General features: G+C 70.0%; 56 protein-coding genes, 1 tRNA gene and 1 riboswitch (2 of these 58 only partly in view). Of the genes, 41 read left to right on the top strand and 16 right to left on the bottom strand.

Translation table 11 applies throughout. From position 1 onward, the window contains the following. From sucC to ACU5E9_RS08570, 11 genes are all read left to right on the top strand, one after another. A protein-coding gene (gene sucC, locus ACU5E9_RS08620; protein ID WP_456813204.1) for an ADP-forming succinate--CoA ligase subunit beta crosses the window boundary here: on the top strand, positions 1 to 948 show its 3' portion. Its footprint begins 222 nt before the window's first position; the window shows 948 of its 1,170 coding nt (coding positions 223-1,170); the start codon falls outside the window, past its left edge; its stop codon occupies positions 946 to 948. Positions 949 to 982: 34 nt separating this feature from the next. Beyond that, positions 983 to 1,870: a succinate--CoA ligase subunit alpha gene (sucD, locus tag ACU5E9_RS08615; RefSeq protein WP_456813203.1), complete on the top strand. Its 888-nt coding sequence runs from the start codon at positions 983 to 985 to the stop codon at positions 1,868 to 1,870. A 123-nt stretch (positions 1,871 to 1,993) separates the two neighbouring features. Then, complete coding sequence (locus ACU5E9_RS08610; protein ID WP_456813202.1) at positions 1,994 to 3,556, top strand: APC family permease; 1,563 nt, start codon at positions 1,994 to 1,996, stop codon at positions 3,554 to 3,556. Positions 3,557 to 3,645: 89 nt separating this feature from the next. Then, positions 3,646 to 4,902, top strand: a complete 1,257-nt coding sequence (locus ACU5E9_RS08605; RefSeq protein ID WP_456813201.1) for a cell division protein PerM — start codon at positions 3,646 to 3,648, stop codon at positions 4,900 to 4,902. Between the two features lie 9 nt (positions 4,903 to 4,911). After that, positions 4,912 to 5,505 carry a phosphoribosylglycinamide formyltransferase gene (gene purN / locus ACU5E9_RS08600; protein WP_456813200.1) on the top strand — a complete coding sequence of 198 codons (594 nt, stop codon included), beginning with the start codon at positions 4,912 to 4,914 and terminating at the stop codon, positions 5,503 to 5,505. Further along, a complete protein-coding gene (purH, locus tag ACU5E9_RS08595) occupies positions 5,502 to 7,181 on the top strand; it encodes a bifunctional phosphoribosylaminoimidazolecarboxamide formyltransferase/IMP cyclohydrolase (protein WP_456813199.1) in 1,680 nt (559 codons plus the stop codon). The genes purN and purH overlap by 4 nt, the downstream gene beginning before the upstream one ends. A gap of 155 nt (positions 7,182 to 7,336) precedes the next feature. Continuing rightward, entirely contained in the window at positions 7,337 to 8,557 is a 1,221-nt protein-coding gene (locus ACU5E9_RS08590; protein ID WP_456813198.1) for a mechanosensitive ion channel family protein, read from the top strand. A 67-nt stretch (positions 8,558 to 8,624) separates the two neighbouring features. Beyond that, a complete protein-coding gene (locus ACU5E9_RS08585) occupies positions 8,625 to 9,584 on the top strand; it encodes an alpha/beta fold hydrolase (RefSeq protein ID WP_456813197.1) in 960 nt (319 codons plus the stop codon). 44 nt (positions 9,585 to 9,628) lie between these two features. Next, positions 9,629 to 10,423 (top strand): dimethylargininase, encoded by a 795-nt coding sequence (ddaH, locus tag ACU5E9_RS08580; protein WP_456813196.1) that lies wholly within the window; start codon positions 9,629 to 9,631, stop codon positions 10,421 to 10,423. Between the two features lie 387 nt (positions 10,424 to 10,810). Further along, a complete protein-coding gene (locus tag ACU5E9_RS08575) occupies positions 10,811 to 12,661 on the top strand; it encodes an ABC transporter ATP-binding protein (RefSeq protein WP_456813195.1) in 1,851 nt (616 codons plus the stop codon). Beyond that, positions 12,658 to 14,463: an ABC transporter ATP-binding protein gene (locus ACU5E9_RS08570; RefSeq protein ID WP_456813194.1), complete on the top strand. Its 1,806-nt coding sequence runs from the start codon at positions 12,658 to 12,660 to the stop codon at positions 14,461 to 14,463. The genes ACU5E9_RS08575 and ACU5E9_RS08570 overlap by 4 nt, the downstream gene beginning before the upstream one ends. 78 nt (positions 14,464 to 14,541) lie before the next feature. Here the strand turns inward: ACU5E9_RS08570 and ACU5E9_RS08565 are convergent, their stop codons facing one another. Then, complete coding sequence (locus ACU5E9_RS08565) at positions 14,542 to 14,889, bottom strand: cupin domain-containing protein (protein WP_456813193.1); 348 nt, start codon at positions 14,887 to 14,889, stop codon at positions 14,542 to 14,544. Between the two features lie 216 nt (positions 14,890 to 15,105). On the opposite strand from ACU5E9_RS08565, the gene ACU5E9_RS08560 reads away from it, so the two are divergent. After that, a complete protein-coding gene (locus ACU5E9_RS08560; RefSeq protein ID WP_456813192.1) occupies positions 15,106 to 16,437 on the top strand; it encodes an NAD(P)/FAD-dependent oxidoreductase in 1,332 nt (443 codons plus the stop codon). On the opposite strand, the gene ACU5E9_RS08555 is transcribed toward ACU5E9_RS08560, so the two are convergent. Both ACU5E9_RS08555 and ACU5E9_RS08550 read right to left on the bottom strand, forming a co-directional pair. Beyond that, positions 16,412 to 16,732: an MGMT family protein gene (locus ACU5E9_RS08555; RefSeq protein ID WP_456813191.1), complete on the bottom strand. Its 321-nt coding sequence runs from the start codon at positions 16,730 to 16,732 to the stop codon at positions 16,412 to 16,414. The genes ACU5E9_RS08560 and ACU5E9_RS08555 overlap by 26 nt on opposite strands. A 2-nt stretch (positions 16,733 to 16,734) precedes the next feature. After that, positions 16,735 to 17,187 carry a GNAT family N-acetyltransferase gene (locus tag ACU5E9_RS08550; protein ID WP_456813190.1) on the bottom strand — a complete coding sequence of 151 codons (453 nt, stop codon included), beginning with the start codon at positions 17,185 to 17,187 and terminating at the stop codon, positions 16,735 to 16,737. A 163-nt stretch (positions 17,188 to 17,350) separates the two neighbouring features. Here ACU5E9_RS08550 and ACU5E9_RS08545 point away from each other — a divergent pair, with 163 nt between their 5' ends. After that, the gene (locus ACU5E9_RS08545) at positions 17,351 to 18,565 is read left to right on the top strand and encodes an NADP-dependent isocitrate dehydrogenase (RefSeq protein WP_456813515.1); all 1,215 of its coding nucleotides are present in this window, start codon (positions 17,351 to 17,353) and stop codon (positions 18,563 to 18,565) included. A 162-nt stretch (positions 18,566 to 18,727) separates the two neighbouring features. Further along, positions 18,728 to 20,623 (top strand): heavy metal translocating P-type ATPase, encoded by a 1,896-nt coding sequence (locus ACU5E9_RS08540; protein ID WP_456813189.1) that lies wholly within the window; start codon positions 18,728 to 18,730, stop codon positions 20,621 to 20,623. Position 20,624: 1 nt separating this feature from the next. On the opposite strand, the gene ACU5E9_RS08535 is transcribed toward ACU5E9_RS08540, so the two are convergent. Together ACU5E9_RS08535 and ACU5E9_RS08530 are read right to left on the bottom strand one after the other, a co-directional pair. Next, complete coding sequence (locus ACU5E9_RS08535; RefSeq protein WP_456813188.1) at positions 20,625 to 21,473, bottom strand: alpha/beta hydrolase; 849 nt, start codon at positions 21,471 to 21,473, stop codon at positions 20,625 to 20,627. 43 nt (positions 21,474 to 21,516) lie between these two features. Beyond that, positions 21,517 to 22,311: an SDR family NAD(P)-dependent oxidoreductase gene (locus ACU5E9_RS08530; RefSeq protein WP_456813187.1), complete on the bottom strand. Its 795-nt coding sequence runs from the start codon at positions 22,309 to 22,311 to the stop codon at positions 21,517 to 21,519. A gap of 156 nt (positions 22,312 to 22,467) precedes the next feature. Here ACU5E9_RS08530 and ACU5E9_RS08525 point away from each other — a divergent pair, with 156 nt between their 5' ends. The 4 genes from ACU5E9_RS08525 (at position 22,468) to ACU5E9_RS08510 (ending at position 26,086) form a co-directional block, all read left to right on the top strand. Beyond that, positions 22,468 to 23,307 (top strand): helix-turn-helix domain-containing protein, encoded by an 840-nt coding sequence (locus tag ACU5E9_RS08525; RefSeq protein ID WP_456813186.1) that lies wholly within the window; start codon positions 22,468 to 22,470, stop codon positions 23,305 to 23,307. A gap of 69 nt (positions 23,308 to 23,376) precedes the next feature. Next, positions 23,377 to 24,636: an MFS transporter gene (locus tag ACU5E9_RS08520; protein ID WP_456813185.1), complete on the top strand. Its 1,260-nt coding sequence runs from the start codon at positions 23,377 to 23,379 to the stop codon at positions 24,634 to 24,636. Positions 24,637 to 24,778: 142 nt separating this feature from the next. Beyond that, positions 24,779 to 25,636: a DUF6597 domain-containing transcriptional factor gene (locus ACU5E9_RS08515; protein WP_456813184.1), complete on the top strand. Its 858-nt coding sequence runs from the start codon at positions 24,779 to 24,781 to the stop codon at positions 25,634 to 25,636. Between the two features lie 57 nt (positions 25,637 to 25,693). Beyond that, positions 25,694 to 26,086 (top strand): DUF1761 domain-containing protein, encoded by a 393-nt coding sequence (locus ACU5E9_RS08510; protein WP_456813183.1) that lies wholly within the window; start codon positions 25,694 to 25,696, stop codon positions 26,084 to 26,086. Positions 26,087 to 26,090: 4 nt separating this feature from the next. On the opposite strand, the gene ACU5E9_RS08505 is transcribed toward ACU5E9_RS08510, so the two are convergent. Both ACU5E9_RS08505 and purU read right to left on the bottom strand, forming a co-directional pair. After that, positions 26,091 to 26,450 (bottom strand): YrdB family protein, encoded by a 360-nt coding sequence (locus ACU5E9_RS08505; RefSeq protein WP_456813182.1) that lies wholly within the window; start codon positions 26,448 to 26,450, stop codon positions 26,091 to 26,093. 22 nt (positions 26,451 to 26,472) lie between these two features. Then, positions 26,473 to 27,345 (bottom strand): formyltetrahydrofolate deformylase, encoded by an 873-nt coding sequence (gene purU, locus ACU5E9_RS08500; protein WP_456813181.1) that lies wholly within the window; start codon positions 27,343 to 27,345, stop codon positions 26,473 to 26,475. Between the two features lie 200 nt (positions 27,346 to 27,545). On the opposite strand from purU, the gene ACU5E9_RS08495 reads away from it, so the two are divergent. From ACU5E9_RS08495 to ACU5E9_RS08485, 3 genes are all read left to right on the top strand, one after another. Further along, the gene (locus ACU5E9_RS08495; protein WP_456813180.1) at positions 27,546 to 27,977 is read left to right on the top strand and encodes a riboflavin kinase; all 432 of its coding nucleotides are present in this window, start codon (positions 27,546 to 27,548) and stop codon (positions 27,975 to 27,977) included. Positions 27,978 to 28,025: 48 nt separating this feature from the next. Beyond that, entirely contained in the window at positions 28,026 to 28,262 is a 237-nt protein-coding gene (locus tag ACU5E9_RS08490; RefSeq protein ID WP_456813179.1) for a hypothetical protein, read from the top strand. Positions 28,263 to 28,402: 140 nt separating this feature from the next. After that, positions 28,403 to 29,668, top strand: a complete 1,266-nt coding sequence (locus ACU5E9_RS08485) for an MFS transporter (RefSeq protein ID WP_456813178.1) — start codon at positions 28,403 to 28,405, stop codon at positions 29,666 to 29,668. 73 nt (positions 29,669 to 29,741) lie between these two features. Here the strand turns inward: ACU5E9_RS08485 and ACU5E9_RS08480 are convergent, their stop codons facing one another. Continuing rightward, on the bottom strand, positions 29,742 to 31,175 hold the full coding sequence (locus ACU5E9_RS08480) for an amino acid permease (protein WP_456813514.1): 1,434 nt from the start codon (positions 31,173 to 31,175) through the stop codon (positions 29,742 to 29,744). A gap of 244 nt (positions 31,176 to 31,419) precedes the next feature. Here ACU5E9_RS08480 and ACU5E9_RS08475 point away from each other — a divergent pair, with 244 nt between their 5' ends. From ACU5E9_RS08475 to ACU5E9_RS08440, 8 genes are all read left to right on the top strand, one after another. Next, positions 31,420 to 34,491: a Na+/H+ antiporter subunit A gene (locus ACU5E9_RS08475; protein WP_456813177.1), complete on the top strand. Its 3,072-nt coding sequence runs from the start codon at positions 31,420 to 31,422 to the stop codon at positions 34,489 to 34,491. Next, on the top strand, positions 34,488 to 35,012 hold the full coding sequence (locus tag ACU5E9_RS08470) for a sodium:proton antiporter (protein WP_456813176.1): 525 nt from the start codon (positions 34,488 to 34,490) through the stop codon (positions 35,010 to 35,012). The genes ACU5E9_RS08475 and ACU5E9_RS08470 overlap by 4 nt, the downstream gene beginning before the upstream one ends. Continuing rightward, the gene (locus tag ACU5E9_RS08465) at positions 35,012 to 36,571 is read left to right on the top strand and encodes a Na+/H+ antiporter subunit D (RefSeq protein WP_456813175.1); all 1,560 of its coding nucleotides are present in this window, start codon (positions 35,012 to 35,014) and stop codon (positions 36,569 to 36,571) included. Before ACU5E9_RS08470 ends, ACU5E9_RS08465 begins: the two co-directional genes overlap by 1 nt. Continuing rightward, positions 36,568 to 37,182, top strand: a complete 615-nt coding sequence (locus tag ACU5E9_RS08460) for a Na+/H+ antiporter subunit E (RefSeq protein ID WP_456813174.1) — start codon at positions 36,568 to 36,570, stop codon at positions 37,180 to 37,182. The genes ACU5E9_RS08465 and ACU5E9_RS08460 overlap by 4 nt, the downstream gene beginning before the upstream one ends. After that, positions 37,179 to 37,451 (top strand): monovalent cation/H+ antiporter complex subunit F, encoded by a 273-nt coding sequence (locus tag ACU5E9_RS08455; RefSeq protein ID WP_456813173.1) that lies wholly within the window; start codon positions 37,179 to 37,181, stop codon positions 37,449 to 37,451. Before ACU5E9_RS08460 ends, ACU5E9_RS08455 begins: the two co-directional genes overlap by 4 nt. Continuing rightward, a complete protein-coding gene (mnhG, locus tag ACU5E9_RS08450; RefSeq protein WP_456813172.1) occupies positions 37,448 to 37,786 on the top strand; it encodes a monovalent cation/H(+) antiporter subunit G in 339 nt (112 codons plus the stop codon). Before ACU5E9_RS08455 ends, mnhG begins: the two co-directional genes overlap by 4 nt. 5 nt (positions 37,787 to 37,791) lie before the next feature. After that, positions 37,792 to 37,881: riboswitch (ZMP/ZTP riboswitch) on the top strand. Between the two features lie 29 nt (positions 37,882 to 37,910). Next, positions 37,911 to 39,209 (top strand): serine hydroxymethyltransferase, encoded by a 1,299-nt coding sequence (gene glyA, locus ACU5E9_RS08445; protein ID WP_456813171.1) that lies wholly within the window; start codon positions 37,911 to 37,913, stop codon positions 39,207 to 39,209. Between the two features lie 154 nt (positions 39,210 to 39,363). Continuing rightward, positions 39,364 to 40,248 (top strand): bifunctional methylenetetrahydrofolate dehydrogenase/methenyltetrahydrofolate cyclohydrolase, encoded by an 885-nt coding sequence (locus ACU5E9_RS08440; RefSeq protein ID WP_456813170.1) that lies wholly within the window; start codon positions 39,364 to 39,366, stop codon positions 40,246 to 40,248. 17 nt (positions 40,249 to 40,265) lie between these two features. On the opposite strand, the gene ACU5E9_RS08435 is transcribed toward ACU5E9_RS08440, so the two are convergent. After that, positions 40,266 to 40,799 (bottom strand): gamma carbonic anhydrase family protein, encoded by a 534-nt coding sequence (locus tag ACU5E9_RS08435; RefSeq protein WP_456813169.1) that lies wholly within the window; start codon positions 40,797 to 40,799, stop codon positions 40,266 to 40,268. A gap of 129 nt (positions 40,800 to 40,928) precedes the next feature. On the opposite strand from ACU5E9_RS08435, the gene ACU5E9_RS08430 reads away from it, so the two are divergent. Continuing rightward, positions 40,929 to 41,411 carry a YbaK/EbsC family protein gene (locus ACU5E9_RS08430; RefSeq protein WP_456813168.1) on the top strand — a complete coding sequence of 161 codons (483 nt, stop codon included), beginning with the start codon at positions 40,929 to 40,931 and terminating at the stop codon, positions 41,409 to 41,411. An 80-nt stretch (positions 41,412 to 41,491) separates the two neighbouring features. Here ACU5E9_RS08430 and galK read toward each other — a convergent pair whose 3' ends face one another. Together galK and galT are read right to left on the bottom strand one after the other, a co-directional pair. Continuing rightward, positions 41,492 to 42,652, bottom strand: a complete 1,161-nt coding sequence (gene galK / locus ACU5E9_RS08425) for a galactokinase (protein WP_456813167.1) — start codon at positions 42,650 to 42,652, stop codon at positions 41,492 to 41,494. Next, the gene (gene galT, locus ACU5E9_RS08420; protein ID WP_456813166.1) at positions 42,649 to 43,833 is read right to left on the bottom strand and encodes a galactose-1-phosphate uridylyltransferase; all 1,185 of its coding nucleotides are present in this window, start codon (positions 43,831 to 43,833) and stop codon (positions 42,649 to 42,651) included. The genes galK and galT overlap by 4 nt, the downstream gene beginning before the upstream one ends. 85 nt (positions 43,834 to 43,918) lie before the next feature. On the opposite strand from galT, the gene ACU5E9_RS08415 reads away from it, so the two are divergent. The 5 genes from ACU5E9_RS08415 to ACU5E9_RS08395 all read left to right on the top strand — a co-directional run bounded on the left by ACU5E9_RS08415 (position 43,919) and on the right by ACU5E9_RS08395 (position 48,861). Then, the gene (locus ACU5E9_RS08415) at positions 43,919 to 44,746 is read left to right on the top strand and encodes a DeoR/GlpR family DNA-binding transcription regulator (protein ID WP_456813165.1); all 828 of its coding nucleotides are present in this window, start codon (positions 43,919 to 43,921) and stop codon (positions 44,744 to 44,746) included. Positions 44,747 to 44,761: 15 nt separating this feature from the next. Further along, positions 44,762 to 45,712, top strand: coding sequence for an aldose 1-epimerase family protein (locus tag ACU5E9_RS08410; protein ID WP_456813164.1), 951 nt, complete (start codon positions 44,762 to 44,764; stop codon positions 45,710 to 45,712). Positions 45,713 to 45,784: 72 nt separating this feature from the next. Next, positions 45,785 to 47,101: a DUF445 domain-containing protein gene (locus ACU5E9_RS08405; protein WP_456813163.1), complete on the top strand. Its 1,317-nt coding sequence runs from the start codon at positions 45,785 to 45,787 to the stop codon at positions 47,099 to 47,101. A 72-nt stretch (positions 47,102 to 47,173) separates the two neighbouring features. Continuing rightward, entirely contained in the window at positions 47,174 to 47,770 is a 597-nt protein-coding gene (locus tag ACU5E9_RS08400; RefSeq protein ID WP_456813162.1) for a hypothetical protein, read from the top strand. An 83-nt stretch (positions 47,771 to 47,853) separates the two neighbouring features. Continuing rightward, entirely contained in the window at positions 47,854 to 48,861 is a 1,008-nt protein-coding gene (locus tag ACU5E9_RS08395) for a serine hydrolase domain-containing protein (protein ID WP_456813161.1), read from the top strand. A gap of 124 nt (positions 48,862 to 48,985) precedes the next feature. On the opposite strand, the gene ACU5E9_RS08390 is transcribed toward ACU5E9_RS08395, so the two are convergent. Then, on the bottom strand, positions 48,986 to 49,219 hold the full coding sequence (locus tag ACU5E9_RS08390) for a hypothetical protein (RefSeq protein WP_456813160.1): 234 nt from the start codon (positions 49,217 to 49,219) through the stop codon (positions 48,986 to 48,988). Positions 49,220 to 49,303: 84 nt separating this feature from the next. Between ACU5E9_RS08390 and ACU5E9_RS08385 the strand changes: the two genes are divergently transcribed. Beyond that, positions 49,304 to 49,756, top strand: a complete 453-nt coding sequence (locus tag ACU5E9_RS08385) for a MarR family winged helix-turn-helix transcriptional regulator (protein ID WP_456813159.1) — start codon at positions 49,304 to 49,306, stop codon at positions 49,754 to 49,756. A 122-nt stretch (positions 49,757 to 49,878) separates the two neighbouring features. Next, positions 49,879 to 50,211: a cupin domain-containing protein gene (locus tag ACU5E9_RS08380; RefSeq protein WP_456813158.1), complete on the top strand. Its 333-nt coding sequence runs from the start codon at positions 49,879 to 49,881 to the stop codon at positions 50,209 to 50,211. A gap of 93 nt (positions 50,212 to 50,304) precedes the next feature. Here ACU5E9_RS08380 and ACU5E9_RS08375 read toward each other — a convergent pair whose 3' ends face one another. Beyond that, on the bottom strand, positions 50,305 to 50,580 hold the full coding sequence (locus ACU5E9_RS08375) for a DUF6457 domain-containing protein (protein ID WP_456813157.1): 276 nt from the start codon (positions 50,578 to 50,580) through the stop codon (positions 50,305 to 50,307). A 4-nt stretch (positions 50,581 to 50,584) separates the two neighbouring features. Next, positions 50,585 to 51,409 (bottom strand): HesA/MoeB/ThiF family protein, encoded by an 825-nt coding sequence (locus ACU5E9_RS08370; RefSeq protein WP_456813156.1) that lies wholly within the window; start codon positions 51,407 to 51,409, stop codon positions 50,585 to 50,587. A gap of 195 nt (positions 51,410 to 51,604) precedes the next feature. Here ACU5E9_RS08370 and fdhD point away from each other — a divergent pair, with 195 nt between their 5' ends. Further along, positions 51,605 to 52,453, top strand: a complete 849-nt coding sequence (gene fdhD, locus ACU5E9_RS08365) for a formate dehydrogenase accessory sulfurtransferase FdhD (RefSeq protein ID WP_456813155.1) — start codon at positions 51,605 to 51,607, stop codon at positions 52,451 to 52,453. A 124-nt stretch (positions 52,454 to 52,577) separates the two neighbouring features. Here the strand turns inward: fdhD and ACU5E9_RS08360 are convergent, their stop codons facing one another. Further along, positions 52,578 to 52,997 carry a hypothetical protein gene (locus ACU5E9_RS08360; protein WP_456813154.1) on the bottom strand — a complete coding sequence of 140 codons (420 nt, stop codon included), beginning with the start codon at positions 52,995 to 52,997 and terminating at the stop codon, positions 52,578 to 52,580. Positions 52,998 to 53,224: 227 nt separating this feature from the next. Then, positions 53,225 to 53,297 (bottom strand) — tRNA-Lys (locus ACU5E9_RS08355). A gap of 93 nt (positions 53,298 to 53,390) precedes the next feature. On the opposite strand from ACU5E9_RS08355, the gene ACU5E9_RS08350 reads away from it, so the two are divergent. From ACU5E9_RS08350 to ACU5E9_RS08340, 3 genes are all read left to right on the top strand, one after another. Further along, positions 53,391 to 54,020, top strand: a complete 630-nt coding sequence (locus tag ACU5E9_RS08350; protein WP_456813153.1) for a DNA-directed RNA polymerase subunit beta — start codon at positions 53,391 to 53,393, stop codon at positions 54,018 to 54,020. Positions 54,021 to 54,287: 267 nt separating this feature from the next. After that, positions 54,288 to 54,869: a sigma-70 family RNA polymerase sigma factor gene (locus ACU5E9_RS08345; protein WP_456813152.1), complete on the top strand. Its 582-nt coding sequence runs from the start codon at positions 54,288 to 54,290 to the stop codon at positions 54,867 to 54,869. Further along, on the top strand, positions 54,866 to 55,535 hold the 5' portion of the coding sequence (locus tag ACU5E9_RS08340; protein ID WP_456813151.1) for an anti-sigma factor. Its footprint extends 293 nt past the window's final position; 670 of the gene's 963 nt are visible here — the first part of the coding sequence; the start codon lies at positions 54,866 to 54,868; the stop codon falls past the right edge of the window. The genes ACU5E9_RS08345 and ACU5E9_RS08340 overlap by 4 nt, the downstream gene beginning before the upstream one ends.

Below are 55,535 nucleotides of genomic sequence, written 5' to 3'. Positions count from 1 at the left end.
ATCCTGGGCCTGGACATCAAGGGCCACACCGTCAACCGGGTCATGGTCGCCGGGGGAGCCCGCATCAAGCAGGAGTTCTACTTCTCGGTGCTGCTGGACCGGTCCAACCGCTCCTACCTCTCCCTGGCCAGCTACGAGGGTGGCGTGGAGATCGAGGTCCTCGCGGTCGAGAAGCCCGAGGCGCTCGCCTACGTCGCGATCGACCCCAACGCCGGCATCGACCTGGCCAAGGCCAAGGAGATCGCCATCCAGGCCAAGTTCCCCGCCGAGCTGGTCGACAAGGTCGCTCCCGTCTTCGTGCAGCTCTACAACGTCTACAAGGGTGAGGACGCCAGCCTCGTCGAGGTCAACCCGCTCGTCCTCACCGAAGAGGGCGACATCATCGCCCTCGACGGCAAGGTCACCCTGGACGAGAACGCCGGGTTCCGCCACCCGCACCACGCCGAACTCGAAGACGCCGCCGCAGCCGACCCGCTCGAGGCCAAGGCCAAGGAAAACGACCTCAACTACGTCAAGCTCGACGGTTCCGTCGGCGTCATCGGCAACGGAGCCGGCCTGGTCATGTCGACCCTGGACGTCGTCGCCTACGCCGGCGAGCACCACGGCGGCGTGAAGCCCGCCAACTTCCTCGACATCGGGGGCGGAGCCTCCGCTGAGGTCATGGCCGCTGGCCTCGACGTCATCCTCGGCGACCCGCAGGTCAAGAGCGTCTTCGTCAACGTCTTCGGCGGCATCACCGCCTGCGACGCCGTCGCCAAGGGCATCGTCGGCGCGCTCGCCGAGCTCGGCTCCGCCGCGAACAAGCCGCTCGTCGTGCGCCTCGACGGCAACAACGTCGAAGAAGGCCGTCGCATCCTCACCGAGGCGAACCACCCGCTGGTCACTCTGGCCGCCACCATGGACGAAGGCGCCGCCAAGGCCGCCGAACTCGCCAACGCCGCCCGCTGATCGAGCCAGTCGAGATCAAGGATTAAGGAAAAACATGTCAATCTTCCTCAACAAGGACTCCAAGGTCATCGTGCAGGGCATCACCGGCGGTGAGGGCACCAAGCACACCGCCCTCATGCTCAAGGCCGGCACCCAGATCGTCGGCGGCGTCAACGCCCGCAAGGCCGGCACCACCGTCGTGCACGGCAACGTCGAACTGCCCGTCTTCGGCACGGTCGCCGAAGCCATGGCGAAGACCGGCGCGGATGTCTCCATCGCGTTCGTGCCGCCGGCCTTCACCAAGGACGCCGTCATCGAAGCGATCGACGCCGAAATCGGCCTTCTCGTGATCATCACCGAGGGCGTGCCGGTCAAGGACTCGGCCGAGTTCTGGGCCTACGCCCAGGAGAAGGGCAACAAGACCCGCATCATCGGGCCCAACTGCCCCGGCATCATCACCCCCGGCGAAGCACTCGTGGGCATCACGCCGGCCAACATCACCGGCAAGGGCCCGGTCGGCCTGGTCTCCAAGTCGGGCACCCTGACCTACCAGATGATGTACGAACTGCGCGACCTGGGCTTCTCCACCGCCATCGGCATCGGCGGCGACCCCATCATCGGCACCACCCACATCGACGCCCTCGAGGCATTCGAGGCCGACCCGGAAACCAAGGCCATCGTCATGATCGGTGAGATCGGCGGCGACGCCGAGGAGAAGGCCGCCGCGTACATCAAGGCGCACGTCACCAAGCCCGTCGTGGGCTACGTGGCCGGCTTCACTGCACCGGAGGGCAAGACCATGGGCCACGCCGGCGCCATCGTCTCCGACGGAGCCGGAACCGCGCAGGGCAAGAAGGAGGCCCTCGAGGCCGCCGGGGTCAAGGTCGGCAAGACGCCGAGCGAGACCGCGACCCTGCTGCGCGAGGTTCTCGCCGCGCTGTAACCACACCACACGACGAAGGGCCCGCCGATCCGGCGGGCCCTTTCTCGTGCCCGGCGCGACGAGTACGATGCCCCCACAAGACGGCGACCGTCGGCGGATGCCGGCGCCGACGGAGGGAGAATCATGGCCCGCAATGATGCGACGCTTCCGGTGCGACCCGACCCGCCGGCCCGGTCAGAGGGCAAGGGCCTCGCCGCCGGTACCCTGGGCCTGTTCGGCTCCACGGTCCTCGGGCTCGCCTCCACCGCCCCGGTCTACTCCCTCGCCGCGACCCTCGGCTTTGTGGTGCTCGCCGTCGGCGCCCAGGCGCCCATCGTCTTCGTCATCGCGTTCATCCCCATGCTTCTGGTCGCGTTCGCCTATCGGGAACTGAACCGGGACATCCCCGACTGCGGCACCACCTTCACCTGGGCGACGAAGGCGTTCGGGCCGTGGGTGGGCTGGATGGGCGGCTGGGGCGTGGCCGTGGCCGGCATCGTGGTGCTCGGCAACCTCGCCCAGATCGGCGGCATCTACTTCTGGCTGCTCGTGAACCCCGACCTGGCCGAGAACAAGTTCATCGTCACCCTCACCGGCGTGGTCTTCATCGTGCTGATGGTGTGGGTGAGCTACCGGGGCATCGAGATCGGTGAGCGGCTGCAGAACGTGCTGCTCGGCTTCCAATACCTCGCGCTGGTGCTGTTCACCGTGTTCACTCTCTGGGCGGTGTTCACCGGCAACGCCCCGGCCGGGTCCACGCTGCCGCAGGCGGACTGGTTCAACCCGTTCGCGCTGACCTCCTTCCCCGGCCTCGTCGAGGGTGTGCTGCTCGCCCTGTTCATCTACTGGGGCTGGGACACCTGCCTGTCCCTGAACGAGGAGACCCGCGACCCCAAGCGCATCCCGGGCCAGGCGGCGGTGCTCACCACGGTCATCCTGCTGGTCACCTATGTCGGCGTAGCCGTCGCGGCCATGGCGTACGCCGGGCTCGGCACCGCCGGCCTCGGCCTCGGCAACGAGGGCAACGCCGACGATGTGTTCTTCGCGCTCAAGGACGCGGTGTTCGGGCCGTGGGCCTGGCTGCTGGTGGCGGCCGTGATGATCTCCGCAGTCTCCTCGACCCAGACCACCATCCTCCCGACCGCCCGCGGCACCCTGGCGATGGCCGTCTACAAGGCGCTGCCGCGACGGTTCGGCCAGGTGCACCCGCGGTTCCAGACGCCGTCGTTCTCCACCTTCGTGATGGGCGTCGTGGCGGTGGCCGTCTATGTGGGCATGACCTTCGTGAGCGAGAACATCCTCAACGACACCGTGCTCTCGCTGGGCCTGGCGATCGCGTTCTATTACGCCATCACCGGCTACGCCTGCGTCTGGTACTTCCGGCACGACCTGTTCACCAGCTGGCGGAACGCCTGGATGCGTTTCGTCTTCCCGCTGCTCGGCTCGCTGATCCTCACCGCCGCGTTCGTGTTCTCCCTTATGGACATGATCCGACCCGACTACGGCTACACCGTGATCTGGGGCGTCGGCGGCGTCTTCGTGGTGGGGGTCGGGTCGTTGCTGGTCGGGGTACTGCTGATGATCATCTGGTCGTTCTTCGCCGGGTCGAGGCCGTTCTTCCGCGGCGAATCGCTCAACCGGGACACCCCGGTGCTGGTGCCGGATGCCGACCTGCCGGTGACCCGGTCGGTGGACGGCGGGATCTGATCCTTGAGGATCGCCGCCTGGTGATTCCCGCCGGATGCGGCCGGGTTCGGTGCCCGTGCAGCCGCGCCACGGTAAGCTCCCACACGGATATGAACCGTATAACGACTGCCCTGCTCGCCGCGCTCGAGGCGCTCATTGTCGTCGCCATCGGCCTGGGCATCGCCCTCCTCCCGCTCACGATCCTCTGGGGCACCCATTACGGCCTCGGCATCGACTGGTTCGTGTTCTGGCGCGCCGCCGTGGACGTGTGGCTTCTCGGCAACGGCGTCGACCTCGTGGTGCAACTGCCGGTCGAACTGTCCGCCTCGCTCGGCCTGGCCGGCTCCGAACTGCCGTTCACCCTCTCCATCGCGCTGCTCGGCTTCGCCCTGGTCGCCCTGCTGCTGGGGGTCCGCACCGGTCGCCGCGCCGCCGGCACCGACTACACCCTCACCGCCGCCGGGGTCGCGGTCCTCACCTACGGACTGTTGGCCGCGCTGCTCGCCTTCTCCGCCGGCACCATGATCGTCACCCCCGCGCCCGTGCAGGGCATCCTGCTGCCCACCCTCGTCTTCGCCACCGGGGTGCTGATCGGCCTGGCCGGCGCCCCCCGCACGGCGCCGGTGCTGCCCGGCTGGGTGCTGCGCCCGATCGACGACCAGCTGCACCGCATCCCGGCCGAGGTGCGCAGCCAGCTCGGCGCGACGTTCCGCGGCGGGGCCGCCGCCACCGCCGGTATCCTGGTGGTCGCCGGCGTGGCCGTCTGCGTCTCCGTGCTGGCCAACTTCGCCACGGTGATCGGACTCTACGAGGCCCTGCAGGCCGACGTGATGGGCGGCATCGCCCTCACCATCGGCCAGCTGGCGTTCATCCCCAACCTCGTGATCTGGGCCGCCAGCTGGTTCGTCGGCCCGGGCATCGCCCTCGGCACCGGCACGAACGTCTCGCCGCTCGGCACCTCCCTCGATGCCGTGCCCGGCCTGCCGGTGTTCGGCGCCCTCCCGCACGGCACCCTGGACTACGGCTTCCTCGGCCTGCTGGTGCCGGTCCTGGTCGGTTTCGTGATCGCCGTCCTGGTGCGCCAGGGCTTCGACAAACGCGCCAACGCGCCGCACGGCCGGGTGCGGATGCTCATCACCGGGGCGCTCATGGGCGCCGTCGCCGGCATCCTGCTCGGCCTGCTCGCCTGGTGGTCGGCCGGCGCGATGGGACCGGGCCGGCTCGCCGACGTCGGCCCGAACCCGCTGGTCGTCGGGGCGCTCACCTTCGCGGAGGTGGGCATCGCCGCCGCACTCGGTATGCTCGTCGGTGGCCGACGGGCCCGGACCTCGGAGTCTGGCGCCGAGGAAGTCTCAACGAAACGGTAGGCTCGGATGGTGCTGTCACTGGTCGTATTGATCTCCGGCGGAGGCTCGAACCTGCGCGCGCTGTTGGAGGCGTCCGAGGACGCCGAATTTCCCGCCCGGGTGGTCGCCATCGGCGCCGACCGGGATGCCGACGGACTGGAGCTCGGCGAGGAATTCGGCATCCCCACCTTCACCGTCCCGTTCTCCTCGCACGCCGACCGGGACACCTGGGGCGACGCGCTGCTCGCGCAGATCCAGCAGTGGCAGCCCGACCTCACCGTGCTCAGCGGCTTCATGCGCCTGCTGCCGCCGCGGGTCGTCGCCGCGCTGTCGCCGCACCTGATCAACACCCACCCCGCCTACCTGCCCGAGTTCCCCGGCGCCCACGGGGTGCGCGACGCGCTCGCCGCCGGCGCCACCCAGACCGGCGCCAGCATCATCGTCGTCGACAACGGAGTGGACGACGGACCGATCGTGAGCCAGGAGCGGGTGCCGGTACTCGCCGATGACACCCAGGACTCGCTCCACGATCGCATCAAACTCGTCGAACGCCGCCTGCTCGTGCAGGCAGTGCTCGACATCGCCAACGGACACGTCGATCTCAAGGAGCATTCCCCCATATGAGCGGTCACACCAACGCCCGGAGCCTTTACCGCGACCGGGACGTCATTCCGGTGCAGCGCGCGCTGATCTCGGTTTCCGACAAGACCGGCCTCGTCGAGCTGGCCAACGCCCTCGCCGCCGCCGGGGTGGAGATGGTCTCCACCGGTTCCACCGCCGCCACCATCCGCCAGGCCGGCCACGACGTCACGGATGTCTCCGCCGTCACCGGGTTCCCGGAGTCGCTCGACGGCCGGGTCAAGACCCTGCACCCGAGCGTGCACGCCGGCATCCTCGCCGACCTCCGCCTCGAAGCGCACGAGAACCAGCTCGCCGACCTGTCGATCGCCCCGTTCCAGCTCGTGGTCGTGAACCTGTACCCGTTCGTCGAGACCGTCGAATCCGGCGCGGAGCCCGCCGACGTGATCGAGCAGATCGACATCGGCGGTCCCGCCCTGGTGCGCGCCTCCGCCAAGAACCACCCCAACGTGGCCATCGTCGTCGACCCGGACAACTACCCGGAGATCGTCACGGCCGTCGCCGCCGGCGGCAGCACCCTGCGCCTGCGCCAGAAACTGGCGTCGCTCGCGTTCGAGCACACCGCCAACTACGACCTCAGCGTGTCGGCCTGGTTCACTGAGAACGTCTACGACCAGTGGCAGGACGACACCGAGGCCCTCGGCGAGGAGATCCTCGACGCGTTCGACGCCATCGTCGGCGACACCGACGACACCGCCGACGCGTTGTTCCCCGAGACCCTCGCGATCGAAGCCACCCGCGCCAGCGTGCTGCGCTACGGCGAGAACTCGCACCAGGCCGCCGCGCTGTACCTCGGCGAGGGCGGCCAGGGCATCGCCCAGGCCAAGCAGCTGCACGGCAAGGAGATGTCCTACAACAACTACGTCGACGCCGACGCCGCCGTGCGCGCCGCGTTCGACTTCAGCGAACCGGCCGTGGCCATCATCAAGCACGCCAACCCCTGCGGCATCGCCGTGGCGAATCCGAAGGCGCCCGACGCCATCGCCTCCGCCCACCACCGCGCGCACGACTGCGACCCGGTATCGGCGTTCGGCGGTGTCATCGCCGCCAACCGCGTCGTCACCCTGGGCATGGCCGAGACCGTCAGCCAGATCTTCACCGAGGTGCTCGTCGCCCCGGGCTTCGAGCCGGCCGCGTTCGAGCTGCTCAGCGCCAAGAAGAACATCCGCCTGCTCGAACTGCCCGCCGACTACCGCCGCTCGTCGCTGGAACTGCGCCAGATCTCCGGCGGACTGCTGGTGCAGGAGACCGACACCTTCGACAGCCTCGACACCGATGAGTGGCGTCTCGTCTCCGGTCCCGAGGTGGATGCGGCCACCCGCGCCGACCTCGAGTTCGCCTGGAAGGCGTGCCGGGCCGTGAAGTCGAACGCCATCCTGCTCGCGCACGCCGGCGCATCCGTCGGCGTCGGTATGGGCCAGGTCAACCGGGTGGACTCCTGCCATCTGGCCGTGAGCCGGGCCGGGGAGCGCGCCGAGGGCGCCGTCGCCGCGTCCGACGCGTTCTTCCCGTTCGCCGACGGGCTCGAGGTGCTTCTGGCGGCCGGCGTGACCGCGGTCGTGCAGCCCGGCGGTTCGGTGCGCGACGAGGAGGTCATCGCCGCCGCGACGGCCGCCGGCGTCTCGATGTACTTCACCGGTGAACGACACTTCTTCCACTGATCCAGTCCGCAGACGCCGGGCGACGTATCCGCACGACGGATGCGTCGCCCGGCGTTCTGCTTTTGTGATGTTCTTCCCAGTCGGATCTGCCATGATGGCAGGTCCACGTGACACCGCCGTTGCAGCTTCCCCAGACCTGTAACGAAAGGTTCCCCGTGTTCGAAGTCCTCGGGCTCTCCCTGCCCGCCTTCCCCGTCGCCGTCCTCGTGGCGATCATCGCCGCCCTCGTCATCACCGCCGTCGCCGCGTTCGCGTTCCGCATGGTCGGCAAGCGCAAGGCCTGGGCCCGCGTGCTCGTGCAGCTCATCCGGGTGCCGTTCCGGATGACCGTGCTCATCGGCGCGCTCTGGCTCGCCGTGGCCGGGTACCTCGACGTGCCCGCCGACGTCGACGTGCTGCTCGGGTTCATCTTCCGGGCGCTGTTCATCGGCAGCGCCACCTGGCTGCTCTGCGCGCTGCTCTACTACGCCGAGGAGATCGCCGCCAGCCGGTACCGCATCGACGTGCGCGACAACCGGGTGGCCCGCCGGGTGCGCACCCAGCTGCGGATGCTGCGTCGCATCGGCGTCGTGATCATCATCATCTGCGCCATCGGCACCGTGCTGCTCAGCATCCCCGGCGCCGCCACCGTGGGCGCCAGCCTGTTCGCCTCCGCCGGCCTGCTCAGCGTCGTGGCGGGCCTCGCCGCCCAGTCCACCCTGGCGAACATCTTCGCCGGCATGCAGCTCGCGTTCAACAACGCCCTGCGGGTGGATGACGTCGTCATCGTCGAGGGGGAGTGGGGCAAGATCGAGGAGATCACGCTCACCTACATCGTCGTGCACATCTGGGACGACCGTCGGATGGTGCTGCCGTCGACGTACTTCACCACCACCCCGTTCCAGAACTGGACCCGGCACAACAGCGAACTGCTCGGCTCGATCGAGTTCGACCTGGACTGGCGCGTCAACCCGGCCGCGATGCGCGAGGAACTCAACCGCATCGTCGAGATGACCGACCTCTGGGACCACCGCGCCGTGGTGCTGCAGGTCACGGACGCGATCGGCGGCTTCGTGCGCGTGCGGGTGCTCGTCACCGCGCAGGACGCGCCCACCCTGTTCGACCTGCGCTGCTTCGTGCGCGAGAACCTGATCGACTGGGTCAACGCGGAGAACCCCGACGCCCTGCCGATGAACCGCGTCGAGGTGCGCCAGCAGCCGGAAACCCCGCCCGTGCGCCCCTCCAGCCGGGCCCGCAAGCCCGTGCGCCCGGTCATCGAGGCGCCCGGCCTGTTCTCCGGCGACGAGGGCGGCAAGGAACGCGCGCAGCACTTCACCGAATCGATCACCGTGCAGGACTGGGAAGACGCCCCCGAGTCCCTGCCCGCGCCTCGGTAAACTCCCCCTCCAAGATTCCACTATGTCCATAGTGGACAGTGCACTATGGCCGTAGTATTCTGGCGGCATGGGTGCGATGAAGCCCTCGGGCGAATTCAGACATGACCGTGAAGCGAGCTTCCGCGACACCGAGGTGTCGCTGCCGGAGCTGACCGGCGTCAGACATCGGTTCCTCGATCTTCCCGGGCTGCGGATGCACGTCGCCGAGGCCGGCGACGGCCCGCCGCTGCTGATGCTGCACGGTTTCCCCCAGCACTGGTGGGCATGGCGCAAGGTGATCCCCGGCCTCGCCGGGCGCTACCGGCTGATCTGCCCCGACCTGCGCGGAGCCGGCTGGACCGACGCCCCGCCCAACGGCTACACGAGCGAGCAGCTGGTGGCGGACGTCGTCGCGCTCCTCGACGTGCTGCAGCTGCAGAAGGTCGACATCCTCGCCTACGACTGGGGCGGTGCGGTCGCGTACCGGGTGTGCCTGGCGCACCCGGACCGGGTCGGCCGGCTCGTGACCATCGCCACCCCGCACCCGTACCCCGACCTGCACCTCAAGGCGCTGCTGTACCTCTGGCGGGTCTGGCCGATGTTCGCCATCGCCATGCCGGGCCTCGGTCCATGGTTGCTGCGCGCCGGGCGACAGCGCCTGCCCCGGTGGATGATGACCGGCGACACGACCGACCCGGGGGTCTTCTCCCGCGACGACATCGACATCTTCGTCTCCCGGCTGAAGGACCCGGCCAGGGCGCGCGCCGGATCCACGCTGTACCGCTCCTTCATCCTGGGCGACGCCCAGCGGGCCAGCACGGGCTTCTACCGGGGCACCCGCCTGCGGGCGCCGACCCTCTCGCTCTACGGGAAGGTCCTCTACGGCAACGACGACCCGACCAGGGACCACCCGGAGATCCTCGACGGCTACCAGGACTACGCCGATGACTTCACCCTCGAGCATGTTCCCGGTACCGGCTACTACCTCGCGGAGGAACGACCCGACGTCGTGGTCGCCCGCACCCTCGAGTTCCTCTCCGCCCGCTGAGGCCGGCGCTGCGCCCGGGACCGGGTGTGTTTTAGGCTGTGCGCATGACTCCTCCCGACGAGACGACGATGCCCGGCAGCGCACGGCGAGCCCTGGTGCGCCGGCCCGCGGACACCCTCGCCGAGGGGCAGATCACCCACATCGAGCGGGTGCCCATCGACCTCGGCCTGGCCCGCGCCCAGTGGGCCGGCTACGTCGCGGCGCTGCAGGGGGAGGGCTGGACCACCACCGAGGTGGACCCGGCACCCGACCAGCCCGACTCCGTGTTCATCGAGGACGCCGTGGTCATGTTCGGCGGCACGGCCGTGCTCACCAGCCCCGGTGCGCCCAGCCGGCGTGGGGAGACGGCGGGCGCCGAGGCCGCCGTGCGCCGCCTGGGCGTCGCGGTGCGCCGGGTCGAGTTGCCCGGCACCCTGGAGGGCGGCGACGTGCTCAAGGTGGGCGCCACCGTCTACGTCGGCCAGAGCCTCCGCACCAACGCGGAAGGCACCCGCCAGCTCGCGCACATCGTCGAGCCGCTCGGCTACACGGTGGTCCCGGTCCCGGTGACCCGCGCGTTGCACCTGAAGACGGCGGTCACCGCGCTGCCGGACGGCACCGTCATCGGCTACCCGCCGCTCGTGGACGACCCCGGCCTGTTCGACCGGTTCCTGCCTGTGCCGGAGGCCGAGGGCACCGCAGTGGTGGTGCTCGACGCGCACACCCTGCTGCTGTCGGCCGCCGCGCCGCGCACCGCCGAGCTGCTCACCGGGCTCGGCTACCGCACCGTGCCCGTCGACATCACCGAGTTCGAGAAGCTCGAGGGCTGCGTCACCTGCCTGAGCGTGCGGGTGCGCTGACCGTCCGCGCGAAATTGCGTCTTGCGCTGGCGGCGGTGATGGCCATATCCTGAAAGGCTGCCTGATCAGGGGGGCACAAGACGATGACACGACGCGCTCAGGAGGCCGACATGACCAAGACAGCTCGCACCAGGTTCGCACTGATTGCGACCGGCGCTGCCCTTGTTCCGGCGCTCCGGCCCGCCTCCGCCTAGGCGACCGGCCCGACCACCCCGCCGCCGGCTCCTCAGCCGGCGCACCTCGATTCCCCGGGCGTCAGCGCTCCGGCGCGGTCTCACCGCGCACCCCACCTTGCCGTAGGCTCCGCCGCGGCCCGGCTGATTCCTCAGCCCGCATCATCCACCCCGCTCGGCGTGATCGCCGTCGGGTCCCAGCCAGGAACGACTCATGACCACCACCGCAGAACAGCATCCGCCCCACGTCGCGCCCGAACCGGCAGTGCGCAGCAACACCTTCCGCACCCTGCTGCGCCTCTACCCCTATGCCAAGCCGGCCCTGCCGCGCCTTGGCCTGGGCATGCTCGCGGCGCTGTTCGCCTCGCTGATGGCCCTGGCCATCCCGCAGGTGCTGCAGCAGCTCGTCGACGGCGCCCTCAGCCAGGGTGACACCGCGCCGATCTGGCCCGCCGTGCTCACCGTGCTCGGCCTCGGCGTGCTCGAAGCGGGCATGATCGCCCTGCGCCGCTGGTTCGTGCTGGTACCGGGCACCCACATCGAATCGAGGATGCGCAACGCCCTCTACGCCCGGCTGCAGGACCTGCCCGTGACCTTCCACGACCGCTGGCCGAGCGGGCAGCTGCTCTCGCGCGCCATCAGCGACCTCAACATGATCCGCCGCTGGATCTCGTTCGGGCTGGTGCTGCTCGTGGTGAACTTCCTCACCATCGTCGCCGGCGCCGTGATCCTCATTTCGATGAACTGGATCCTCGGCCTGATATTCCTGGTCTGCTCCATCCCGATCTGGATCTACGGCTACGTCTTCGAGGAGAAGTACTCCGTGATCGCCCGGCGCAGCCAGGACCAGTCCGGCGACCTCGCCACCGCGGTGGAGGAGTCCGTGCACGGCATCCGCGTGCTCAAGGCGTTCGGCCGGGGCAGCTTCGCGCTCAAGAGCTTCGCCAGTCAGGCCGAGGAACTGCGCGGCACCGAGATCGAGAAGGCCAGGGCCATCGCCGGCATCTGGCTGTGGCTGCTGCTCGTGCCCGACGTCGCGTTCGCGCTCTGCCTCGTCTCCGGCGTCTGGCTCACCAGCCAGGGCCAGCTGAGCGTGGGCGAGCTGGTGGCGTTCTTCGCCACCGCCACCGTGCTGCGCTTCCCGGTCGAGTCGATCGGGTTCCTGCTGTCGATGACCTTCGACACCCGCACGGCCACCGACCGGTTCTTCGATATCCTCGACACCCCCAACACCATCACCGACCCGCCCCGCCCGGTCACCATCACCGCCCCGCGCGGCCGGCTCGCGTTCGAGAACGTGCATTTCCGTTACGCGGACTCGCCCGAACGCTTCCCCGACCTGCTCGACGGGGTTGACCTGGTGCTCGAACCCGGCGAGACCATGGCGCTGGTCGGGCTCACCGGCTCCGGCAAGTCCACCCTGACGGCGCTCACCACCCGGCTCTACGACGTGACGGACGGCTCGGTGACCCTGGACGGGGTCGACGTGCGCGCCCTCCGCCGCGAGGAGCTGCGCCGCCACATCGCCATGGCGTTCGAGGACGCCACCCTGTTCTCGGCATCCGTCCGCGACAACGTGCTGCTCGGCCGTCCGGAGTTCACCGAACGGAGCCCGGAGGCCGACGCCGTGCTCGCCGAAGCGCTCGAGATCGCGCAGGCCGGATTCGTGCACGCCCTGCCCGACGGCGTCGACACCCTCGTCGGCGAGGAGGGCATGAGCCTCTCCGGCGGCCAGCGGCAACGAGTGGCGCTGGCCCGCGCGGTCGCCGCGGCGCCCGCGGTGCTCGTGCTCGACGACCCGCTCTCCGCACTCGACGTGAACACCGAGTCGCTCGTGGAGGCCGCACTGCGCCGGGTGCTCGTGAAGACGACGGCGCTGATCGTGGCGCACCGCCCGTCCACGGTCATGCTCGCCGACCGGGTGGCCCTGCTCGAGGACGGCCGTATCACCGCGGTCGGCACCCACTCCGAGCTGCTGGCCACCAGCCCGCATTACACCTTCGTCATCTCCAGCCTGGAGGACGAGGAACGACGAGAGTCACAACAAGCGGAGGAGTCGCTGTGAGCGTCACCGGCGTCGAAGGCGAAGAACGCCTCGACTACACCAAGGCGGAGAGCGCCGAGATCCGCCGCCGTTCGCTGCGCCTGCTCGGCTCGCTGCTGTTTCCGGTGCGTTGGTCGGTGGTGGTGGCGATGCTCGTCGTCGTCGTGTCCACCGCCGCCCAGGTCGCCGGTCCCGCACTGATCGCGTACGGCATCGACAAGGGCCTGCCCGCCCTGCTCGAGCAGGACTGGGTGCCGTTGGCGGCGACCGGGGCGATCTACCTCGCCACCGGCATCACCGGTGCGCTGTTGATCGCCTGGTACACCGTGCTCTCCGCCCGGATCAGCCAGGCCGTGCTGATCGACCTGCGGAAGCGCGTGTTCCTGCAGACGCAGCGGCTCAGCCTGGAATTCCACGAGTCCTACACCTCCGGGCGCATCATCTCCCGGCAGACCAGCGACCTGGATGCGATCCGCGAACTGCTCGACTCCGGCATCAACCAGCTCGTGCAGGGCCTGCTCTACATGGTCTTCACCGGCATCGCCCTGGTCACCCTCGACGGGGTGAGCGGCCTGGTGCTGCTCGTCGCGCTGGTGCCGCTGCTCGCGCTCACCCGCTGGTTCCAGGTGCGCTCCCAGCACCTGTTCCGCCAGTCGCGCACCGCGTCGGCGAGCCTGATCGTGCAGTTCGTGGAGTCCATGACCGGCATCCGCGCGGTCAAGGCGTTCCGCACCGAGAAGCGCAACGAGGGTGTCTTCGGCAAGCTCGTCGAGGCGTACCGGCTGGTCAACGCGCGAGTCATCCAGCTGTTCGGGGTGTTCGACCCCGGGCTGATCCTGATCGGCAACGTCACCGTCGCCGCCGTGCTGCTGGTCGGCGGCTTCCGGGTCGCCGACGGCCAGCTGGCCATCGGTGCGCTGCTCGCCGCGCTGCTGTACACCCGCCGGTTCTTCGACCCGATGGAGGAGATGGCGATGTTCTACAACTCCTACCAGTCGGCCGCCGCGGCGCTGGAGAAGATCTCCGGGGTGCTCGAGGAGCAGCCCGGCGTGCCGGACCCGGTGAAGCCGGTGGACCTGTGGACGTCAACCGGTGCGGTGCAGTTCGAGGACGTGAAATTCGAGTACCAGGCCGACCGGGTCATCCTGCCGACCTTCAACCTCACCCTCGAACCGGGGCAGACCATCGCCCTGGTCGGTTCGACCGGCGCGGGCAAGTCGACGCTGGCCAAACTGATCTCCCGGTTCTACGACCCGTCCTCCGGCCGGGTGCTGTTGGACGGTGTGGACCTGCGCGACCTGCACCCCAAGGACCTGCGCCGGGCCATCGTGATGGTGACCCAGGAGGCGTACCTGTTCAGCGGGAGCGTCGCCGACAACATCGCCATCGGCAAGCCGGAGGCGACCCGGTCGGAGGTCGAGGCGGCCGCGCGGGCCGTCGGCGCGCACGACTTCATCGTGGGTCTGCCCGGCGGTTACGACACCGACGTGAACAAGCGCGGCGGCCGGGTCTCGGCCGGGCAACGCCAGCTGATCTCGTTCGCGCGGGCGTTCCTGGCCGACCCGGCGGTGCTGATCCTCGACGAGGCCACCTCGTCGTTGGACATCCCCAGCGAACGGTTGGTGCAGGAGGCGTTGCAGACGCTGCTCAGCGACCGCACAGCGGTGATCATCGCGCACCGGCTGTCGACGGTCGCGATCGCCGACCGGGTGCTGGTGATGGAGAACGGCGTGATCGTGGAGGACGGCACCCCCGCGATGCTGATCTCCGGCACCGGCCGGTTCTCCCGCCTGCACGCCGCCTGGCGCGAGTCCCTGGTCTGACCCGCCCCATCCATCCGCGAGCCGTGACCTGGGCCCGGAAAACCTCGAGTTTTCGGGGCCCACCTCACGGCTCGCGGGCTAGGCGGGTCCCAATGGGGAACCGGCGGCGAGTGGGGGTCCCTTGACCTCGACGAAGATCGCGTGGGTGGGGGTGGGGCCGGTGTTCTCGCCGGAGTGCGTTTGGGCGGGCAGCCAGCGCGCCTCCCCGGCATCCAGCACGGCGTCGAAGACCCGGTCGCCGCTGGACAGCCGGCGACGGAACCCGCTCAGCGTCACCATGACGCTGTCCGGATGCTGGTGCGGGGTGGTCTGGTCGCCGGGGTCGTCCCGGTACTCCAGCACCCGCACCCGCTCGTTCTCGAACAACACGCTGTAGTGGTCGGGGTTGGTGCTCACCGGGTCGTGTTCCACAGTCGGCTCATCCATGCGGGCACGGTACACCCGTCTCCCGCGACCCGTGAGCTGAACCCCGAAAGTCCCGATTCTCGGGATCCAGGTCCCGGCAGGCGGGCGTTTGAGTCGAGGGTGTTTCGGGGATGTTGAGGGCCGGGAACCAGTCGCCGGGAAGCCGCCTGATGCGCTTGACACCCCCCGGTCGGGAGGTGAATCTGGAGAAACACCAACTACAACCGCCCGGAACGAATGAACACGTTCTCCAGCGGCGCCCCGCGGTCCTCCGCCCGGCGCGGCCTGATGATCGGGGGATCACCCAGCATGGATTCAGTCACCATCGTGGGCGCGGGGGTGGTGGGGCACGCAAGCGCCGCAGCCCTCCGCGCACTCGGCTACACCGGCCGCATCACCGTGATCGGCGGCGAACGCCACCGCCCCTACGACCGGCCGCCGCTGAATCGTGGCTTCCTCACCGGCGAGACGACGATCGGTGAACTGGCGCTGGAAGCCCCGCAGGAGGACCTCGATGCCGAATGGCTGCTCGGTGTGCCGGCCACCGCGCTGGACGCGGCCGGCCATCGGGTGACCCTGGCCACCGGCCGCACCATCGACTCCGACGCGGTCGTGATCGCCACCGGGTCCGCCGCCCGCCGGTTCGACTCCATGCCCCGCGGGGTGCACACCCTCCGCACCGTCGAGGACGCCCTCGCCCTGCGCGAGGAGCTGCTGCCCGGTGCCCGGATGACCGTGGTCGGGTCGGGCATCGTGGGCCTGGAGGTGGCCTCGACCGCCCAAGCCATGGGTCTGGAGGTGACGGTGCTCGGCAGCACAACGGATGCGCTCTGCACGGCCTTCGGCGGCACCGTCGCCGAGGCGGTGTACACCCTGCACTCCCGGCGCGGCATCACCGTGCGCACCGACCTGCGGGTCGCGGACCTGATCGGCCCCGGCTGGGTGTCGGGAGTGCGGCTGACCAGCGGGGAGGAGATCGGCGCCGACGTCGTGCTGCTGGACATCGGCTCGGTGCCGCTGGCGGGCTGGCTGCAGGATTCCGGCCTCGACCTGTGCGGCTCCGACCCCCGCGGCGGTGTCGTCTGCGACGCGCTGGGCGCCACCTCGGTGTCCGGCGTGGTGGCGGTCGGCGACTGCGCCGCCTGGTTCGACCCGGTCACCGGGCGGCACCGCCGCATCCCGCCCTGGAGCGACACCCGGGACCGGCCGGGCATCGCCATGGCCGCGCTCCTCGGCGTCGATCCGGGCCGGGCCCTCACGCCCGGCCGGATTGCGTCGGAGCAGGCCGGCACCCGGGTGCAGTTCGCCGGCCGGCTGTGCGGCACCGAAGAGGTCTCGATCGAGCACGGCGGCGTCGACACCGGCGACCTCGTGGCCGTCTACCGCCATGGCGGCCGGCCGGTGGGGGTGCTCGGCATCGACCAGCCGGCCCTGGTGGCCGAGTGGCAGGGCCGGCTGGGCGAGCCCGCCACGACCGAGCCCGCAACCAGCCGGCTCGCGGCCGCCGCCCGGGCCGTGCCCACTGTCGTCGGCGCGGGACCGGTCAGGGACGCCAGCGTGCGCGGCTGAGATCCACCCGGTAACCGGCATCCGGCCGGCTGCTGGGCACCAGCGGCGTCTGCTCGGCCCGGTAGTGCACCAGCGCCCGATCCTCATGGTCGACCGGTGGATACCCGCCGGCGCGGATGACCCGCCACCACGGCGCATCCGCCCCGAACTGCGCCATCGTCTGGCCCACCACCCTGGCGGCCCGGGAACCGAGCACGGCGGCGACGTCGCCGTAAGTCATCACCCGGCCGGGCGGAATGGAATCGACGATGTCGAGCACCGCCGCGACGAACGGGCCGGTCGGGTCGAGACGCATCCCTAGAGGGTGAGCGCGCCGATGACCTCGCCGTATTCGGTCTGGCCCATGTCGACGAAACCGATGCGGTGGAAGAAGGCCTCCGGGCCCTCCTCGCCGGGCTCCCAGATCACCGTGATGCGGTCGAAGCCGCGGTGCCGGGCCTCCTCGGCGAGGGCCTCCGCGGCGAACTTGCCCACACCAAGGCCCTGGGCTTCGGCGTCGACGTTGATGCGCCAGATGCACGCCCGGAATTCCTCCTGCTGGGACTCCGGGTCGAAATTTCCGTGGATGAAGCCGGCGACCTGGCCATCGAGCAGGACCACGCGCTGCCAGGCGGTGGCCGGGTTGATCACAGACGCCGCCACCGCGTACGAGACCGGCGCAATGAATTGCTCCTGACCGGGCTTCAGGCTCAGGTTATTGGCCGCGACGATGTTACGCGCGGACAGTTCTTCCAGTCGGAGTTCAGGCATGACCCTAGGCTATCGCCCGGCCGGGGCGCCTGATAGTCGGGATTCTGGGGGACCGCTGAGTGCTCCCCACGGCAGCAGCCAAGTCTCTTGATGTCGAGACAGTTACCGCCCTCGGCTAGGATTGACCTCGGCCACCATGCCCCGACTCACTGAGGAGAATCCATTGTCGAAGATCAAGGTTGCAGGTACTGTCGTCGAACTTGACGGGGACGAGATGACCCGCATCATCTGGCAGGCCATCAAGGACTCCCTGATTCACCCGTACCTCGACATCGACCTCGAGTACTACGACCTCTCCATCCAGAAGCGTGACGAGACCGACGACCAGATCACTGTCGACGCGGCCCACGCCATCCAGAAGCACGGCGTCGGCGTCAAGTGCGCCACCATCACCCCCGACGAAGCCCGGGTCGAGGAATTCGGCCTGAAGAAGATGTGGGCCTCGCCCAACGGCACCATCCGCAACATCCTCGGTGGCACCATCTTCCGTGAGCCGATCATCATCTCCAACATCCCGCGCCTGGTGCCGGGCTGGAACAAGCCGATCATCATCGGCCGCCACGCGTTCGGCGACCAGTACCGCGCCACCAACTTCCGCTTCGAGGGCGAAGGCACCCTCACCATGACCTTCACCCCGAAGGATGGCGGCGACCCGCAGCAGTTCGAGGTCTTTCAGGCGCCCGGCAGCGGCGTGGCCATGGGAATGTACAACCTCGACAAGTCGATCATCGACTTCGCCCGCGCGTCGCTGAACTACGGCCTCGAGCGCAACTATCCGGTCTACCTGTCGACCAAGAACACCATCCTCAAGGCGTACGACGGCCGGTTCAAGGACATCTTCCAGGAGATCTTCGACACCGAGTTCAAGGACCGCTTCGAGGCTGCCGGCCTCACCTACGAGCACCGCCTGATCGACGACATGGTCGCATCCGCCATGAAGTGGGAGGGCGGCTACGTCTGGGCCTGCAAGAACTACGACGGCGACGTGCAGTCCGACACCGTGGCACAGGGCTTCGGTTCGCTCGGGCTCATGACGAGCGTGCTCTCCACCCCCGACGGCAGCGTCGTCGAGGCCGAGGCCGCCCACGGCACCGTGACCCGGCACTACCGCCAGCACCAGCAGGGCAAGCCCACCTCCACCAACCCGATCGCGTCGATCTACGCCTGGACCCGCGGGCTGTCGCACCGCGCCAAGCTCGACGACAACCCGGCGCTGGCCGAGTTCGCGCACACCCTCGAAGACGTGGTCGTGAAGACCGTCGAGAGCGGCAAGATGACCAAGGACCTCGCGCTGCTCGTCGGCCCCGACCAGGGTTACCTCACCACCGAGGAATTCCTGGCCGCGATCAGCGACAACCTGCAGACCCGCCTGGCGTAACCCGCCGCACACGACAAGGCCCCGCCGATCCGGCGGGGCCTTTTCTGTGTGCAACTGTTTCCGCACCGGACAATTGCACCCGGTGCGCCGGGTGCAATTGTCCGCGCGGGAAACAGTCAGCCGGCGCTGGTGCCGAGGGGCGGCAGAGGTGAGAATGGTGCCATGTTCACGCTCACGGGAGCATTCCGCCGGTATCCGGTTGTCGCGGCAGCCATCCTCGTCGGCCTGCTCGGCCTGCTGTTATGGGCCGCCGGGCTGCCGCTCGCGGTGCAGTGGCTGTTCTCCGGGCTGGGCCTGGTCGTGGCCGGCATCCAGGGCGCCGACATGCTCCGGCGGATGCGGCAGGGCTCGTTCGGCGTGGACCTGCTGGCCATCGTCGCAATCATCGCCACCATCCTCGTCGGCGAATACGTGGCCACCCTGGTGATCGTGCTGATGCTCTCCGGCGGCGCCGCCCTCGAGGATTACGCCGAGGGCCGGGCCAGGCGCGAGCTGAACGCCCTGCTGAACCGGGCGCCGCAGGTCGCGCACGTGCTGCGCACCGGCTCGTCCGAGGTGGACGACGTGCCGGCGACCCAGGTGTTGGTCGGCGATCTGCTGCTCGTGCGCCCGGCCGAGGTCGTGCCCGTCGACGCCGACCTGGTCTCCGAGGACGCGGCCTTCGACGAGTCCTCGCTCACCGGCGAGAGCCTGCCCGTGGAGCGCCGTGCGGGCGACGCCGTGCTTAGCGGATCGGTCAACGGGCAGTCCGCGATCACCGTGCGTGCCACGGCCCTCGCCGCCGACAGCCAGTTCCAGCAGATCGTGGCGCTCGTGGCCGAGGCCGCCGCCAGCAAGGCCCCGGTCGTGCGCCTCGCCGACCGGTACGCGGTGCCGTTCACCGCCGTCGCGATCCTCATCGCCGGCCTGGCCTGGTACCTCTCCGGCGACCCGGTGCGGTTCGCCGAGGTGCTCGTCGTCGCCACCCCGTGCCCGCTGCTGCTGGCCGCGCCGGTGGCGTTCATGGGCGGGATGGGCCGGGCCGCCCGCACCGGCATCATCGTCAAGGGCGGGGGAGTGCTGGAGAAGCTCGCCCGCGCACGCACGGTGGTGTTCGACAAGACCGGCACCCTCACCTACGGCGCCCCGACCATCGCCCGGGTGCGCCCGGAGCCGCCGTTCACCGAGGACGAGCTGCTCACCCTGGCGGCGTCGACCGAGCAGTACTCGTCGCACGTGCTGGCCGCTGCGGTGCTCGCCGAGGCGGAGAGCCGGGGCCTGGCCTTGCAACGCACCGACGCGGCCGAGGAGGTGCCGGCGCACGGCGTCATCGCCGGGTTCGGCGACCGGGTCGTGGTGGTGGGCAAGCTGTCCTTCGTCGCCGACCATGTGCCCGACGCCTACCCGGCCGACCTCGTCGGCGGCGAACTCGCCATCTACCTGGCCGTCGACGGCCGGTTCGCCGGTAGCCTCGTCGCCGCCGACCAGGTGCGCGACAACGCCCGCGCCACCGTCGAGGCCCTGGACAGGCTCGGCGTGCACGAATCCGTCATGCTCACCGGCGACGCCCGGCCCGCCGCCAACCACATCGCCCGGCAGGTGGGCATCACCCGGGTGCGCGCCGACTGCTTGCCCGCCGACAAGGTCGACGCCGTCCGCGCCATGCGGGAACGCCCGGTGATCATGGTCGGCGACGGCGTCAACGACGCCCCGGTGCTCGCCGTGGCCGACGTCGGCATCGCCATGGGCGCCAGGGGGTCGACCGCCGCGAGCGAAGCGGCGGATGCCGTGATCCTGCTCGATGACCTCTCCCGTGCCGCGCGGGCGGTCGCCATCAGCCGCGACACGGTGCGCATCGCCCTGCAGAGCATCTGGCTGGGCATGGCACTGAGCATCGGCCTGATGATCGTCGCCGCGTTCGGCCTCATCCCCGCCACCGTCGGTGCGCTGCTGCAGGAGGTGGTCGACCTCGCGACCATCCTCAACGCCCTGCGCGCGATCGGCGGCCGCCGGGATGTGCGCGGTCGCGGCGTGGCCGCCAGGATCCCGGTGGCGTCGCGCCCCGCTCCGGTTCGGTGACTCAGTCGGCGCCGCCCACCGACGCGGTCTTCGGGATCCCGGCGAAGCCCTGGGAGCCGAGCCAGTCCAGCACGGGCCCGGCCACGTCGCGCCAGCCGGAGTCGATGGTGAGGGAATGGCCCTTGCCCTCGAACTCCAGGTAGTCGGTCACCGACGCGGGGTTGCGGGAGTAGAGCTTGGCCACCTCCAGGGTCACCTTCTTGGGCACGGTATGGTCATCCGATCCTGAGGTGAGAAGCAACGGTCCCCGCACCCCGTTCGCGGTGTCGACGGCGGCCGGGGAGGACTTGGAGAAATTGGCGGTTGCGTCTTCGAAGAGGGGCCGGCCCGGGCCGGGGATCGTCCAGGCGGAATGGAGCGCGTCGGACTCCTCGACCGGAAGCACGTTCCCGAACGCGTACTGGAACTGCTTCGCTGTGAGGGAGACGGTGCGTTTGCGGTTCGCCGGGTTGCCCAGCACCGGAAGGCCGGACTTCAGTTGCGAGAACGGGAGCGCCTTGACCCCCTTGATCGGTGCCGGGTCGATCGCGACGGCCGCGACGGCGAAGCCGTGCGACAGCAGTTCCTGGGCGATCAACCCGCCGAAGGAATGCCCGATCACGATCGGCAGCACGCCCGTGGCCTCGATGAGTCCGGCGTAGTGGTGGCAGATCGCCTCGATGCCGACCTCGTTGAGCGCGTCGGCGTTGTCACGGGTCGACTGCACGGTGTCGCCGTCGCCCGGCCAGCCGGGTGCGGTCGCGACGAAGCCGTGCTCGGCGAACAGGTCGATCCACGGTTGCCAGGCACTGGAGTGGATCCACAGGCCGTGGATGAAGAGCACGGGCGGAGCGGATGCGGAGGGGGACATGGGAACTCCTATCGGTCGGGTGGGGCGGGGGATGGCGCGGGAGTCAGAGGGTCTTGATCAGGCCGCCGTCGATCAGGAAGTCCGAGCCGGTCACGTTGCCGGCCCGTGCGCTGGCCAGCAGGAGCACCAGGTCGGCCACCTCCGCGGGTTCGGTGAACCGGCCGGTGCTGAACCCGCCCTGGCCCTCGATGACCCGCGCCTTGGCGGTGGCGAAATCCACGCCCATCTTCTGGGCGATGGTGGCGGCGACCCCGGTGTCGCCGAGCCAGAGCGCCGTCGAGACCGGGCCGGGGCTGACGGTGTTGAAGCGGATGTTCTGCGGCCCGAACTCCTTCGACAGCGATTTGGAGAGGTTCCACACCGCGGCCTTCGTGGCGGAGTAGTCGACGACGCCGGGGTCGGGCAGGAACGAATTCACCGAGCCGATGGTCACGACGTTCCCGCCGCCGCGTTCGAGCAGCATCGGGATGGCGGCCCGGGTCGCCCGGATCATCGCCATCAGCCCGAGGTTCAGCGAGGCGAGCCAGTGCTCGTCGGTCACGTGCACGAAGCCCTCGGTGCGCGGTGTCACCGCCCCGACGTTGTTGACGAGGATGTCGAGGCCACCGAAATCGGCGGCGTGCGCCACCAGCTCGGCCGGTGCCCCGGCGGCGGACAGGTCGAGTCGCACAGAGCGCACCGCGCCCGTGTCGACCAGGCGGTCCAGTTCGGCGGAGCCGCGGCGGGAACCGGCGATGACCCGCACCCCCTCGGCCACGAGGCCCTGCACGATGGCGAGGCCGATGCCTTGGCTGGCGCCCGTTACCACGGCGATCTTCCCGGTGAGCTCGAGGTCCATTCCACATCCGATCTGGGTAGGTGGGCACACGCTACGTCCGGCACCCGGCATCCGTCGTGTCCCTGTCACTACCAGTCAGGACACCCCGCGGCGCAAAACTCCCTGGAACCCGGGCGCGGGTGACGGCTACGCTCGGAGAATGGGTGGACATCCGTCATGATCCAGTCGCCGTTCGGCGAATACCTGAGGGCGCGCAGGCAACTCGTGCGCCCCGAAGACGTGGGCCTGCCGGCGGACGACAATCGCCGGGTCGCCGGCCTCCGGCGGCTGGAGGTGGCGAACCTGGCGGGGATCAGCGCCGAGTACTACCTGCGGCTGGAGCAGGGCCGTGACCGGCAGCCGTCCGCCCAGGTGCTGAACGCCCTGGGTCGCGCCCTGCGGTTGGACGACAGCGCGGTCGAATACATGCACCGGCTCGTACACCCCAACGTGGCCGAGGGGCGCCATCGGGCCGCCGCCAACGAGGTCGCCGACTCGTTGCGGATGCTGATGGGCCAGTGGACCCATACGCCCGCTCATATCCTGAACCGCAGCCAGGATGTGTTGGCGTGCAATCCGCTGGCCGCCGCCCTGGTGCCGGGAGTGTTCGAACCGGGCAGCAACCTGCTCAGGTCGATCTTCGGCAGCGGGTCCCGTGTCCACGACCCCAACTGGGAGGCGTTGGCCAGTGGCGCCGTCGCCACCCTGCGGTACAACGCCGACCCGTCCGACCCGCGCCTGCAGCAGGTCGTCGGTGAACTGCTCATCAACGAGCCCGATTTCCGCCGGCTGTGGGCCCGCCACGATGCCCAACCGTTAACAACGGGTACCGCCTTCTTCACCGTGGAGACCTTCGGGGTGGTCGAGTTGCGCTGGCAGGCGCTGACCATCCCGGATCACTCCGGCAACACCCTGATCACCTACTTCGGTGCGGCCGGAACCCGGGGGGAAACGGCCATGGTCCATCTGCACGACACCGTCGTCGCATCCGGCTCAGCCGCTCCCCGGGGAGCGTGACTTCCGCGGCACCGGTCACGCGCGTGCGGGGCGACGCCGGGGCATGACGTGACGGCCTAATCTGGAGGGATGCGACGCATCCGTTCCCCGTTCGGCCCCAGCACCGGCCGACCGGCGAATGAACCCCGGCTGGGCCGGGACGTCTACGTGCTCGGTGTGATCGCCTTCTTCGTGATGGTGGGCTTCGGCGTCGTCGTGCCCGTGCTGCCCGTCTACGTGAAGAGCTTCGGCGTGGGCAACCTCGAGATCGGCGCGGTCGTGTCGGCGTTCGCGTTGATGCGCTTCATCGCCAGCCCGGTCTGCGGCAAGCTCATCGACTGGGCCGGCGAACGCACCATCCTGGCCGTGGGAATCGGCATCGTGGCGGTGTCCAGCGGCCTGGTCGGCATCGCCGGCAGCTACCCGCAACTGCTGCTGCTGCGGGGCGCCGGCGGCATCGGCTCGGCCATGTTCTCGGTCGCGGCGATGACGCTGCTGCTGCGTACCACGGCGCCGGGCATCCGCGGCCGCGCGGTCGGCTTCTACCAGGGCGGCTTCCTCATCGGCGGCATGGCCGGGCCCGCCCTTGGCGGCCTGCTGGCCACCATCTCGCTGACCGCGCCGTTCTTCTTCTACGCCGGCACCTTGGCCGTCGCCGGCCTGATCGGCCTGGTCATGCTGCAACCGGCCACCCGGCCCGGTGTGGGCGCGACCGGCGCACCGGTGCCGTTGCTGCCGCTCCGCACGGTGCTGCGCGACCCGCGGTTCCGGGCGGCCTGCCTCGCGAATTTCTCCCAGGGCTGGTCGTCGTTCGGGGTGCGCGGCGCCCTGGTGCCGGTGCTCGTGGTCGAGGTGCTCAAGGGCCCGAGCGCGTGGACCGGCATCGCCTTCGCCATCGCCGCCGTCGCGCAGGCCCTCGCCCTGGCGCCCGCCGCCAGGTTCGTTGACACCGTCGGCCGCAAACCGGCCATCATCGGGGCCTTCCTCGTGGCGGCCGTCACAATCACCGCGATCCCGTTCGCGCCGAACATCTGGCTGCTCACCGCGTTGCTCTGCGTCTACGGTGTGGCCGCGGCGTTCATGGGCACCGCGCCGGCGGCATCCGTCGGCGACGCCGCCGGCACCGCGGGCGGGCGCCCGGTGGCGATCTTCTCGATGTTCTCCGACTTCGGCGCCATCGTCGGCCCACTCGTGGCCGGCCTCCTCGCCGACTCGGTGTCGTACCCCGCCGCGTTCCTGCTCGGCGGCCTGCTCTTCGCCGGCACTGCCCTCTACGCGCTGCGGATGCCCGGCGGCCTGCCCGCCCAGCCCGCCCCCGCGCCCCCGGTCACCGACCCCGTCGACCGCTGACGGACCCCGTGTGGGCATAACTCCTGCAGTTTCTCTGCGGGAGCCGACGGAACCCCGGAATTCCGCGGTCGCGAATCCGGCCGGGCCAAAATTGCAGGAGTTGTGCGTATCCGGTGGCGGCGGTCGGTCGTACGGTATCGGCATGGACTACCTCGAGGTGCCCGTCCCGGCCGACCTGGCGCCCGACGTGCAACGGCTCTGGTACCTGGAGCAGGCCGCCGAGCAGCGTTACGAACGTATCTTCCCGCAGCCCGCGCTGCACCTGATCGTGAACCTCTCGGACCCCTACCGATTGTTCGACGTGCAGACCGGGTCGGTGCGGGTGCTGGCGGCCGGGTTCCTCTCCGGCCTGCAACCGCGGTACCTGATGAGCCAAAGCCCACCGGCCATCCGTCACATCGCGGCCGAGCTGGCGCCGTTCGCGGCCGCCCGGTTCCTCGACCTGCCCGCGGCGGCGCTGACCGGAACCGTGCGGGAGAGCCACGGGATCCTCGGCGACACCGACGGCCTGCGGCGGGCCGCCCTGACCAGCGAGCCGGCCGAGGCGGTGGGCCTGCTGATCGCGCACCTGCGTGCGCAGAGGCGCGCCGGGGCGGCGCCGCCCGAGGTGGTGCGGGCCTGGACGGCCATCCACGACAACCCGGATGCGCCCATCCCGCAGATCGCGGCGGCCGCCGGCACCAGCCACCACCGGCTGATCGACGATGTCCGCGCCTGGTGCGGGGTGACGCCGAAGGCCTACGCCGACATCGTGCGTTTCCGCCAGTTCCTCGCCGCCCTGCCGTTGCAGGGGCCGATGCCCACCTGGTCCGACCTCGTCGGCGCCTCCGGCTACTACGACCAGCCGCATTTCATCCGGGTGTTCCGGGCGTTCACCGGTTTTTCACCCGGGCGGTACGTCGAGATCGTCACCCGCTACGGCCCCGACTACGCGGCCTTCGTTCCGCTCGACGCGCTCGAGGGCGTGCCGGAATTTTCTACAAGACCGCTCCAGCCCTGATCGTTAGCGTGGGACTGTCCCGGGTCGGCCGGGGCCACGCATCCCCTGGGAGCTGTCATGGACGTGTCCTTCAACTGGCTGGCGATCGCGCTGGCCGCGATCTCGTCGTTCGTCATCGGCGGGCTCTGGTACTCGGTGCTGTTCGCCCGGCCCTGGCAGCGCGCCGCCGCGGTCACCGACGAGCAGCTGAAGACCGGCGCCGCGCGGGTCTTCCTCGGGTCGCTGATCCTGGCGATCGTGATGTCGATCAGCCTGGCCGCGTTCATCGGCTCGAACGGGCTGGGCTTCGGCGTGTTCGCCGGCTTCGCAACCGGGGCGACGTTCGTGGCCGCGGCGTTCGGGGTGAACTACCTGTTCGAGCGGCGCAGCCCGGTGCTGTTCGCGATCAACGGGTCCTACAACGTCGTGTCGTTCACCGTGATGGGCGCCATCATCGGCGCCCTGCAGTAGGCGCTTAGGCGCCGAGCTCCTTGCGGCCCGAGATGACGCCGCTGACGGTGGCGACGACGGCGAAGACGCCGGCCACGATCGGCTGGCCCAGGTCCCACCACGCCAGCGCGGCGGCGCCGAAGACGAAGATCTCCACGATCGCCTTGCCGAACGGGTCGAGCTTGAACACGGCCTTGGGCGAGCGGAACAACGCCCAGACCAGGATCGCGAACGCCGGCGCGAGGATGCCCACCAGGACGCCCGGCCACGGCAGCGGCCAGGCCAGGAACCCCCACAGCCCCAGGCTCACGAAGGCGAACAGTTCGAGCAGGAAGCGCAGGATGTCGTTGGCGCCGATGGCAGGCGTGGCGGGAGTGTCGTTCACCTGCCAATCCTACCGAGCGGGCCTACTTGAAGATGATGGTGCGGGCGCCGTCGAGCAGCACCCGGTTCTCGGCGAACCACTTCACCGCCTGGGTGAGGGTGCGGCTCTCCTCGTCCTGGCCGATCGCGACGAGCTCGCCGGGGGTGCGTGAGTGGTCGACCCGCACGACGTTCTGCTCGATGATCGGGCCCTCGTCCAGGTCGCTGGTGACGAAGTGCGCGGTGGCGCCGATGAGCTTCACGCCGCGGGCGTGCGCCTGCTTGTACGGGTTCGCGCCCTTGAAGCCGGGCAGGAAGGAGTGGTGGATGTTGATCGCCCGGCCCTCAAGGTAGGCGCATAGCTCGGGGGAGAGGATCTGCATATACCGGGCCAGCACCACCAGCTCGATGTCGTGCTCCTCGACCGCCTCGACCACCCGCGCCTCGAACGCGGCCTTGCTGGCGGCATCCGTGATCGGCAGCGACTCGAACGGCACACCGTAGAACCCGACCAGGTCGCGCAGGGTGCCGTGGTTGCTGAGCACCAGCGGCACCTGCACGGCGAGCTGGCCGCCGCGCTGGCGGAAGAGCAGGTCGTTGACGCAGTGCCCGGCGGTGGAGGCGAGCACCAGGGTGCGCAGCGGCCGGCCCACCACGTCGATGACCGAGGCCATGGCGTAGCGCTCGATGATCGGGGCCAGCGCCGCCTGCAGTTCGTCACGGTCGGCGGGGGACTCCACCTGCAGCCGGATGAAGAACCGGCCGGTGTCGGCGCTGGAGAACTGCTGGCTCTCGGTGATGTTGCCGCGGGCCGCCACAATGGCGCCGCTGACGGCGTGCACGATGCCGGGCTGGTCGGGGCAGACGAGCGTGATGACCAGGTGGTGATGGTGGGCGGGCATCGTGGTGGGGTTCATCGGACCAGATTACCCGGCTGCGCGGGCCCCACCCGGCGGTGTCGACGGCGCAACCCACCGGATGCGGGCGCCGGGCGGCACGTAAACCGGCGCAACAAACCGGCAATCTGGTGGTTTCGCGACCGAAACTCACGGATGCTGAGATAGCAGTGGGCAGGAACGCTGCCGAGTACCCCGATCTGGAAGGCAGAACCAACCCCATGAGCGACGGAACCCTGCGGGCCACCGACACCCGGCCGACGACCATCACCGGAACAGTCATCCACGGCAACGCCTGGGGCCGGGTGATCGGTTTCCCCACCGCGAACATCGAGGTGCCCGACCTGCTGGCGCACTCCGGCATCTGGGCGGGCATCGTGCACGGCGACGCGCTCCCCGCGGAGGGGGTGCTGGCCGCGATTTCCGTGGGCACCCGGCCGACCTACTACGGCGACGCCGGACATCCGCTGCTCGAGGCGCACCTGCTCGACTTCGCCGGCGACCTGTACGACCAGAAGCTGTCGGTGGAACTGCGCCTGTTCCTGCGCGCGGAAGTGGCGTTCGTGGACACCCCGGCCCTGGTCGACCAGCTCGCCGTTGACGTGCAGAACACCCGCGACTGGTACGCCGCCGAGACCGGCGCCGCCGCCTGAGCCCGGTCATCCGGCCCTGAATCGCCCCCGACCGAGATCGGCCGCACGATGCACTGGAAACAACGGGCGGCTCCCGGCCAGGGACCCGCCGCCACCCGGGACCCAGCGGTGCGCCGCACCGAACGGCACAGCCGGCGGGAGGCCGCCGTCGTCGCCGGGCTACGCGCCCTGCGCAGCCGGCGCGGCCAGGGGGAGCCGACGCACCAGGCGCTCGCCGAGTACAGCGGGCTGCCGGTCGGCTGGTTGCGGTGGGCGTACCCGTCACTCGAGGAGTTATCCGGCTAGGCTGGTGAGCGGCCGGCGGAACTTCGCGCGGCCCCGGGCGCGCACGTCGGCGCGCACCGCTTGACGAACCCCGTGCAGCCAGGCCGGAACAGCCGCCGGAGCTATGGGCAAGCGGATCCCGTCTGTGAGCCACAGCACCCATGTCATTTACCGCGCCCATCTCGCTGCCCTCGACCGGCCTGCCCCGGCCGAACGGCACCGCCCCCACCGGACCGTTCCCCTGGATCGGCCTGATCGCCCTCTCCGCCGCCGTGTTCCTCTCGGTCACCTCCGAGATGCTGCCCACCGGCCTGCTGCCGGAGATGAGCGACTCCCTCGGCGTCAGCCAGGCCGACGTCGGCCTGCTGGTGTCCTGGTTCGCCTTCACCGTCGTGATCACCAGCACCCCGCTGGCTCTGCTGACCAAACGGATGCCCCGGCACGGCCTCATCGTGATGGTGCTCGTCGTCTTCGCGCTGAGCAACGTGCTCACCGCCTTCGCCCCCGACTACACCTTCGTGGTGATCTCCCGGGTGATCGGCGGGCTGGCCCACGGCCTGTTCTGGGGCGTCGTCGGCGCCTACTCCGCCCACCTGGTGCCCAAGGACCAGATCGCCCGCGCCGTGTCGATCACGATCGCCGGCGGCACGCTGGCGTTCGTCTTCGGGGTGCCGCTGGGCACCTTCGCCGGCCACCTGCTGGGTTGGCGGATGTCGTTCATCGTGCTGGCCGGGCTGATGCTCGTCGGCGCCGTGGTGATCTGGCGGTTCCTGCCCAAGGTCGAGCACTACACGGCCGCCCGCACCGAAACCGTCACCACCGCGACCGGGACCATCACGACGGCCAAGCTGCCCCGCGACCCCACAATCGGTCCGGTCGCACTGGTCTGCGTGATCACGGCGCTCACCATGATCGGCCACTACACCTTCTACACCTACATCGCGCCGTTCCTCAGCGACACCCTCGGGGTGGGCAGCGACGCCGTCGCGCCGTTGCTCTTCGCCTATGGCATCGCCGGCGCCGTCGGCCTGTTCATCAGCGGTGTCGTCTTCAGCAAGCGCCCGCAGCTCGGCCTGGTCCTGGGCATGTCGGTGACCGTGGTCAGTGTGACCGTGCTGGCCCTGTTCACCCAGACCCTGCCCGTCGCGATCGGCGCCTTCCTCATCTGGGGGCTGGCGTTCGGCACATTCCCGCCGCTGCTGCAGACCCGGTTGCTGCACACCGCGTCGGTGCGCATCCGCGACACCGCCAGCGCCGTCTACACCACGGCGTTCAACATCGGCATCGGCCTTGGCGCGTTCGTGGGCGCGTTCCTGCTGGACTCGGTGGGCCTGGGCACGGTGCCCTTCGTCTACGTGGGCATCATCGTGGTGGCGCTGGCCCTCGTGCTCGCCAGCGACCTCGTCATCCGCCGCCGCCGAGCCTGACCCGCGCCTAACTGGTCCCGAAACGGACAAATGCACCCGGCACACCGGGTGCATTTGTCCGCACGGGGAACAGTTAGCGCTTGGTGGGCAGCGGGGGACGGGCGGCGGCGATCTCGAGGATCCGGCCTCGGCAGACGAACCAGCCCAGGATCAGCGCCGGGATGATCACCACGAGCGAGCTGATCGTGAGCGTGCCGACCGGCCAGTCGAAGGCCATCAGCACGAGCACCGCGGCGAGGAAGACCAGGGTGAGGTAGCCGGTGTACGGCGCCCCCGGCATCCGGAACGCCGGCCGGGTGAGGATGCCCGCCTTCGCCCAGGCCTGCAGCCGCAGCTGGCAGAGCACGATCATGCCCCAGGCGCTGATGATGCCGATCGCTGCCATGTTCAGCACGATCTCGAACGCCTCGTCCGGCACGACCGCGTTCAGGGCCACACCGAGCAGGGTGACCACGCCGGTGAGCAGGATGCCGCCGAACGGCACCCCGTTGCGGCTCACCTTGTCGGCGAACTTCGGTGCCGACCCGGCCAGCGACATGGACCGCAGGATGCGCCCGGTGGAATACAGGCCGGCGTTCAGCGACGACAGCGCCGCGGTGAGGACGACGAGGTTCATGATCACGTCGACGCCTTCGACACCGATCGAGCCGAAGAAGGTGACGAACGGGCTCACCCCGGCCTCATATGCCGTGTACGGCAACAACAGGGACAGCAGCAGGATCGAGCCGACGTAGAAGACCGCGATGCGCACGATGACGGTGTTGATCGCCTTGGGCATCACCTTCTCCGGGTGCTCGGTCTCACCGGCGGCGGTGCCGATCAGTTCGATCGAAGCGTAGGCGAAGACCACGCCCTGCACCACGAGCACCGACGCGATCACACCGTTGGGCAGCCAGCCGCCGTTGTCGGCGATGAGGGAGAAGCCCACGGTGGCGCCATCGACCGGGGTGCCGAAGATGACCATCCAGGTGCCCACAATGAGGAACGCCACGATGGCGACGACCTTGATCAGCGCGAACCAGAACTCCAGCTCGCCGAACACCTTGACCGAGAGCAGGTTGAGGCTGAGCACCACGGCGAGGGCGATCAGCGCGAACAGCCACTGCGGCACATCACCGAACGGCGCCCAGTACTTGCCGAAGAAGTTCATGTACAACGCCACCGCGGTGACGTCCACGATCGCGGTCATCACCCAGTTCAGCCAGTACAACCAGCCGGTGACGAACGCGGTCTTCTCGCCGAAGAACTCGCGGGCGTAGGAGACGAAGGAGCCGGAGGTGGGCCGGTGCAGCACCAGCTCGCCGAGCGCCCGCAGGATAAGGAACGCGAAGAAACCGCAGATGGCATAGACGAACACCAGGGCGGGGCCGGCGCTGGCGAGCCGGCCGCCCGCGCCCAGGAACAGCCCGGTGCCGATGGCGCCGCCGATCGCGATCATCTGCACGTGCCTGGCCTTGAGGCCCTTGTGCAGCCCCTGGTCCTCGTGCACGCTCAGGGCGTCGTCGATGTGCTCGAAGGGGGTTTCCTCGTGCGTGCCGCGGTGCGTTGCAGCCCCCGCCTGGGCGGGGGTGTTCTCCGGCCGGTCCGGCCCGGTGGTGCTGGTTGTCACGTGGAGCATCCGTTCTGGTGGTTGCGGCAACACTAGTCGACGCCCCGCACGCGGTCAGGGACTAAAGACCCCTCCTGTAGACTGGACCCTGACACTCTGACCGTAGAGACGACACTCTGATTCCAGGGAGCCGGGAGGCCGCATGGCGACAATCCTCCTGATCTTCCTGCTCGTTTCCGTTCTCACCCCCACGCTCACCCGACTGATCGGGTTGCGTGTTTTCTATGTGGTGGCCGTACTGCCCGCCATCGCGTTCGGGTACACCCTCACCCAGACCGGCACCGTACTGGCCGGCGGCGCCGCCACCGAGAGCCTGCCATGGATCCCGCAGCTGGGCATCAGCCTGAGTTTCCGGGTGGATGCCCTCGCCTGGTTGCTGGCGCTCGTCGTCACCGGCGTCGGCGCCCTGGTGCTGATCTACTGCGCCCGCTACTTCGACGAGGACGAGCCCAGCCTCGGCCGGTTCGCCGCGCTGCTGCTCGCCTTCGCCGGCACGATGTACGGCCTCGTCACCGCAGACGACATCCTGGTGATGTTCATGTTCTGGGAGATCACCAGCGTGCTCTCCTACCTGTTGATCGGGCACTACACCACCAAACGGGAGAGCCGCGGTGCCGCCCTGCAGGCGCTTCTGGTGACCACCTTCGGCGGCCTGGTGATGCTCGTCGGCGTGATCATGATCTCCGTCGATTCCGGCTCCACCTCGCTGGCGGCCATCGTGGCCGACCCCGGCGACAGCCCCGTCGCCGTCTGGGCGGTGCTGCTGATCCTGGTCGGCGCGCTGTCCAAGTCCGCATTGATCCCCTTCCACTTCTGGCTGCCCGCCGCGATGGCCGCGCCCACCCCGGTCAGCGCCTACCTGCACGCCGCCGCGATGGTGAAGGCCGGCATCTACCTCACCGCCCGCTTCGCGCCCGGCTACGCCGACTCACCGGGCTGGCTGCCGGTGCTGGTGACCATCGGCGTGTGGACCATGCTCGTCGGGGCATGGCGGTCGCTCCGCCAGCACGACATCAAGCTGATGCTCGCCTACGGCACCGTCAGCCAGCTCGGCTTCCTCATGGTCGTCGTCGGCTTCGGCACCCGCGACGCGGCCCTCGCCGGGGCGGCGCTGCTCCTCGCCCATGCGCTCTACAAGGCCACCCTGTTCCTCGTGGTGGGCATCATCGACCACCGCGCCGGCACCCGCGACTGGCGCAAGCTCTCCGGGATCGGCCGCCGCGAACCGGTGCTCGCGATCATCGCCCTCATCGCGGTCGCGTCGATGGCGGGCCTGCCGCCGCTGCTTGGCTTCGTCGCCAAGGAAGCCGTGTTCACGGCGTTCCTCGAGGCCGGGCTGGCCGGCGACGGCTGGGGCTGGATCGCCCTGGCCGGAACCGCGGTCGGGTCGGTGCTCACCGTCGCCTACAGCGCCAAGTTCCTCTGGGGCGCCTTCGGCACCCGGCCCGCGATCAGCGACACCGCCCTGCACCACGCCCGCTGGGACTTCAACCTGGCCCCCGGCATCCTCACCATCGCCACCGTGCTGCTCGGCCCGCTGGTGTTCCTGCTCGACCCGGTCCTGGCCGCCTACGCCGACACCGTCCCCGGCGGCGGGGACTACCACCTGGCGCTCTGGCACGGGCTGGAGCCGGCGCTGCTGCTGAGCACCATCGTCGTGCTGCTGGGCCTGGCCATCTTCGCCCAGCGCAAGCGGGTGGCCCGCTGGCAGGCCGCCGTGCCCGCCTGGGTCGACGCCGGCCACGGCTACGGCCACACCGTGCGGTTCATCGACCGGGTCGCCGCGCGCACCACCCACCTGGCCCAGAAGGGCGGGTTGCCGCAGTACCTGGCCACCATCCTCGTGGTGTTCGTGCTCGCCCTCGGCGCGGCCTCCTTCGTCAACCGCACCTGGCCCGACGCGATCGTGGCCTGGGACTACCCGGCCCAGGTGATCATCGGCCTGATCATGATCATCGCCGCGGTCATGGCCGCCCGGGTGGGTCAGCGGATGACCGCGGTGCTGCTGGCCGGCGTCACCGGCTACGGCCTGGTCGCCCTGTTCGCCTTCCACGGCGCCCCCGACCTCGCGCTCACCCAGGCCCTCGTCGAGTCGATCACCCTCGTCGTGTTCGTGCTCGTGCTGCGCCGGCTGCCCAGCCGCATCGCCCAGCACAACCGGCCGATGCAGCGCCGTCGCCGGGCGATCATCGGCGGCCTGGTCGGCCTGGTGATGGGCACCATCGCGGTGATCTCCCTCGGCGCCCGCCAGGCGCAGAGCATCGCCGTCGAACTTCCCCGGCTGGCCGTGGAAGAGGGCCACGGCAAGAACATCGTCAACGTCATGCTCGTCGACATCCGCGCCTGGGACACCATGGGGGAGATCTCGGTGCTCATCGTCGTCGCCACCGGTGTCGCCAGCCTGCTGTTCGTCTCCGGCCGTGCCGCGGAGATGCCGCGGCTGCGGGAATCCCGGAAGCGCCGCGCGCCGAAGAACCGCCGCCGCGTCGTCGCGGACCCGCACGCCAGCTCCGCCGGGCACGCCGTCAGCCGCCAGTCCTGGCTGCTCGGCGGGCGCACCCAGTCGGCCGAGAACCGGTCGATCATCATCGAGGTGCTGGTGCGGCTGCTCTTCCACCCCGCCATCGTCGTGTCGATCTACCTGCTCTTCGCCGGCCACAACCTGCCCGGCGGCGGGTTCGCCGGGGGCCTGCTGGCCGGCCTGGCCCTGGTGGCGCGCTACCTGGCCGGCGGCCGGTACGAGCTCGGTGAGGCCGCGCCCATCGACCCGGGCAAGATCCTCGGGCTCGGCGTCGTGCTCGCCGTCGGCACGGCCGTGGCGTCGCTGTTCGTCACCGGCATCCCGCTCGAGTCGGCCTACTTCGAAGCGGACGTGCCCCTGCTCGGCCACCTCTCCTTCGGCACCTCGAGCATCTTCGACATCGGCGTGTACCTCGTGGTGATCGGCCTGACCCTCGACATCCTCCGCAGCCTCGGCAGCGAGATCGACCGGCAGAGCGAACTCGACGAACCCGGCGACGACGACCCCGAGCACCCCACCGTGCCGCCGCTCGGCGACGAGTCCAGCGACGCGGGCGACGCCATCGGCTTCGATGCCTCGTCTGACTGGGTGGCCGCCGAGGCACCCGCAGCGGGCGAGGGCCCCGAGACCGCCCCGATCACCCAGCCCACGGCCGACGATACCGAGCCCAGCCCGGCGGAGGGACACCGATGAGCGCCTCCCTGACCCTGGTCGTCGTGATGGCCGTGATGTACGCCGCGGGCATCTACATCATGCTCGAACGCAGCCTCACCCGGGTGCTGATCGGGTTCCTGCTGGTGGGCAACGCCACCAACCTGCTGATCTTCATCATGAGCGGCCGCCCCGGCAGCTCGCCGATCGTCACCGGCACGGCGCTGGACGACACCATGGTCGACCCGGTGCCGCAGGTGCTGATGCTCACCGCCATCGTGATCAACTTCGGCATCACCGCGCTGCTGCTCGCGCTGATCTACCGGTCCTGGTGGCTGGCGCAGCTCGGCGACGAGGGCGACACCCTCACCGACGAGCACGCCGCGGAGACCAGCGAAGACTCCGAGATCACCTTCCGGTCCTCCACCGACGACGAGGCCGCCGTGCAGGCGTCCCTCGACGCCAGCGAAGACGGCAGCGACGACGACAGCTCCGCAACGGACGCCACCGACCGCTCCGACGAACGCGACCCCGCGACCACCGACCGGGAGGGCGGCAGCTGATGAACGTCCTTGTGCCCCTCGTCGTCGCGATCCCGCTGCTCGGCGCCGCCCTCGCCCTGGCTCTCGGCCGCCGCTCGCGCTACCAGGTGATGGTGAGCGTGCTCTCGCTCACCGCGATCGTCGTGATCAGCGCCATCCTGCTGGTGCTCGTCGACCAGCACGGCCCCGCCGTGGTGCACGTGGGTGACTGGCAGGCGCCGTGGGGCATCGTGCTCGTCGTCGACCGGCTCTCGGCGATCATGCTCATCGTGTCGGCGCTGATGCTGCTCGGCGTGCTCCTCTTCGCCGTCGGGCAGGGCATCGTCGAGGGCGACCGGGAGACCCCGGTGTCGATCTTCCACCCCACCTACCTGGTGCTGGCCGCCGGGCTGTTCAACGCGTTCATCGCCGGTGACCTGTTCAACATGTATGTCGGCTTCGAGATGCTGCTCTCGGCCAGCTACGTGCTGCTCACCCTCGGCGGCACGGGCGCGCGCATCCGGGCCGGCGTCACCTACATCGTCGTCAGCCTGGTCTCGTCGATCCTGTTCCTCTCCGCGATCGCCCTGATCTACGGTGCCACCGGGACGGTCACGCTGGCCCTGCTGGCCGAGCGCATCCCGCAGCTGCCCGGCGACGTGCAACTGATCCTCGGGCTGATGCTGCTCATCGCGTTCAGCGTCAAGGCGGCGGTGTTCCCGCTGTCGTTCTGGCTGCCGGATTCCTACCCGACCGCGCCCGCCCCGGTCACGGCCGTGTTCGCCGGCCTGCTCACCAAGGTCGGCGTCTACGCGATCCTGCGCACCCAGACGCTGCTCTTCCCCGACAACCGGCTGCAGGTACCGCTGATGATCGTGGCGCTGCTCACCATGGTGATCGGCATCCTCGGTGCGCTCGCCCAGGCCGACATCAAACGGTTGCTCTCCTTCACTCTGGTCAGCCACATCGGGTACATGATCTTCGGCATCGCGCTGGGCACCGAGGCGGCGATCGCGGCCACCATCTTCTACGTGGTGCACCACATCATGATCCAGACCACCCTGTTCCTCTGCGCCGGGCTGATCGAGCGGATCGGCGGCACCACGTCACTGGCCCGGCTCGGCGGGATGCTCAAGGCGGCGCCGCTGGTCGCCGTCCTGTTCTTCATCGGCGCGCTCAACCTCGGCGGCATCCCGCCGTTCTCCGGGTTCCTCGGCAAGGTCGCCCTGTTCGACGCGGGCGTGCAGGTCGGCGGCGCGTTGAGCTACGTGCTGCTGGCCGGGGGAGCGGCGACGTCGCTGCTCACCCTTTACGCGCTCGCCCGGGCCTGGAACATGGCGTTCTGGCGGCCGCGGCGTGACGTGGAGAACTACGACTCGGCCATGCTCAACGCCCTGCAGGACGACCCGCATGACGAGGGCACGGTCCTGACCAAGACCACCTCCCCGCTGATGACCGCGGCCACCGCCACCATGCTGGTCCTCACCGTGAGCCTGACCGTGTTCGCCGGCCCCGCCTTCGACCTGGCCGCCCGCGCGGCGGCGAACATCGAGCAGCCGTCGACGTACATCGACGCCGTGTTCCCGGGCGGCACCCCGTGAACGCCGTGAAGGACCGGCTCGGCGGGGTCGTCAACCAGCTGCCGCTCTTCCTCGGCCTGGTGCTGCTCTGGGCGCTGCTGTGGGGCAAGTTCTCCTGGCTGAACCTGATCACGGGGGCGGTCTTCGCCGCGATCGTGTCGGTGGTGTTCTACCTGCCGGCGGTGCAGCTCAGCGGTCGGGTCAACCTCTGGCGCACCGCGTGGCTGGCCGGGAAGCTGCTCTGGGACATCGTGCGGGCCTCCGGCACCGTGGCCTGGCTGGCCCTCGGGCCCGGGTACACCCCGAGCAACGCCATCATCGCGGTGCACCTGCGCACCCGGAGTGACCTCATCCTCACCTGGACGGCCGTGGCCACGTCGATCGTGCCCGGTTCCATCGTGGTGGACATCGAACGGGTCGACTCCACCCTGTACCTGCACGTGATCAACATGCGCAACGCTGCCGAGACCGACGCCTTCCGCGCATCCGTGCTCGCCACCGAGCGGCGCATCGTGATGGCGTTCGGCTCCCGGGAGGACGTCGAACGGGTCTGCCGGGTGCAGAACGAAGAGGAGCGGCTGGGAACCACGCCAGGCGAGCCGCCGGAAGTCACGAACGGAGCCCAGCAATGACCCCCATGGACATCGTCGCCGTCGTCGCGGGAATCATGTTCGGTGCCGGAGCCCTGGCGGCCGTCTACCGCATCATCCGTGGGCCCTCCGTGCTCGACCGGGTGATCGCCTCGGACGTGCTCGTGTCCACCATCATCTGCGCCCTCGGTGCCGAGATGGCGTTCAACCGGCACACCGACAACCTGCCGGTGTTGCTGGTGCTGGCCCTGTTCGCGGTGCTCGGGTCGCTCAGCGTCGCCCGGTTCCTGCCCGGACGGGACCGCGCATGAGCGCCGTGTGGAGTGACGTGGTCACCGCCGTGCTGGTGCTGCTCGCCGCGCTGATGTGCCTGGCCGCCGGCGTCGGCCTGCTCCGCTTCCCCGACGTGCTGACCCGGCTGCACTCCGCCACCAAGCCGCAGATCCTCGGGCTGATGGCGGTCACCCTGGACATCGCGGTGACGAACTTCAGCATCGGCACCGTCACGCTCGTGCTCGCGATCGTGCTCTTCCAGGCGCTGACCGCGCCGATGGCGGCGCACCTGGTGGCCCGCGCCGCCTACGTCACCGACCACCTCCGGCCGGATCTGTTGATCCTCGACGAGCTGCGGGACGCGCGCGGCTGATAGTATTGCCGGGTCGCGACTGGCGTAGCACGAAAGATGGGTCACCATCGGGGAGCGACTGACACGGTTAGTGACCGCACGCCTGGGCCACGACACATCCATCGAGAGTCTCAAGGAGTTCCCCGTGTCCGACACTGTGTTGACTAATTCTGTAGCGTCCAGCTTCAACGATTCCCTCGAGGTCGTCGACCCCGAGATCGCCGCGATCCTCGAGCTCGAGCTCGGTCGCCAGCGCGACTACCTCGAAATGATCGCCAGCGAGAACTTCGTGCCCCGCGCCATCCTGCAGTCGCAGGGTTCCGTGCTCACCAACAAGTACGCCGAGGGCTACCCGGGCCGCCGCTACTACGGCGGCTGCGAATACGTCGACGTGGCCGAGCAGCTCGCCATCGATCGCGCCAAGAGCCTGTTCGGCGCCGAGTACGCGAACGTGCAGCCGCACTCCGGCGCCACCGCCAACGCGGCCGTGCTCTCGGCCATCGCCACCCCCGGCGACACTATCCTGGGCCTCGAGCTGGCGCACGGCGGCCACCTCACCCACGGTATGAAGCTCAACTTCTCCGGCAAGCTCTACAACCCGGTCGCCTACGGCGTCGACCCGGAGACCTTCCGCGTCGACATGGACGTGGTGCGCGACAAGGCCCTCGAGCACAAGCCGCAGGTCATCATCGCCGGCTGGTCGGCATACCCGCGCCAGCTCGACTTCGCCGCGTTCCGCGCCATCGCCGACGAGGTCGGCGCCAAGCTCTGGGTGGACATGGCCCACTTCGCCGGCCTCGTCGCCGCGGGCCTGCACCCGTCACCGGTGCCCTACGCCGACGTCGTCTCCAGCACCGTGCACAAGACCCTCGCCGGCCCCCGCTCGGGCTTCATCCTCTCCCGCGACACCGCGCTGGCGAAGAAGCTCAACTCCAACGTGTTCCCCGGCCAGCAGGGCGGCCCGCTGATGCACGTGATCGCCGCCAAGGCCACCGCGTTCAAGCTCGCGGCGCTGCCGGAGTTCAAGGAGCGCCAGGAGCGCACCCTCCGCGGTGCCCGCATCCTCGCCGACCGGCTCACCGCCGACGACTCGCGCGCCGCGGGCATCGACGTGCTCACCGGCGGCACCGACGTGCACCTCGTGCTCGCCGACCTCCGCAATTCCGAGATCAACGGCCAGCAGGCCGAGGACGCGCTGCACGAGGTGGGCATCACCGTCAACCGCAACTCGGTGCCGTTCGACCCGCGCCCGCCGATGGTCACCTCGGGCCTCCGCATCGGCACGCCCGCCCTGGCCACCCGTGGTTTCGGCGACGCCGAGTTCACCGTGGTGTCCGACGTCATCGCCGAGGCGCTCAAGCCCGGCGCCGACATCCAGGGCCTGCGCGCCCGGGTGAAGGGCCTCACCGACGCGTTCCCGCTGTACCCCGGCCTCTCCCAGTAGGCCCCTTTGCGGTGACGGATGCTGAGCCCTCGCGTGCGCGCATCCGTCACCGCACCGGGCATCACCGCGCGCATCGTGCCGCGGCGATCGCGACATCGGCGCGTAGCCCCAGGCTGGGGCAGGCGCGCAGCATCACCAACAGATCGGATTTCGCATGACCGCACTCACCCTCGACGGCGTCGCCACCGCGACCCAGGTCAAGCACGAACTCACCGAACGCGTGCGCGCGCTGGCCGCGCAGGGCATCGTGCCCGGGCTCGGCACCCTGCTCGTCGGCGACGACCCTGGGTCGCGCTCCTACGTGGCCGGCAAGCACCGCGACTGCGCCGAGGTGGGCATCGAGTCCATCCGCATCGACCTGCCCGGTTCGGCCACGAGCGCGGATGTGCGCGCCGCGATCACCGACCTCAACGCCGCCCGCGAGGTCACCGGCTACATCATCCAGCTGCCGCTGCCGGTGGGCCACAACGAGAACGCCATGCTCGAGCTGATGGACCCGGCCAAGGACGCCGACGGCCTGCACCCCACCAACCTCGGTCGCCTGGTGCTCGGCATCGAGGGTGAACTCAGCTCGCCGCTGCCCTGCACCCCGGCCGGAATCGTCGAGCTGCTGCGCCGCTACGAGGTGCCGATCGCGGGCAAGAACGTGGTCGTCATCGGCCGCGGCCTCACCGTGGGCCGCCCGCTGGGGCTGCTCTTCACCCGCAAGGGCCTGGACGCCACCGTCACCCTCACCCACTCGCGCACCGTCGACCTGGCCGCCGAGGTGCGCCGCGCCGACATCGTCGTGGCCGCCGTCGGCCAGCCGCACCTGGTGCAGGCCGACTGGATCAAGCCCGGCGCCGCCGTGCTCGACGTGGGCATCACCCGGGTCGAGAACCCGGAGACGGGCAAGGGCATGCTCACCGGAGACGTGCACCCCGACGTCGCCGAGGTGGCCGGCTACCTCTCGCCGAACCCGCGCGGCGTGGGCCCGATGACCCGTGCCATGCTCCTGGCCAACGTCGTCAAGGCCTCCGAGCGCCTCCTCAAGCCCTAGTCCCGCCGCCCGCCGGGTCAGATGGCCAGGCGGTGCAGGGCCGCGTGGCCGAGGTAGTTCTCGGCGTTGTGGCGGATGCCGTCGATCTCCTCCGGAGTGAGCTCGCGGCGTACCTTGCCCGGTACGCCGGCCACGAGGGACCCCGGCGGCACGATGGTGCCCTCGAGCACCACGGCGCCGGCGGCAACGAGGGAGCCGGCACCGATCACGGCGCCGTTGAGCACCGTGGCGGCCATACCGATCAGGGCACCGTCCTCCACGGTGCAGCCGTGCAATACCGCGCCGTGGCCCACCGACACGTCACGGCCCACGATCATCGGGAAGCCGCCGTCGACGTGGCAGGAAACGTTGTCCTGCAGGTTCGAGCCGGCGCCGATCCGGATCGGTTCCGCCTCGGCGCGGAGCACCGCGTTGTACCAGACGCTCGCGTGCTCGGCGAGGCTCACGTTGCCCACCAGCACGGCTCCGGCAGCCACGAACGCGCTCTCGGCCACCTGCGGCCCCGGTCGGTCGGGCAGGCTGATGAGGCGGGCGGCGTTGTCGGCGGTCATGGGACCACCCTAGTTGCGCATCCATCCGTCGCCACCCTTACGACCACCTCTCGCGAGCCGTGATCTAAACCCCGAAAATCCCGAATTTCAGGTGCCCGGCTCACGGTTCGCGGGCTCTAGGATTCAGGGATGGTGAACACAGCGCATCCCGCCGTCGACCGAGTGCGCCTCGCGCTCAATGCCCAGGGGCTCGACCCGGATATCCGCTGGTTCGACGATGCCACCACCACCGCGGTCGCCGCTGCAGCGGCGCTGGGCATCGAGGTCGGTGCGATCGCGAACTCGCTGGTTTTCACCCTCGACGGTGAGCCGCTGCTGGTCCTCACGTCCGGGGCGCACCGGGTGGACACGGCCTGGCTGGGGGAACAACTCGGCGGCACCATCGGGCGGGCCTCGAAGGACCTGGTGAAGGAGGCCACCGGGCAGGTGATCGGCGGGGTCGCGCCCGTCGGGCATCCGTCGCCGATTCGCACGCTGGTCGACGAGGACCTCGCCAGCTACCCTGCGGTCTGGGCCGCGGCGGGGCATGCGCACACGGTCTTCCCCACCACGTTCGCCGAGCTGCTGCGCCTCACCGGCGGCACAGCCACCCCGGTGGTTCCGCCCGCCTGACCCCGGGTGTTGAGTTACGGACTTTCGGCCTTCCTTTTCGAAACGAAGGCCGAAAGTCCGTAACTCACCGAGCGGCGGGTCTAGGAGAGGCGGGCGGCCCCGGCGGCGGCGCGCACCACGAACATGTCGGGGGCGGTGTAGCCGGCGGTGGCGAAGGCATCCGCCACGGCCTGCTGCACGGCGGGGATGAGCGCGTGCGGGGTGAGCGCGATCGCCGAGCCGCCGAAGCCGCCGCCGGTCATGCGGGCGCCGAGGGCGCCGGCCGCACGGGCCGTCTCCACCGCGAGGTCGAGCTCGGCGACCGAGATCTCGAAGTCGTCGCGCATCGAGGTGTGCGAGGCGTCGAGAAGCGAGCCGATCGCAGACGGGCCCTCTTCGCGCAGCACCCGCACGGTGTCGAGCACCCGCTGGTTCTCGGTGAGGATGTGCCGCACCCGGCGGAACGTCTCCTCGTCGAGGGCGGATGCGGCGCGCGGCAGGTCGTCCACGGTGAGGTCGCGGAGGGACCCGACGCCCATCAGCGCGGCACCCTTCTCGCAGGAGGCACGCCGGTCGGCGTAGCCGCCGGTGGCGTGCGCGTGGCTCACCTTGGTGTCGATCACGAGCAGCTCGAGGCCGGCGTCGTCGAAACCGAGCGGGATGACCTCGGACTCGAAGCTGCGGCAGTCCAGGAACACCGCGGCGTCGGTCTGGCCGAGCAGCGACGCCGACTGGTCGAGGATGCCGGTGGGCGCGCCAACGACCCGGTTCTCGGCCAGCTGCCCCACCCGCACGAGCACCTGCTTCTCGAAGCCGAGGTTCCAGACCTCGTTGAGCGCCACGGCGGTGGCGCACTCGATCGCGGCCGAGGAGGACAAGCCCGCGCCGATCGGCACGTCGGAGTCGATGAACGCGTCGAACCCGGTCACGGCCGAGAGGTCGGCGCCGTGTTCGCCGAGCGCCCAGGCGACGCCGAGCGGATACGCGGACCAGCCCGACACGGTCTCGGGGGAGAGCTCGTCGAGCGAGATCTGCACGATCTCGTCGGTGAAGGAGCTGGCGACCCGCAGCATCCGGTCGTCGCGCACCGACAGTGCCACCACGGCACGGCGGTTGATCGCGAACGGGAACACGAAACCGTCGTTGTAGTCGGTGTGCTCACCGATCAGGTTGACCCGGCCCGGGCCGAACCAGAGTCCGTCGGCGTCGTGGTCGAACCGGTCCCGGAAGCCGCTCAGGATGGTCTGGGTGGTGTCGCTCACGAGTGGGCCTTTCCGGTGGTGCTGTCGGTTGCTGCGGCGTCGGCGGCGTCGGAACGCTCCACCGCGGCGCGGATGTTCGCGGCCGCCTGCTCGGGCGTGACGTCGCCGATCCAGGCGCCCATGGCGGCCTCGGAGCCGGCCAGGTACTTGAGCTTGTCCTCGGCCCGGCGCGGGCTGGTCAGCTGCAGCATCAGGCGGATGTCGTCCCGGTGCACGTTCACCGGCGCCTGGTGCCAGGCGGCGATGTACGGAGTCTCGGTGGAGTACAGCTGGTCGATGCCACGCAGCAGCCGGCGGTACAGTACCGCGAGCTCGTCGCGTTCGGCCAGGGTGGTGCCGGCGAAGTCGGCCACGTGGCGGTGCGGCAGCATGTGCACCTCGACGGGCCAGCGGGCGGCGAACGGCACGAATGCTGTCCAGTGCTCGCCCTGCAGGATGATGCGCTCGCCGGCCTGTTCGCTGGCCAGGATGTCGGCGAACAGGGTGGGGCCGTAGCTCTCGATCGAGTCGATCAGCCGCTGCGTGCGCGGGGTGACGTAGGGGTAGGAATAGATCTGCCCGTGCGGGTGGTGCAGGGTGACCCCGATGGCCTCGCCGCGGTTCTCGAACGGGAAGACCTGCTCGATGCCGGGCATCTGCGACAGCGCGTGGGTGCGCTCGGCCCAGGCCTCGATCACGGTGCGGGCGCGGGTGACCGACAGGCTGCCGAACGAGCCCTCGGTGGCGGGGCTGAAGCAGACGACCTCGCAGCGGCCGACCGAGGTGCGGATGCGCCCCAGCCCGATCGTGCGGAGGTCGTCGAGTCCGGCAGGCGCGTCGGCGTCCTCGAGCAGCGGCCCGAACGAGGGGGACTTGTTCTCGAACACGGCCACGTCGTAGTTGCTGGGCACCTCGGACGGGTTCTCCGGGGTGGACGGCGCGAGCGGGTCGAGGTGCGCCGGAGGCAGGAACACCCGGTTCTGCCGGGCGGCGGCGATGGAGACCCATTCGCCGCTGAGCGGGTCCTGGCGCATCCGGGCCGTGGCCGGCCGCGGCGCGAGATCGCGCAGGTCGGGGGCCCGGTCGGGCGCCAGGGTGGTGTCCGGGTCGTCGAAGTAGATGAGGTCGCGGCCGTCGGCCAGGATGTGCGCCTTGCGGGTGATTCCGGCGTCGGCGACGAAGTCTGGGGTGCTGGGAGTCATGGTGCGACCAACGCTAGTCGATTTACGAATGCGAAACCAGTACTTGCGTATTGAAAAGCGACACAAACTAAGTGAAGATTGGGCCATGGCCTCTGCGGAACATCCGACCGACCGGGACGCGCTGCCCGCGCACCAGCGCCGGGAACAGATCCAGCGACTCGTCGACGAGCGCGGCTTCGTGCGGGTCAGCGAACTCAGCGACACCTTCGGCGTCTCCGGCGTCACCGCCCGCGCCGACCTCGACCAGCTCGAGAGCGCCGGCTCCCTCACCCGCATCCACGGCGGTGCGGTGCCCGCCGGGCCCGCCGCCGTCGGCCGGCCCGACCGGGAGTTCTCCTTCGAGGAGGCCCTCGCCTCCTCGGTGATCCCCAAGCAGGAGATCGGCGACCTCGCCGCGTCCCTCGTCACCAGCGGCCAGAGCGTGATCCTCGATGTGGGCACCACCACCCTCGCCATCGCCCGGGCGCTCGTGGCCCGCACCGATCTCACCGACGTCGTGGTCATCACCAACGGCCTGAGCATCGCCCTCGCCCTCGAACCCGCCATCCCGCGCTTCACCGTGATCGTCACCGGCGGTTCGCTCCGGCCGCTGCAGCACTCGCTCGTCGACCCGCTCGCGGCCACCGTGCTCAGCCAGGTGCACGCCGACCTCGCCTTCATCGGCTGCAACGGTGTCGACGCCGACGGCGGCGTCACCAACATCAACCTGCCGGAGGCCGGCGTGAAAACCCTCATGCTGGCCGCCGCGGCGCGTGCGATCGTGGTGGCCGACGGTGCCAAACTGGGGCACGTGCACCTCGGCCGGATCGGCCCGCTCGCCGCCTTCGACACCCTGGTGACGGATGCGGCCGCCGACCCGGCCGCGCTCGCGCCCCTCCGTGATGCCGGCCTGGCCGTGCTCCAACCCACCTGACCGGAAAGACTACCCATGCCGCAGCCCGCCGCCACCGGAACCCAGTACGCGCTCAGCCTGCAGACGCCGCAGGGCCCGGCCACAGCGACCATCACCGAGGTCGCCGCGGGCCTGCGCGAATATGCGCTGAACGGCATAGACCTGGTGGAGGGGTTCGCCGCCGACCGGGTGCCGCCGCTGGGCGCCGGCATCGTGCTGGTGCCCTGGCCCAACCGCATCCGTGACGGCATCTGGACCCAGCACGAGGTGCGGCACCTGCTCGCCATCACCGAGCCGGTCCTCATGAACGCGATCCACGGCCTGCTCGCGGTGACCGCCTACCGTCTGGTCGCCCAGAGCGCCGCGTCGGTCACCCTGGCGGCCACGGTCTACCCGCAGGCCGGCTACCCGTACCAGCTCGACACCACGGTCACCTATGCGCTCACGCCCGACGGACTGGCCGTCACCCACACCATCCGGAACGTCGGCGGCGAGCCGGCCCCGGTCGCCATCGGCACCCACCCCTACCTCAAGATCGGTGACGTCCCCACCGAGGACCTCGTGCTCCGGCTGGCCGCCACCAGCCACATCGACGTCGACCACCGGCTCAACCCCGTCGGTGTGACCCCGGTGGACGGCACCCGCTTCGACCTCCGCGCCGGCGCGCGGGTGGGCGACCTCGACCTCGACGACGGGTTCGGCGGCGTCATCGTCGAAGACGGTCGCGGCGAGCACTCCCTGACCGCGCCGGACGGGCGCCGGGTGACCCTGTGGGGTGACGAGAACATGGCCTACGTGCAGGCCTTCACCCCGCGCATCTTCCCGGTGCGCACGGGCGCCACCGTGCAGCTCGGCCAGGCCGTCGCGATCGAGCCGATGACGGCGCCGGCGGATGCCTTCAATTCCGGCCAGGGCCTCCGCTGGCTGGCTGCCGGTGACGAGTGGACGGTTCGCTGGGGAATCACCCCGGCGGGTTTCGCCGACTGAGCGACCCGGCCTAGGGTGGCGGGAGCGCCGCAGTTGCAGCGCCCTGCGGATTGACAAGGAACGACCAGACCCATGGCATCACCCTCCCTGACCCGCCCCGCCCCCACCGTGCCCACCCCGCGGGCGCCGCTCAGCCCCACCGACGAGGCCCGCCGGATCGCGCTCGTCGGCATGAAACGGCTCGCCCTCGGCCTGCTCCTCGCGATGGCCGTGATCTTCGCCGTGTCCTTCGCGCTCGAGGACCGCTACCCCTGGCTGGAGTACGTGCGCGCCGCCGCCGAGGGCGGCATGGTCGGCGCGATCGCCGACTGGTTCGCCGTCACAGCGCTGTTCCGCTACCCGCTCGGGCTGCGCATCCCGCACACCAACATCATCGCCAACCGCAAGGACGAGATCGGCGCGAGCCTGGGCGAGTTTGTGGAGTCCAACTTCCTCTCCGACGCTGTCGTGCGCGGCAAGCTGGAATCCATCGGCATCTCCAGCCGGGTCGGCGCCTGGCTGGTGCAGCCCAGCAACGCCGAGCGGCTCACCGACGAGCTCGCGCACGCCGGCTCCGGGCTCCTCGACCTGCTCAGTGACGACGACATCAAGGACCTGCTCGAGGGCGTCGCGCGGGAGCACCTGCTCGAACCGGAGTGGGGACCGAGCCTCGGCCGGCTGGGCGGGCACCTGGTCGAGTCCGGCCGGCACCACGCCGCCGTCGACCTGCTGCTGGACAAGGCGCACTCCTGGCTGGAGACCCACCCGGAGGCGTTCGGCCAGTCCGTGTCCACCCGGCTGCCCCGCTGGTTGCCCGGCTTCGTCGGCGAGATGGTCGACGACAAGGCCTACCGCGAGGTGCTCGCGTTCGTGTCGACCGTGCAGGGCACCCCCGAGCATCCGCTGCGGGAAGCGATCGACCACTACCTGGCCGAGCTGATGGCCGACCTGCAGCACGACACAACCATGATCGCCCGCGTCGAAGCGCTCAAGCTCGAGCTGGTCGACAACGCCAAGCTGCGCGAATTCGCCGGCGACGCCTGGGAGTCGCTCAAGGAGACCCTGCTGGTGGCCCTCGCCGATCCGCAGAGCGCCCTGCGCCGCGGCATCACCTCGACGGTGCTGGACGTCGGCGGGCGCCTCGCCGGCGACGCGTCCCTCGGCGCGCGTATCGACCGTTGGCTGGCGGATGCGGCGGGCTACATGCTGCAGAAGTACCGGCACGAAATCGCCGGCGTGATCACCGAGACCGTGGAACGCTGGGATCCGGCCGAGACGACCGAGAAGATCGAGCTGCAGGTGGGCAAGGATCTCCAGTTCATCCGCATCAACGGCACGGTGGTCGGTGCGCTCGCCGGGTTGCTGATCTTCGCCGTCGCGCAGGGAGCCGCGGCGCTGCTGGCCCTCTGACCGGGCCGGCCGACCGGTGCCGGCACTGGCCGACCCACTCTGGCTGACCCCCAGATGAGCCATACTTAAGGGGTGGGCACAGATGGTTCGCACGACTCCGATGACGGCACCGTCACCCCCGCCGTCGCGCCCTCAACCGGGCGGATCGTGGACGAGGGCATGCTCATCGCCATGGCCGCCGTGCGGATGGCGCTGAAGAACCGCATCATCGTCGGCGCCCTGCGGGAGCACACCGACTACGACGCCGCCGACTACGCGGCGCTCGCCCGGCAGGAACTGCGCGAGGTGGCCCGGCAGAACGACGAGGACTCCACCCGGGTCGAACGGCTCGGCTCGTACCTGTTCCGCACCACCCGGTCCGGCAAGGGCCGGGAGATCGAGAACAAACGCCGCGACGTCATCCGCCTCGGCCGCCGGCGCACGCTGCACGATCACGTCGCCGAGCGCCTGCGCGACCTCGCCGACGACGACGACCGGGTCGCCGAGCTGGTGGAGAAGGCCCGCGCGGATGCCCTGGAGGAGATCAACGAGGCGCTCGCCACCCGGCTGCTGGCCCAGCGAATCGACCCGCGCCAGCCCGGCTACGCGGCGGCGCGCGCCGAGCGGATGCGGGCCGTGGGCAAGATTGACCTCGCCGCGCTGGCGAAGAAGACCCGCCACACCCGCTGAGCCGCACTCGGCGGGGCGGTGGCGGCGACCGGCACCGGCACATCCGGCACCGCGGGGCGGCCGCCGTTCGCTACGCTCGAAGGGTGGATACCCAGGCAATACAGACGTTCCTTGATGACAGCGATTTCTCCGGAGTGGTGCTGGTGCGCGACGGCGACCGCACGATCTTCGAGGCGGCCAGGGGATTCGCCACCCCGCGCTGGCAGGTGCCGAACACCCTGGACACCCGCTTCGACACGGCGTCGATCACCAAGCTGTTCACCAGCGTCGCCGTGCTGCAGCAGGTGGATGCCGGCCGGCTCGACCTTGAGGCCTCGATCCACGACTACGTCGACCTGGGCGGCAGCGCGATCGGCACCGATGTCACCCTGCTGCACCTGCTCACCCACACCAGCGGCATCGCCGACGACGTGGACGAGGAGGCCGGCGAGGACTACGACGAGTACTGGGCCGCGACGCCGAACTACTCGCTGATCGAGACGATCGACTTCCTGCCGCTGTTCGCCGACAAGCCGCGCCTGGCCCCGCCCGGGGTGCAGGTCGAGGACTGCAACGTCGGCTACATCCTCGCCGGCCTCGCCGTGGAGCGGGCATCCGGCCTCTCCTACCGCGACTACGTGCGCGACGAGGTCTTCGCCCGCTCCGGCATGACCGACTCCGGCTTCTTCGACCGCCGGGATGCCGTCGAGCGCGTCGCCGAGGGCTGGGACCGGCGTGAGGACGGCAGCTGGATCTCCAACATCTACAGCTCCCCGGCGATCGGCTCGCCCGACAGCGGCGCGCAAACCACGGCCGGCGACCTGATGAACTTCCTCAACGCCGTCCGCGGCGGGAAGCTGCTCTCCAAGGAGTACACCGAGGAGTTCTTCACCCCGCAGGTGGACTACGACGACGACATCAAGTACGGCTTCGGTCTCGAGTTCGACTTCGACGACAACGGGAAGGTGCGCTCGTATTACAAGGACGGCGTCAACGCCGGTGCCAGCGGCATCCTGCGGCACTACCCCAAGAGCGGCCTCGACGTGGTCGTGCTCAGCAACGCCGAAGAGGGCGCCTGGGACCTCGTGGTGGAGCTCGACGCCCAGTTCTGACCCACGATCCCAGGTCCTCCCCACGGTGCGCCGTGGGAGCATAACTCCTGCAATTTTCGGGGCCGGGCGAGCGGATGACCGGAATTCCGCGGGGCCGGATCGGCCGGCGGCGGAATTGCAGGAGTTATGGTGTGGGCAGGGGGCAGCGCAGCTGGGTGCGCTCGCCACTGCGGTCGATGTCGTGGTCGGTCATCGGCGCTCCGCAGAGCGGGCAGCGCGCCACCGGACGCTCGGCCACGGGCACCTCGTCGTCGTACGGGCCCAGCGGCGGCGGGCCGATGAACGGCAGCAGCCGTGAGTTCAGCCAGCCGCCGAAGCCGGCCTCTTTCAGGGTTGGTTTGCGTTTCTTCGCCGTCATACTAGTTAGTGTACTAACTAAATGCGTTTATTGGTTAGGGTACTAAATACCGGGGCTCGGGCCCGCGTTTTCTGAGGAGTGGTGATGACCGAACCGAACGTGCTCGCGCTGGAGAACCAGGTCTGCTTCGCCATCACCGTTGCCGCGCGGGCCACCGTGGCGCTCTACCGGCCCATCCTGGAGCCGCTCGGCCTCACGCATCCGCAGTACCTGGTGATGTTGGCGCTGTGGGAGGAGAACCCGCGCACCCTGCGCAGCCTGGCCGACGCGCTGCGGCTGGAGCCGGCGACCCTCTCGCCGCTGGTGAAGCGGCTCGAGGCGACGGGCTACCTGCGCCGGGAGAAGTCGACCACCGACGAACGCGCCCTGCAGGTGACGCTCACCGACGCCGGCCTTCAGCTGCGCCGGATCGCCGAGACGATCCCCGAGCGGGTGGCCCGCACCCTGGACATGTCCCCGGCGAGCCTCGTCGAGCTGCGGGACACGCTCAACGCCGTCATCCGTGCGACCGAGGCCGCCGGAGAACCGGCGCGCTAGCCGCACCGCCAGGCCGCCGAGTTGCCCTGTTGCGGACGAGTTGCCCCGCTCCACCGGGGCAACTCGTCCGCACGGGGGCAGGTCGCGGCACGGGGTCGCGGACGGGTGAGTACGCTGGCGCCATGAAGAAGATCTCGATCGAGGCCCTCGCCCGCCAGCAGCTCGCTGCGGCCACCTCCGGCACCAGCGGACGGGCCGCCGACACCGTCTTCGGCGGCCACGAGAAGGTGCTGCGCCAGACCGTGATCGGTATGGCGGCGGGCACGGTGATGGCGGAGCACGAGAGCCCCGGCGACGCCACCGTCTATGTGCTGAGCGGGCGGGTGCGGCTGATGGTGGGGGAGGACTCCTGGCAGGCCCGCACCGGCGACCTGCTGATCATGCCCAGGGCCCGGCACAGCCTCGAGGCCGAGGAGGACGCCGCCATCCTGCTCACGGTCGCCAAGCTGCCGTAGAGACCATCGAGTTGCCCCGCTGCGGTCGAGTTGCCCCGTTCCGCCGGGGCAACTCGTCCGCACGGGGGCAACTCGGCGGATGCGACGGGCGAACTACTGAGGTGCGGCCGGCCAGCCCAGGGCGAGCTCGGTGGCGGCGGCGCTCGCCGCGGCGATGTCGTCGGCGCTGCCGCCCGCCCGCGCGGCGGCCAGTCCGACCAGGAATAGGCTGAGCGGGGCGGCCGGCCGGGCCACGTTGTGGGCCACGTCGCGGGCCACGTCGAGCAGCAGACCGGTGGGGATCACCTCGGCGTCGAGGCCGAGGTGCGCGGCGAGGGCGGCCACCCAGTCGTCGAGGGCTTCGGGCGGAAGCGGAACGTTCGTGCTCATGGGGTCACTCCTCGGTGGGCGAATCGGTGGAGGTGGCGGGCTCGGCCGCGACGTCCTCGGCGGGGATGGGGCCGCCGGCCGGCACAGGCTGGAGCACGGGCAGGGGAGCGGCGTCGAACTGTCCGGTGTCGGCGTCGATGGTCAGCACCCGGCCGATCAACGGTTCCCCGGTGCCGGTGATAACGCGGATGGCCTCGGCGGCCAAAAGCGCACCGGCCTGCCCGCGCAGCGCACCGAGTACGCCCGGGTCGGCGGGCACACCCAGAAGGGCGGCGGGGTCGGCGCCGAAGAAGTCGCGCAGCCGGGTGGAACGCTGGCCGCTCCGCCTTGGCGGACTGGACCAGAACACCGACAGTTCCGCGTTCCCGCGCGCCACCGAGCCCCACACCAGCGGCAGCCCGAGGGTGGCGCAAGTGTCGCCGACGAGGAACGGCTGCGGGGAAACATCGCTGCCGTCGAGCACCAGGTCGTAACCGCCGAGGATGCGCGCGGCCGTCTCGGCGGTGAGCGCCTCGTCGTGCGCCACCACTGCAGTGTCGGGCGAGAGGGTGAGAACGGTGGTCGTCGCGAGAACCAGGGCGTCGACATCCAGCTCACCCACGTCGCAGAGCCCGATCGTGCCCACACCGGCGGCGGCCAGCGAGCGGAGCGCCGGTGCGCTGAGCCCGCCGGCGCCGAGCACGAGCACCCGGGCGGCGGCGAGGCGGCGGTGGCCCAGGTCGTCGATCGGGGGCAGCCGCAGTTGCGGCAGGCTGCGCACCTGCAGCAGGCGTGCGGTTTCGGTGGGGCTGAGCGGGCCGCTGGGCTCGACGAGAGGGGGAAGTGCCATGACACCACGGTACGCGGCAATCGCCTGCGGCACGCCCACGGCACCCCGATGGGCAGCGTGTGAAGCGGCCACACGTCCGCAACGACGAGCAGCGCCCACGTCCCTCCCATCAGGCCGGTCAGAGGATTAGGCTCGAAGGAGGTTCCAGTGGGCTCCTGTGGGGGCCGCGCCGGACGCATTCCCAGGAGGGCACCCATGAGCAGAGTCACGGCCAGGCGCAAGATCACCCGGCTGACGGTGGGCCAGGCGCCCATCCGCCGCGAAGACGTGCTTGCGGCCGAGGAGCCGCTCGAGATGCGGGTGAACGGCCGGTCACTGGCCGTCACCATGCGCACGCCCGGCCACGACGTCGACCTCGCCGCGGGCTTCCTCGTCTCCGAGGGCATCATCAGCGCGGGGGAGCACCTCGCCACCGCCCGCTATTGCGCCGGCGCCACGGCCGAGGGCGTCAACACCTACAACGTGCTCGACCTGCACCTGGCCCCCGGCGTCACACCGCCGGCCCAGAGCCAGGAACGGAACCTCCTCACCACCAGCTCGTGCGGCCTGTGCGGCAAGGAGAGCATCGACGCGGTGCGCACCAAGTCCACCTGGGAGGTGCGGGCGGATGCGGTGCGCGTCGACGCCGAGATGCTCTCGAGCTTCCCTGACACGTTGCGTGCGGCACAGGCGGTCTTCGAGAAGACCGGCGGCCTGCACGCCGCCGCCCTGTTCGACCCCGCCACCGGCGAGATGCTGGTGCTCCGCGAGGACGTGGGACGGCACAACGCGGTCGACAAGGTGATCGGCTGGGCGGTGAAGGAGAACCTGCTGCCTCTGCGCGGCACCGTGCTGATGGTGTCCAGCCGGGCCAGTTTCGAGCTGGCGCAGAAGGCGCTGATGGCCGGCATCCCGGTGCTCGCCGTGGTGTCGGCGCCGTCCTCGCTCGCGGCCGAGTTCGCGGCCGAGGTCGGCATGACCCTGGTCGGCTTCCTCCGCGGCGACTCGATGGTGATCTACGCCGGCGAGGAACGCATCACGCAGAGCGCGCTCGCCACGGTCTAGCCGGGCCTGTCCCGCTCTGTCGAGGCCGCAACTGTTCCCGAAACGGACAATTGCACCCGGTGTGCCGGGTGCAATTGTCCGCACGGGGACCAGTTGGGGTGAGCTGACCGGCCCAAACCTGTACTCAGGCGGCGAGTCCGTGCGCCCGGCGGGCGCCCCGGCCGAGCGTATTGCCCACGTTGGTGCCGTCGGGAACCTGGGTGTCGCGTTCCAGCCGCACGCCGGCGGCGATGCGCACGTTGCGGCCGATCCGGGCGTGGCTGCCCAGGCGCGCGCCGCCGGCGACGAGGCTGCCCTCGCCGATGTGCACGTTCTGGCCGATGAAGACCTTGTCGCCGATGATGACGTCATGGTCGATCCAGCTGCCCGGCCCGACCCAGGCGTCCCGGCCGATCTCCGCACCGGACTCGATGTAGGCGGACTCGGAGATGAAGGCGCTGGGTTGCACGCTGGACTTGCCGGACACCCATCCGTTGCCATTGGGGTGCCGGCGATACTTCTCGATGACGCCGGATTCGACTTCCACGTCGATGTTCTTTCGCACTGGGGCTCCTCCCGTGACGCTCGTTGGGTGCGCCACCCGCCGCCGAAGCGCGGATGTTGCGCCTGAGGCCGAAGTTCAGCACATCAGAACGAGGGTCAACACGATCAGAAACACTGAATACTCGCAGGACATTCCGTGCGCGTGCCCAGTCTCAGGTGCCGCACAGGAGGGAGGGCCGGCCCCGAATCGTCCCGCGAAGGCGGGCGACCGAGCGCACAACCGTGAAGTGGGCCCCGTCGGGCTCGAACCGACGACCCAAGGATTAAAAGTCCTTTGCTCTACCAACTGAGCTAGAGGCCCGCGGTTAATAACTTAGCGTGGATTGCCGGACGGTTTTTCTGACTAGCGTGGAAGCAGCCGCAACACCCAGACGAGAAAGCCAGGAGGAGAGCGATGGCCGACGATTTTCACAAGCCCACCCAGTTCTCGGGCGCCAAATTCGAGTCCATGATGGGCGGCGAGGACCCGGCGCAAATCAGCCGGGTGGCCCACGAGACCGCGCAGGCCCTGATCAACCGGGTGCGCGACGACCCAGACCCCGGCGTGGTCGAACGCCTGGTGGCGTACACCGACGAGCACGGGATCGATGCTGTGGCCGAACTGTGGTCGCGGGCCACGCCGCGCAGCCTGCCCGGCGCCCTCTGGCGGATCTACCTGGTGCGGCTGTTGATCCGGCAGGATGCCGACGGTACGGCGTTCCTGTACCAGCGCGGCATCGACGTGGCCGTCAGCATCGACCCGATCGTGGCGGGAGCGGCCGTGCCGACCGGCCCGGCCGAGATCATCCTGCTGGCCGACGAGATCCTGCGCGGCCTGTTCACCGGCGACTTCGCCGTCGCGCTGGACCGGGCGGCGGCGTTCTGCCGGGTGATCGGGGCCGGATGCGCGAGCGTCGCCGACGATTTCGACAGCACGGAACCCGGCCGCTCCAGCGAACTCACCACCCGCGCGCTGCGGTTCTCCACCACGGCACAGGAGTTCGCCGCCTGCGCCCGGTTGTGGCGCAGCGACTCGCTTGAATAGCCCGGAGGGCCAAAACAAACCAGGGGAATGAACATCCCTGGTTTGTCGTTTACACTGGATGCTGGCCGGACCGCAGTAACCCCGGGCTCCAATATTCGCCGTCTAGAACGGCCTCGCGCCGAGAGGCGTTCTGCGGTCCGGCCTTCACTCTGCCCGGCGGCCGGCGGGCACAGGGCCATAACTTTTCTTCGCTCCAGACCAATCCATCAGGGACTCGGCACCGAACCCTCTGCATGGAAGGGGACTAGACCTGACATGCTGGATCTCATGACAGCTGAATTCAACCTCGACGCCTCGTCGACAGCGCCTTCGAAAGAAGAGCTGCTCGCCCGAGTTGCGGCCGGGGACCAATTGGCTTTCGGAGAGCTTTACGACCAGATCGCTCCGCGGGTGCTTGGCCTTGTCAAGCGCGTGCTGATCGATCACGCACAGTCCGAGGAAGTGACCCAGGAGATTTTCCTGGAGATCTGGCAGACGGCTTCGCGGTACGAGTCGCAGCGTGGCGGGGCTTCGACCTGGATCATGACCATGGCGCACCGGCGTGCGATCGACCGAATTCGGTCCTCGCAAGCCGGACGCGACCGGGACACGAAGATCGGTATCCGCGACCTCGCGGTGCCGTACGACCACGTCGCCGAAACCGTCGAGGTGAAAATCGAGCATGAAAGGGTGGAGAAGGCGATGTCGAGACTGACCGAACTGCAACGCCAGGCCGTGAGCCTGTCGTATTTCAGCGGTTACAGTCACCGCGAAGTCGCTGACCACCTGCACATTCCGCTCGGCACCGTGAAGACAAGGCTGCGCGACGGGTTAATCCGCTTGCGAGATGAACTGGGGGTGGCGTCATGAGCGACACCGACAAGCCAGACAACGACCTGACCGGCAACGGTTCGGTCGAGAACCCGGCCGACCTGGCCGGGGCCTACGCCCTGCACGCGCTCAACGCCGAGGAAGAGGCCGCCTACGAGCGGCACCTGGCCGAGTCGGAGCAGGCGCGCATCGAAGCCGTCGAACTCGGCGACACGGCCGTGGCCCTCGGCCTGGCGGTCGCGCCGGTGCAACCCTCCAGCGCGCTCAAGGCCGGCCTGATGGCCAAGCTCGCCTCCACCCCGCAGCTGGCGCCGCTGCCCGCGACGACCGAACCGGCTCAGCCCGTGCAGATCGCTGCCACGACGGATGCGCCGCCCGCGGCCATCCCGATCGGCTCCGCCCCCGCATCCGCCGCGACCTCGACCCCCGCCGTCGCGCCGGCACCGACCGACGTACCGGCCCCCGCGGCCGAGCCCGCCCCGACCTCGGCCAACGGCCAGGGCGCCGCTGCCGACCGGGCCCAACGCCGCTGGTTCCAGCGCCCCGCCGGGTACCTCGTCGCGGCCGCGGCCGCCGTGGCCCTGTTCGTCGGCGGCACCCTCGTCGGACCCGCGCTCTACGGTGATTCCGGCGACGACTTCGCCGCGGCGCAGGCCGCCAGCCTCGCCGAGATCAACGCCGCCGCCGACACGCAGCGGGCGTCGA

This window comes from Cryobacterium sp. AP23 (assembly GCF_054075385.1).
This window is presented reverse-complemented; position numbering and strand designations above follow the sequence as displayed.

Coding starts and splice junctions, on each gene's coding strand:
- sucD (WP_456813203.1), top strand. CDS start 983: ATGTCAATCTTCCTCAACAAGGACTCCAAGGTCATCGTGCAGGGCATC.
- ACU5E9_RS08610 (WP_456813202.1), top strand. CDS start 1,994: ATGGCCCGCAATGATGCGACGCTTCCGGTGCGACCCGACCCGCCGGCC.
- ACU5E9_RS08605 (WP_456813201.1), top strand. CDS start 3,646: ATGAACCGTATAACGACTGCCCTGCTCGCCGCGCTCGAGGCGCTCATT.
- purH (WP_456813199.1), top strand. CDS start 5,502: ATGAGCGGTCACACCAACGCCCGGAGCCTTTACCGCGACCGGGACGTC.
- ACU5E9_RS08585 (WP_456813197.1), top strand. CDS start 8,625: ATGGGTGCGATGAAGCCCTCGGGCGAATTCAGACATGACCGTGAAGCG.
- ddaH (WP_456813196.1), top strand. CDS start 9,629: ATGACTCCTCCCGACGAGACGACGATGCCCGGCAGCGCACGGCGAGCC.
- ACU5E9_RS08575 (WP_456813195.1), top strand. CDS start 10,811: ATGACCACCACCGCAGAACAGCATCCGCCCCACGTCGCGCCCGAACCG.
- ACU5E9_RS08565 (WP_456813193.1), bottom strand. CDS start 14,889: ATGGATGAGCCGACTGTGGAACACGACCCGGTGAGCACCAACCCCGAC.
- ACU5E9_RS08560 (WP_456813192.1), top strand. CDS start 15,106: ATGAACACGTTCTCCAGCGGCGCCCCGCGGTCCTCCGCCCGGCGCGGC.
- ACU5E9_RS08555 (WP_456813191.1), bottom strand. CDS start 16,732: ATGCGTCTCGACCCGACCGGCCCGTTCGTCGCGGCGGTGCTCGACATC.
- ACU5E9_RS08550 (WP_456813190.1), bottom strand. CDS start 17,187: ATGCCTGAACTCCGACTGGAAGAACTGTCCGCGCGTAACATCGTCGCG.
- ACU5E9_RS08540 (WP_456813189.1), top strand. CDS start 18,728: ATGTTCACGCTCACGGGAGCATTCCGCCGGTATCCGGTTGTCGCGGCA.
- ACU5E9_RS08535 (WP_456813188.1), bottom strand. CDS start 21,473: ATGTCCCCCTCCGCATCCGCTCCGCCCGTGCTCTTCATCCACGGCCTG.
- ACU5E9_RS08530 (WP_456813187.1), bottom strand. CDS start 22,311: ATGGACCTCGAGCTCACCGGGAAGATCGCCGTGGTAACGGGCGCCAGC.
- ACU5E9_RS08525 (WP_456813186.1), top strand. CDS start 22,468: ATGATCCAGTCGCCGTTCGGCGAATACCTGAGGGCGCGCAGGCAACTC.
- ACU5E9_RS08520 (WP_456813185.1), top strand. CDS start 23,377: ATGCGACGCATCCGTTCCCCGTTCGGCCCCAGCACCGGCCGACCGGCG.
- ACU5E9_RS08515 (WP_456813184.1), top strand. CDS start 24,779: ATGGACTACCTCGAGGTGCCCGTCCCGGCCGACCTGGCGCCCGACGTG.
- ACU5E9_RS08510 (WP_456813183.1), top strand. CDS start 25,694: ATGGACGTGTCCTTCAACTGGCTGGCGATCGCGCTGGCCGCGATCTCG.
- purU (WP_456813181.1), bottom strand. CDS start 27,345: ATGAACCCCACCACGATGCCCGCCCACCATCACCACCTGGTCATCACG.
- ACU5E9_RS08495 (WP_456813180.1), top strand. CDS start 27,546: ATGAGCGACGGAACCCTGCGGGCCACCGACACCCGGCCGACGACCATC.
- ACU5E9_RS08490 (WP_456813179.1), top strand. CDS start 28,026: ATGCACTGGAAACAACGGGCGGCTCCCGGCCAGGGACCCGCCGCCACC.
- ACU5E9_RS08485 (WP_456813178.1), top strand. CDS start 28,403: ATGTCATTTACCGCGCCCATCTCGCTGCCCTCGACCGGCCTGCCCCGG.
- ACU5E9_RS08475 (WP_456813177.1), top strand. CDS start 31,420: ATGGCGACAATCCTCCTGATCTTCCTGCTCGTTTCCGTTCTCACCCCC.
- ACU5E9_RS08470 (WP_456813176.1), top strand. CDS start 34,488: ATGAGCGCCTCCCTGACCCTGGTCGTCGTGATGGCCGTGATGTACGCC.
- ACU5E9_RS08465 (WP_456813175.1), top strand. CDS start 35,012: ATGAACGTCCTTGTGCCCCTCGTCGTCGCGATCCCGCTGCTCGGCGCC.
- ACU5E9_RS08455 (WP_456813173.1), top strand. CDS start 37,179: ATGACCCCCATGGACATCGTCGCCGTCGTCGCGGGAATCATGTTCGGT.
- mnhG (WP_456813172.1), top strand. CDS start 37,448: ATGAGCGCCGTGTGGAGTGACGTGGTCACCGCCGTGCTGGTGCTGCTC.
- ACU5E9_RS08440 (WP_456813170.1), top strand. CDS start 39,364: ATGACCGCACTCACCCTCGACGGCGTCGCCACCGCGACCCAGGTCAAG.
- ACU5E9_RS08435 (WP_456813169.1), bottom strand. CDS start 40,799: ATGACCGCCGACAACGCCGCCCGCCTCATCAGCCTGCCCGACCGACCG.
- ACU5E9_RS08430 (WP_456813168.1), top strand. CDS start 40,929: ATGGTGAACACAGCGCATCCCGCCGTCGACCGAGTGCGCCTCGCGCTC.
- galT (WP_456813166.1), bottom strand. CDS start 43,833: ATGACTCCCAGCACCCCAGACTTCGTCGCCGACGCCGGAATCACCCGC.
- ACU5E9_RS08415 (WP_456813165.1), top strand. CDS start 43,919: ATGGCCTCTGCGGAACATCCGACCGACCGGGACGCGCTGCCCGCGCAC.
- ACU5E9_RS08410 (WP_456813164.1), top strand. CDS start 44,762: ATGCCGCAGCCCGCCGCCACCGGAACCCAGTACGCGCTCAGCCTGCAG.
- ACU5E9_RS08405 (WP_456813163.1), top strand. CDS start 45,785: ATGGCATCACCCTCCCTGACCCGCCCCGCCCCCACCGTGCCCACCCCG.
- ACU5E9_RS08390 (WP_456813160.1), bottom strand. CDS start 49,219: ATGACGGCGAAGAAACGCAAACCAACCCTGAAAGAGGCCGGCTTCGGC.
- ACU5E9_RS08385 (WP_456813159.1), top strand. CDS start 49,304: ATGACCGAACCGAACGTGCTCGCGCTGGAGAACCAGGTCTGCTTCGCC.
- ACU5E9_RS08380 (WP_456813158.1), top strand. CDS start 49,879: ATGAAGAAGATCTCGATCGAGGCCCTCGCCCGCCAGCAGCTCGCTGCG.
- ACU5E9_RS08375 (WP_456813157.1), bottom strand. CDS start 50,580: ATGAGCACGAACGTTCCGCTTCCGCCCGAAGCCCTCGACGACTGGGTG.
- ACU5E9_RS08370 (WP_456813156.1), bottom strand. CDS start 51,409: ATGGCACTTCCCCCTCTCGTCGAGCCCAGCGGCCCGCTCAGCCCCACC.
- fdhD (WP_456813155.1), top strand. CDS start 51,605: ATGAGCAGAGTCACGGCCAGGCGCAAGATCACCCGGCTGACGGTGGGC.
- ACU5E9_RS08350 (WP_456813153.1), top strand. CDS start 53,391: ATGGCCGACGATTTTCACAAGCCCACCCAGTTCTCGGGCGCCAAATTC.
- ACU5E9_RS08345 (WP_456813152.1), top strand. CDS start 54,288: ATGACAGCTGAATTCAACCTCGACGCCTCGTCGACAGCGCCTTCGAAA.